At 70.4% G+C, this 57,433-nt stretch carries 50 protein-coding genes and 1 tRNA gene; 3 read left to right on the plus strand and 48 right to left on the minus strand.

Features of this window, described 5'->3' with window-relative positions:
• Positions 1–5: 5 nt before the first annotated feature.
• Positions 6–1,064, minus strand: a complete 1,059-nt coding sequence (locus tag VNR19_RS15630; protein WP_325728194.1) for an LLM class flavin-dependent oxidoreductase — start codon at positions 1,062–1,064, stop codon at positions 6–8.
• Positions 1,065–1,159: 95 nt separating this feature from the next.
• On the opposite strand from VNR19_RS15630, the gene VNR19_RS15635 reads away from it, so the two are divergent.
• Positions 1,160–1,825 carry a phosphoribosyltransferase gene (locus VNR19_RS15635; protein WP_325728195.1) on the plus strand — a complete coding sequence of 222 codons (666 nt, stop codon included), beginning with the start codon at positions 1,160–1,162 and terminating at the stop codon, positions 1,823–1,825.
• 39 nt (positions 1,826–1,864) lie between these two features.
• Here the strand turns inward: VNR19_RS15635 and VNR19_RS15640 are convergent, their stop codons facing one another.
• The 3 genes from VNR19_RS15640 to VNR19_RS15650 form a co-directional block, all read right to left on the minus strand.
• Positions 1,865–3,535 carry a DUF885 domain-containing protein gene (locus VNR19_RS15640; RefSeq protein WP_325728196.1) on the minus strand — a complete coding sequence of 557 codons (1,671 nt, stop codon included), beginning with the start codon at positions 3,533–3,535 and terminating at the stop codon, positions 1,865–1,867.
• Positions 3,536–3,597: 62 nt separating this feature from the next.
• Positions 3,598–6,240: a DNA polymerase I gene (polA, locus tag VNR19_RS15645; protein ID WP_325728197.1), complete on the minus strand. Its 2,643-nt coding sequence runs from the start codon at positions 6,238–6,240 to the stop codon at positions 3,598–3,600.
• 52 nt (positions 6,241–6,292) lie between these two features.
• Positions 6,293–6,907 (minus strand): ANTAR domain-containing response regulator, encoded by a 615-nt coding sequence (locus tag VNR19_RS15650; protein WP_325728198.1) that lies wholly within the window; start codon positions 6,905–6,907, stop codon positions 6,293–6,295.
• A 39-nt stretch (positions 6,908–6,946) separates the two neighbouring features.
• Between VNR19_RS15650 and VNR19_RS15655 the strand changes: the two genes are divergently transcribed.
• Positions 6,947–7,029: transfer RNA gene (locus VNR19_RS15655), tRNA-Leu, on the plus strand.
• Positions 7,030–7,233: 204 nt separating this feature from the next.
• Here the strand turns inward: VNR19_RS15655 and VNR19_RS15660 are convergent.
• The 43 genes from VNR19_RS15660 to rpsD form a co-directional block, all read right to left on the minus strand.
• Entirely contained in the window at positions 7,234–7,620 is a 387-nt protein-coding gene (locus VNR19_RS15660) for an SHOCT domain-containing protein (RefSeq protein ID WP_325728199.1), read from the minus strand.
• Between the two features lie 80 nt (positions 7,621–7,700).
• Positions 7,701–9,149 carry a pyruvate kinase gene (pyk, locus tag VNR19_RS15665; protein WP_325728200.1) on the minus strand — a complete coding sequence of 483 codons (1,449 nt, stop codon included), beginning with the start codon at positions 9,147–9,149 and terminating at the stop codon, positions 7,701–7,703.
• Positions 9,150–9,200: 51 nt separating this feature from the next.
• Entirely contained in the window at positions 9,201–10,667 is a 1,467-nt protein-coding gene (locus tag VNR19_RS15670) for a glutamate synthase subunit beta (RefSeq protein ID WP_325728201.1), read from the minus strand.
• Positions 10,660–15,264: a glutamate synthase large subunit gene (gltB, locus tag VNR19_RS15675; protein WP_414684193.1), complete on the minus strand. Its 4,605-nt coding sequence runs from the start codon at positions 15,262–15,264 to the stop codon at positions 10,660–10,662. Before gltB ends, VNR19_RS15670 begins: the two co-directional genes overlap by 8 nt.
• A 69-nt stretch (positions 15,265–15,333) precedes the next feature.
• A complete protein-coding gene (gene lgt / locus VNR19_RS15680) occupies positions 15,334–16,308 on the minus strand; it encodes a prolipoprotein diacylglyceryl transferase (protein ID WP_325728203.1) in 975 nt (324 codons plus the stop codon).
• A gap of 54 nt (positions 16,309–16,362) precedes the next feature.
• Positions 16,363–17,160 carry a tryptophan synthase subunit alpha gene (gene trpA / locus VNR19_RS15685; protein WP_325728204.1) on the minus strand — a complete coding sequence of 266 codons (798 nt, stop codon included), beginning with the start codon at positions 17,158–17,160 and terminating at the stop codon, positions 16,363–16,365.
• Complete coding sequence (gene trpB, locus VNR19_RS15690; protein ID WP_325728205.1) at positions 17,157–18,365, minus strand: tryptophan synthase subunit beta; 1,209 nt, start codon at positions 18,363–18,365, stop codon at positions 17,157–17,159. The genes trpA and trpB overlap by 4 nt, the downstream gene beginning before the upstream one ends.
• A complete protein-coding gene (trpC, locus tag VNR19_RS15695; RefSeq protein ID WP_325728206.1) occupies positions 18,362–19,171 on the minus strand; it encodes an indole-3-glycerol phosphate synthase TrpC in 810 nt (269 codons plus the stop codon). The genes trpB and trpC overlap by 4 nt, the downstream gene beginning before the upstream one ends.
• 1 nt (position 19,172) lies before the next feature.
• Entirely contained in the window at positions 19,173–19,403 is a 231-nt protein-coding gene (locus VNR19_RS15700) for a DUF6704 family protein (RefSeq protein WP_325728207.1), read from the minus strand.
• Positions 19,404–19,444: 41 nt separating this feature from the next.
• Complete coding sequence (locus VNR19_RS15705; RefSeq protein ID WP_325728208.1) at positions 19,445–20,041, minus strand: Trp biosynthesis-associated membrane protein; 597 nt, start codon at positions 20,039–20,041, stop codon at positions 19,445–19,447.
• Entirely contained in the window at positions 20,038–20,412 is a 375-nt protein-coding gene (gene hisI, locus VNR19_RS15710) for a phosphoribosyl-AMP cyclohydrolase (protein ID WP_325728209.1), read from the minus strand. The genes VNR19_RS15705 and hisI overlap by 4 nt, the downstream gene beginning before the upstream one ends.
• Positions 20,409–21,233, minus strand: a complete 825-nt coding sequence (gene hisF, locus VNR19_RS15715; protein WP_325728210.1) for an imidazole glycerol phosphate synthase subunit HisF — start codon at positions 21,231–21,233, stop codon at positions 20,409–20,411. The genes hisI and hisF overlap by 4 nt, the downstream gene beginning before the upstream one ends.
• 1 nt (position 21,234) lies before the next feature.
• Complete coding sequence (gene hisG, locus VNR19_RS15720; protein ID WP_325728211.1) at positions 21,235–22,077, minus strand: ATP phosphoribosyltransferase; 843 nt, start codon at positions 22,075–22,077, stop codon at positions 21,235–21,237.
• A 44-nt stretch (positions 22,078–22,121) separates the two neighbouring features.
• A complete protein-coding gene (locus tag VNR19_RS15725; protein ID WP_325033988.1) occupies positions 22,122–22,385 on the minus strand; it encodes a phosphoribosyl-ATP diphosphatase in 264 nt (87 codons plus the stop codon).
• An 80-nt stretch (positions 22,386–22,465) separates the two neighbouring features.
• Positions 22,466–23,164 (minus strand): ribulose-phosphate 3-epimerase, encoded by a 699-nt coding sequence (gene rpe / locus VNR19_RS15730; RefSeq protein ID WP_325728212.1) that lies wholly within the window; start codon positions 23,162–23,164, stop codon positions 22,466–22,468.
• A 41-nt stretch (positions 23,165–23,205) separates the two neighbouring features.
• Positions 23,206–24,573, minus strand: coding sequence for an RsmB/NOP family class I SAM-dependent RNA methyltransferase (locus tag VNR19_RS15735; protein WP_325728213.1), 1,368 nt, complete (start codon positions 24,571–24,573; stop codon positions 23,206–23,208).
• A gap of 17 nt (positions 24,574–24,590) precedes the next feature.
• Positions 24,591–25,514 (minus strand): methionyl-tRNA formyltransferase, encoded by a 924-nt coding sequence (gene fmt, locus VNR19_RS15740; protein ID WP_325728214.1) that lies wholly within the window; start codon positions 25,512–25,514, stop codon positions 24,591–24,593.
• Between the two features lie 8 nt (positions 25,515–25,522).
• Positions 25,523–27,568: a primosomal protein N' family DNA-binding protein gene (locus VNR19_RS15745; protein WP_325728215.1), complete on the minus strand. Its 2,046-nt coding sequence runs from the start codon at positions 27,566–27,568 to the stop codon at positions 25,523–25,525.
• Position 27,569: 1 nt separating this feature from the next.
• Positions 27,570–28,763, minus strand: a complete 1,194-nt coding sequence (metK, locus tag VNR19_RS15750; protein WP_325728216.1) for a methionine adenosyltransferase — start codon at positions 28,761–28,763, stop codon at positions 27,570–27,572.
• A gap of 119 nt (positions 28,764–28,882) precedes the next feature.
• A complete protein-coding gene (rpoZ, locus tag VNR19_RS15755) occupies positions 28,883–29,137 on the minus strand; it encodes a DNA-directed RNA polymerase subunit omega (protein WP_325033994.1) in 255 nt (84 codons plus the stop codon).
• A 100-nt stretch (positions 29,138–29,237) separates the two neighbouring features.
• On the minus strand, positions 29,238–30,134 hold the full coding sequence (gene gmk, locus VNR19_RS15760) for a guanylate kinase (RefSeq protein ID WP_325728217.1): 897 nt from the start codon (positions 30,132–30,134) through the stop codon (positions 29,238–29,240).
• Positions 30,127–30,972, minus strand: a complete 846-nt coding sequence (pyrF, locus tag VNR19_RS15765; RefSeq protein ID WP_325728218.1) for an orotidine-5'-phosphate decarboxylase — start codon at positions 30,970–30,972, stop codon at positions 30,127–30,129. Before pyrF ends, gmk begins: the two co-directional genes overlap by 8 nt.
• Positions 30,969–34,259, minus strand: a complete 3,291-nt coding sequence (carB, locus tag VNR19_RS15770) for a carbamoyl-phosphate synthase large subunit (RefSeq protein WP_325728219.1) — start codon at positions 34,257–34,259, stop codon at positions 30,969–30,971. The genes pyrF and carB overlap by 4 nt, the downstream gene beginning before the upstream one ends.
• Positions 34,259–35,485: a glutamine-hydrolyzing carbamoyl-phosphate synthase small subunit gene (gene carA / locus VNR19_RS15775; RefSeq protein WP_325728220.1), complete on the minus strand. Its 1,227-nt coding sequence runs from the start codon at positions 35,483–35,485 to the stop codon at positions 34,259–34,261. The genes carB and carA overlap by 1 nt, the downstream gene beginning before the upstream one ends.
• A complete protein-coding gene (locus tag VNR19_RS15780; RefSeq protein ID WP_325728221.1) occupies positions 35,482–35,982 on the minus strand; it encodes a PH-like domain-containing protein in 501 nt (166 codons plus the stop codon). Before VNR19_RS15780 ends, carA begins: the two co-directional genes overlap by 4 nt.
• On the minus strand, positions 35,979–37,328 hold the full coding sequence (locus VNR19_RS15785; RefSeq protein ID WP_414684194.1) for a dihydroorotase: 1,350 nt from the start codon (positions 37,326–37,328) through the stop codon (positions 35,979–35,981). The genes VNR19_RS15780 and VNR19_RS15785 overlap by 4 nt, the downstream gene beginning before the upstream one ends.
• A complete protein-coding gene (locus VNR19_RS15790) occupies positions 37,325–38,287 on the minus strand; it encodes an aspartate carbamoyltransferase catalytic subunit (protein WP_325728222.1) in 963 nt (320 codons plus the stop codon). The genes VNR19_RS15785 and VNR19_RS15790 overlap by 4 nt, the downstream gene beginning before the upstream one ends.
• Before the next feature lie 4 nt (positions 38,288–38,291).
• A complete protein-coding gene (pyrR, locus tag VNR19_RS15795; protein ID WP_325728223.1) occupies positions 38,292–38,825 on the minus strand; it encodes a bifunctional pyr operon transcriptional regulator/uracil phosphoribosyltransferase PyrR in 534 nt (177 codons plus the stop codon).
• A gap of 101 nt (positions 38,826–38,926) precedes the next feature.
• On the minus strand, positions 38,927–40,501 hold the full coding sequence (locus VNR19_RS15800; protein ID WP_325728224.1) for a Rieske 2Fe-2S domain-containing protein: 1,575 nt from the start codon (positions 40,499–40,501) through the stop codon (positions 38,927–38,929).
• A gap of 88 nt (positions 40,502–40,589) precedes the next feature.
• The gene (locus tag VNR19_RS15805; protein WP_325728225.1) at positions 40,590–43,616 is read right to left on the minus strand and encodes a DEAD/DEAH box helicase; all 3,027 of its coding nucleotides are present in this window, start codon (positions 43,614–43,616) and stop codon (positions 40,590–40,592) included.
• A 43-nt stretch (positions 43,617–43,659) separates the two neighbouring features.
• Positions 43,660–44,070: a transcription antitermination factor NusB gene (gene nusB / locus VNR19_RS15810; RefSeq protein WP_325728226.1), complete on the minus strand. Its 411-nt coding sequence runs from the start codon at positions 44,068–44,070 to the stop codon at positions 43,660–43,662.
• Between the two features lie 9 nt (positions 44,071–44,079).
• On the minus strand, positions 44,080–44,640 hold the full coding sequence (efp, locus tag VNR19_RS15815; protein WP_325032173.1) for an elongation factor P: 561 nt from the start codon (positions 44,638–44,640) through the stop codon (positions 44,080–44,082).
• 129 nt (positions 44,641–44,769) lie between these two features.
• Positions 44,770–45,228 (minus strand): type II 3-dehydroquinate dehydratase, encoded by a 459-nt coding sequence (locus VNR19_RS15820; RefSeq protein WP_325728227.1) that lies wholly within the window; start codon positions 45,226–45,228, stop codon positions 44,770–44,772.
• A 9-nt stretch (positions 45,229–45,237) separates the two neighbouring features.
• A complete protein-coding gene (locus VNR19_RS15825; protein WP_325728228.1) occupies positions 45,238–45,792 on the minus strand; it encodes a GNAT family N-acetyltransferase in 555 nt (184 codons plus the stop codon).
• Between the two features lie 40 nt (positions 45,793–45,832).
• The gene (aroB, locus tag VNR19_RS15830) at positions 45,833–46,909 is read right to left on the minus strand and encodes a 3-dehydroquinate synthase (RefSeq protein WP_325728229.1); all 1,077 of its coding nucleotides are present in this window, start codon (positions 46,907–46,909) and stop codon (positions 45,833–45,835) included.
• Positions 46,906–47,481, minus strand: a complete 576-nt coding sequence (locus VNR19_RS15835) for a shikimate kinase (protein ID WP_325728230.1) — start codon at positions 47,479–47,481, stop codon at positions 46,906–46,908. Before VNR19_RS15835 ends, aroB begins: the two co-directional genes overlap by 4 nt.
• Positions 47,465–48,718: a chorismate synthase gene (gene aroC / locus VNR19_RS15840; RefSeq protein WP_325728231.1), complete on the minus strand. Its 1,254-nt coding sequence runs from the start codon at positions 48,716–48,718 to the stop codon at positions 47,465–47,467. Before aroC ends, VNR19_RS15835 begins: the two co-directional genes overlap by 17 nt.
• A 30-nt stretch (positions 48,719–48,748) precedes the next feature.
• The gene (locus VNR19_RS15845) at positions 48,749–49,615 is read right to left on the minus strand and encodes a shikimate dehydrogenase (RefSeq protein WP_325728232.1); all 867 of its coding nucleotides are present in this window, start codon (positions 49,613–49,615) and stop codon (positions 48,749–48,751) included.
• Positions 49,585–51,432: an endolytic transglycosylase MltG gene (gene mltG, locus VNR19_RS15850; RefSeq protein ID WP_325728233.1), complete on the minus strand. Its 1,848-nt coding sequence runs from the start codon at positions 51,430–51,432 to the stop codon at positions 49,585–49,587. The genes VNR19_RS15845 and mltG overlap by 31 nt, the downstream gene beginning before the upstream one ends.
• A gap of 2 nt (positions 51,433–51,434) precedes the next feature.
• A complete protein-coding gene (ruvX, locus tag VNR19_RS15855; RefSeq protein WP_325728234.1) occupies positions 51,435–51,908 on the minus strand; it encodes a Holliday junction resolvase RuvX in 474 nt (157 codons plus the stop codon).
• A 10-nt stretch (positions 51,909–51,918) separates the two neighbouring features.
• The gene (alaS, locus tag VNR19_RS15860) at positions 51,919–54,579 is read right to left on the minus strand and encodes an alanine--tRNA ligase (protein WP_325728235.1); all 2,661 of its coding nucleotides are present in this window, start codon (positions 54,577–54,579) and stop codon (positions 51,919–51,921) included.
• 78 nt (positions 54,580–54,657) lie between these two features.
• Positions 54,658–54,933 carry an ATPase gene (locus VNR19_RS15865; RefSeq protein WP_325728236.1) on the minus strand — a complete coding sequence of 92 codons (276 nt, stop codon included), beginning with the start codon at positions 54,931–54,933 and terminating at the stop codon, positions 54,658–54,660.
• A 120-nt stretch (positions 54,934–55,053) separates the two neighbouring features.
• Complete coding sequence (rpsD, locus tag VNR19_RS15870; RefSeq protein WP_325728237.1) at positions 55,054–55,683, minus strand: 30S ribosomal protein S4; 630 nt, start codon at positions 55,681–55,683, stop codon at positions 55,054–55,056.
• Positions 55,684–55,921: 238 nt separating this feature from the next.
• Here rpsD and VNR19_RS15875 point away from each other — a divergent pair, with 238 nt between their 5' ends.
• Positions 55,922–56,383, plus strand: coding sequence for a hypothetical protein (locus tag VNR19_RS15875; protein WP_325728238.1), 462 nt, complete (start codon positions 55,922–55,924; stop codon positions 56,381–56,383).
• A gap of 2 nt (positions 56,384–56,385) precedes the next feature.
• On the opposite strand, the gene VNR19_RS15880 is transcribed toward VNR19_RS15875, so the two are convergent.
• The gene (locus VNR19_RS15880) at positions 56,386–57,417 is read right to left on the minus strand and encodes a hypothetical protein (protein ID WP_325728239.1); all 1,032 of its coding nucleotides are present in this window, start codon (positions 57,415–57,417) and stop codon (positions 56,386–56,388) included.
• Between the last annotated feature and the right edge of the window lie 16 nt (positions 57,418–57,433).

Genomic DNA, 57,433 nt, shown 5'->3' on the forward strand with positions numbered 1-57,433 from the left:
GCGCGCTATGCGAGCATTTCGCGCACCATGGGGACGACGCGCGTTCCGTACAGCTCGATCGAACGCATGAGCTTCTCGTGACTGAGCGTGCCGTTGGAGTACTTCAGGTCGAAGCGTGCGATCCCGAGGGTGCGGATCGTGTCTGCGATCTTGCGCGCGACGGTCTCGGGCGACCCGACGTACAGCGCACCCTCGGGCCCCACGTCGTGCTGGAAGCGCAGGCGGTTGTACGTGGGCCAGCCGCGCTCCTTCCCGATCGTGTTGTACATGCCCTCGAACGACGGATACGCCTCGTCCCACGCCTGCTGGTCCGTGTCGGCGATGTGACCCGGCGAATGGACCGCGACGGGCAGCGGGGCGTGCCCGAACGACGCCACCGAGCGGTGGAACAGGTCGACGAACGGACGGAACCGCTCCGCCGGTCCCCCGATGATCGCGAGCGTCAGCCCGAATCCGTAGCGCGCCGCCCGCACGACCGACTCGGGCGAGCCCCCGACGCCCACCCACACCTTGAGGCCGTGCTCGGTCTTCGGGTAGACGTCGGCATCGGTGAGCGCCGCGCGCGTGCGACCCTGCCACGTGACGGGCTTCTCCGTGACGAGCTGCGAGAACAGGTCGAGCTTCTCCTCGAACAGGATCTCGTAGTCGGCGAGGTCGTAGCCGAACAGCGGGAACGACTCGATGAACGAGCCACGCCCGAGCGTCACCTCCGCGCGCCCATTCGACACGGCATCGAGCGTGGCGAAGCGTTCGTACACGCGCACGGGATCGTCGGACGACAACACTGTCACGGCCGTGCCGAGACGGATGCCGCGCGTGCGGCCCGCGGCCGCGGCGAGCACGATCTCGGGGCTCGAGACGGCGAACTCCCGGCGGTGATGCTCCCCCACCCCGAACGAGGCGATCCCGACCTCGTCGGCGAGCACCGCCTCGTCGACGATGTTGCGGATCACCTGTGCGTACGTCAGACGGTTCCCCTCTGCGTCGACGGTCACATCGCCGAAGGTGTCGAGTCCGAAGGCGATCTCGTCAGGTGTGGATGCGGTGTCGGGCTGGTCGGTCATGAGCGCGGTCTCCTTTGCATTCACGCGCATGCAACGTGCGATTCGGCGCACGCATTCCCGGGTCACATGCGCGGCGCCCGGCGTACCGTGGTCACATGGCCATCTTCGCGGACCGCGCCGACGCGGGGCGAGTGCTCGCCGCAGCGTTGGAGCGCTGGAGGGGAACGGATGCCATCGTGTTCGGCATCCCACGAGGTGGAGTCGTCGTGGCGGCCGAGGTCGCGCGGATCCTGTCGCTGCCGCTCGCGGCGGTCGTCGTGCGCAAGCTCGGCGCAGCCCACCACGAGGAGTTCGCGGTGGGCGCGATCGCCGAGGATGTGCGCCTTGTACGACCGGAGGCCGTGCGCACGGGGTTCACGACGCCCGAGGAGCTCGCGGCGGTCGAGCAGAAGGAGCGCGAGGAGCTCGCGCGCCGTACGCGCTTGTTCGGGGCGTCCGCCATCGACGTTTCGGGCAGAACCGCGCTCGTCGTCGACGACGGCATCGCGACGGGTGCGACCGCGACCGTCGCGTGCCGTTCGCTTCGCGCGCGCGGGGCATCGTCCGTCGTGCTCGCCGTTCCGGTCGCACCGATCGACTTCGCGCCCGAGGCCGACAGCGTCGACGAGTACGTGTGCCCCAACCGCATCCGCGATTTCTGGGCGGTCGGGCAGTTCTATCGCGACTTCCGCCAGACCACCGACGACGAGGTCGTCCGGCTGCTCTCCGCGTCGGCGAGCGGCGCGGACAGGTCCGCGGGAACGTCGACGGCCGGCGCCTGACGCCCGATCACGGGCGTCAGGCGCCGGCCGTCGAGTGGTTCAGCGCGAGAACGCCGCCCGCAGCGTGTCGAGGCCGACACCGCCGATGTCGAGCGCGCGCTTGTGGAACGCCTTGATGTCGAACGCGTCGCCCTGCGCGGCCTTGACGTCGTCGCGCAGCTGCTCCCAGATGCGCTGGCCGACCTTGTAGGACGGCGCCTGCCCGGGCCAGCCGAGGTAGCGGTTCACCTCGAACTTCACGAACTCGTCCGACATGTTCACGTTGCGGCGCATGAATGCGAGGGCGTAGTCCGCGTCCCACGTGCCCTGCCCGTCGGGTCGGGGCTTCTCGAGGTGCACGCCGATGTCGAGCACGACTCGGGCGGCGCGCATCCGCTGACCGTCGAGCATGCCGAGGCGATCGGCGGGGTCGCTCAGGTAACCGAGCTGGTCCATGAGCCGTTCCGCGTACAGCGCCCAGCCTTCGGCGTGGCCGCTCGATCCGGCGAGCAGGCGCCGCCACGAGTTCAGCTGCGCGCGGTTGTAGACCGCCTGCGCGATCTGCAGGTGGTGTCCTGGAACGCCCTCGTGGTACACGGTCGTGAGCTCGCGCCACGTGTCGAATGAGTCGACACCCTCGGGCACCGACCACCACATGCGACCGGGACGCGAGAAGTCGTCGGTCGGGCCGGTGTAGTAGATGCCGCCTTCCTTCGTGGGGGCGATCATGCACTCGAGGCGACGGATGGGCTCCGCGATGTCGAAGTGCGTCTTGCCGAGCTCCTCGATCGCGCGGTCGCTCGTCTCCTGCATCCACCGCTGCAGGGCTTCGGTGCCGTGCAGCTTGCGCTTCTCGTCCTGCTCGAGGAACGCGACGGCTTCTTCGACGGATGCCCCGGGCTTGATCTCGTTCGCGATGGCCTCCTGCTCGGCGACCATGCGCGCGAGCTCCTCGACGCCCCACTCGTACGTCTCGTCGAGGTCGATTGTGGCCCCGAGGAAGCGGCGGGACTGGAGCGCGTACAGCTCGCGGCCGACGGCGTCTTTCTCGGATGCGACCGGCGCGAGCTCGTTGCCGAGGAAGGCTGCGAGCTCGTCGTACGCCACGCGGGCGGCGCCTGCCGCGTCGGAGAGGTCACGGGCGAGCGAGGCCGGAAGCTGCCCTTCGCTCGGGTCGGCCTCGCCGACGAACGTGGCGAAGAAGCCGTTGTCGGACGTGTAGCGCTCGATCTGCGTGACGACCTCCGTCACCTGCCGGCGCGCGGGGACGACGCCTTCGGCGATCCCTGTTCGCAGCGTTGCGATGTAGCCCTCGATGGCCGCCGGGAGTGCGCTGAGGCGCTTGGAGATCACGGACCAGTCGTCGACCGTGTCGGTCGGCATGAGGTCGAACACCGAGCGAAGGTCTTGCGGAGGCGACGCGATCACGTTGAGGTCGCGCTTCGGCCATCCGGCCTCGTACACGTCCAACTCGAGCCTCAGCTGGCTCGAGAGGTCATCCTTCGTGACCTGGTCGATCTCGTCGACCGGCGTCGCGGCCTCGAGCTCGGTGAGCGTCTTGCGCGCAGCGTCGAGGACGCGGTCGAGCCCCTCGGGCGAGTAGTCGCCGAAGCGGTCGTTGTACTCGGAACGGCCGATGTACGTCGCGATCGTCGGTTCGAGCTCCGCGAGCGTGTCGACCCAGGTTTCGGCGATCTTGTCGATCTCCGTGGGAGTCCGTGGTTCAGTCATGGGGTCCAGCCTACGGGTCCGGCTCCCCCGGACGAGGAGCCCGGACGCCGGCTTCCCGATGGCTAGTGACCTGCCTCGTTCCAGTCCGCGCCGCGCCCGATCTGCACGTCGAGCGGGACCGAGAGCTCGGCTGCATCCGCCATCCGCGACCGCACGATGCGCTCGGCCGCGTCCCACTCCCCCGGCGCGACCTCGACCACGAGCTCGTCGTGGATCTGCAGCAGCACGCGGGACCGCAGGCCCTCGGCGAGGAACTCGTCGTGGATGCGGAACAGCGCGATCTTCATGATGTCGGCGGCACTGCCCTGGATCGGCGCGTTGAGCGCTGCGCGCTCGGCGTTCTCGCGCAGCACGCGGTTCGGGCTCGTGAGGTCGGGGAACGGCCGGCGGCGCCCGAAGATCGTCTCGGTGTAGCCGTCGATGCGCGCCTGCTCGACCGACGAGCGCAGATAATCGCGCACCGCACCGAACCGAGCGAAGTACTCCATCATGAGCTGTTTCGCCTCGGACTGGTCGATGCGAAGCTGCTTCGACAGGCCGAACGCCGACAGGCCGTATACGAGCCCGTACGACATCGCCTTGACCTTCGTGCGCATGATCGGCGTGACGTCTTCCGGAGCGACGCCGAACACGCGCGCACCCACGTAGCGGTGGGTGTCTTCGCCCGAGTTGAACGCCTCGATGAGGCCGGGGTCGCCCGAGAGGTGCGCCATGATGCGCATCTCGATCTGCGAGTAGTCGGCGGTCAGCAGCGCCTCGTAGCCCTCGCCGACTTCGAACGCGGCGCGGATGCGCGCGCCCTCCTCGGTGCGGATCGGGATGTTCTGCAGGTTGGGGTCGGTGCTCGAGAGCCGGCCGGTCTGGCTGCCGGTCTGCAGGTAGGTCGTGCGGATGCGGCCATCCGGGCCGATCGCCGTGTCGAGCGACTCGATGATCTGTCGCAGCTTCGTCGCTTCGCGGTGCTGGAGCAGCAGGTCGAGGAAGGGGTGCGGGTTCGTCTCCTGCAGGTCGGCCAGCACCGCGGCATCCGTCGAGTACCCCGTCTTGGTCTTGCGGGTCTTCGGAAGCTGCAGCTCTTCGAACAGCACCTCCTGCAGCTGCTTCGGCGAGCCGAGGTTCACCTCGCGCCCGATCGCCGCGTACGCCTGCTGCGCGATCGCGTCGGCGCGTTCGCCGAGCTCGCCCGACAGCGCGGCGAGCTTGTCGTGCGAGACGGCGACGCCCGCGAGCTCCATGTCGGCGAGGGTCACGAGCGTGGGCAGCTCGATGTCGGTGAGGACGGATGCGACGCGCCCCGGCAGCTCGGTGCGCAGCGCGTCGGCCACCCGCAGCGTGAACCACGAGACCTGGCCCGGTGTCGCACCCTCGGTCTCGGGCACCAGCTGGGACGGGTCGGCCTCCGGCAGCCGTTCGCCCAGGTAGCGGTCGACCAGGTCGGAGAGCGTCTTGTCGGGGAAGCTCGGACGGATGAGCCACCCGGCGAGGATCGTATCGAACGCGAGCCCGCGAACGTCGACGCCTGCGCGGCGAAGGGCCTTCAGCTGCGGCTTCGCGTCGCTGAACACCTTGGGCGCATCAGACGCGAGCCACGGCGCGATCGCGTCGGCGACCTCGGGCGTCCACGTCGTCTCGACAGCCGCCTCGAGCGTCGCGAAGCCGACGCGACGCGGCAGTCCGCCTTCGATCGTGACGGTCACGCCGACGTCGCCGTTCGTGCCCGCGAGCCAACCGGCGAGGTCGGTCGGTGACGGCTCGGCCGCCTTCGGCATCGGCGGCACCTCGGCCGTCGACTGCGTCGTGCCGGCCGCGCCGTCGAGCCCCGCCGCCTCGAAGACCCGCGGAAGCAGCGTGCGGAACTCGAGCCGCGAGAAGATGTCGCGCACCGCCTGTGCATCGATCGGCTTGACCGCGAGGTCGGCCGGACCGACCGGCAGCTCGACGTCGCGCAGGAGGCGGTTGAGCGACCGGTTGCGCTTGACGTCTTCGAGGTGCTCACGCAGGTTGTTGCCGACGACACCCGTCACCTTGTCGGCGTTCGCGAGCAGCTCGTCGAGCGATCCGTACTGCGTGAGCCACTTCACGGCGGTCTTCTCGCCGACCTTCGGCACGCCCGGCAGGTTGTCGCTCGTCTCGCCGACAAGGGCCGCGATGTCGGGGTAGTTCTCGGGCGGCAGGCCGTACTTCTCGATGACGGCCTGCGTGTCGTAGCGCTTGAGCTGCGACACGCCCTGCACGTTCGGGTACAGCAGCGTGATGTCGTCGTCGACGAGCTGGATCGTGTCGCGGTCGCCCGAGCAGACGAGCACGCGGAATCCCTGCTGTTCGCCCTGGGTCGCGAGGGTCGCGAGGATGTCGTCGGCCTCGATGTCTTCGAGTTGGAGCACAGGGATGTTCATCGCCGCGAGGCAGTCCTGCAGAAGCGGGATCTGACCGCGGAACTCCGCAGGGGTCTCGGAGCGGTTCGCCTTGTACTCCGGGTACTCGCGCGTGCGGAACGACTGACGCGACGTGTCGAACGCCACCGCCATGTGCGTCGGCTTCTCGGCCTTGATCAGGTTGATCAGCATCGCGAGGAAGCCGTAGATGCCGTTCGTGTGCTGGCCGTCCTTCGTCGAGAAATTCTCGACGGGGAGCGCGTAGAACGCGCGATACGCGAGCGAATGCCCGTCGACGACCAGGAGAGTGGGCTTTTCGGAGTCCGTCACCCTGCAAGCCTAGCCAGGGCCGTCGACACCGAATCCGCCTGCGCGGGGTGCCTCACTTCTTGGGTGCGAGCTGCTCGATGATGGCCTTCGCGACGTCCTGCATCGTGAGACGGCGGTCCATCGACGCCTTCTGGATCCAGCGGAACGCCTCGGGCTCGGTGAGGCCCATCTTCTCGTTGAGGAGACCCTTCGCGCGGTCGACGAGCTTGCGGGTCTCGAAGCGCTCGACCATGTCGGCGACCTCGGCCTCGAGCGTGATGATCTGCTCGTGACGGGCCAGCGCGATCTCGATCGCGGGCAGCAGGTCGTTCGGTGTGAACGGCTTCACGACGTAGGCGAGTGCGCCGGCCTCGCTCGCGCGCTCGACGAGCTCCTTCTGGCTGAACGCGGTCAGCAGCACGACGGGCGCGATGTGGTTCTTGCTGAGCTTCTCAGCGGCGCTGATGCCGTCGAGCTGCGGCATCTTGACGTCCATGATCACGAGGTCGGGACGCAGCTCGGTCGCGAGCTGGACGGCCGTCTCGCCGTCGCCGGCCTCACCCACGACATCGAACCCGTTGTCGCGCAGGATCTCGACGATGTCGAGGCGGATGAGCGACTCGTCTTCGGCTACGACCACTCGACGCGGAGCGGTGGAGGACGCTGCAGGCTGCTCGTTCTCAGTCACCTTTGAATCCTAAGGTATGGTCAATCGAAGCGCGCGACGGCCGGTGTGGCGGAATGGCAGACGCGACCGACTCAAACTCGGTTGCCCGCAAGGGCGTGTGGGTTCGACTCCCACCACCGGCACGTGCGAAAGGGACTGCCCGGAGGGTGGTCCCTTTCGCACGTATACGGCGGTCGGCTCGGGAAGAGCGCGGTTGTGGGTGGGCCCACGCGGCCGGAGGCTCCGCGCGGCGCGAAGCGACGCGTGCAAGGGCGTGTGGGTTCGACTCCCACCACCGGCACCATTCGACGCGGATGCCTCGGCTCGAGGCATCCGTCCTCCTCGCGCTACGCGCCGAAGTACTGGTGGCCGAGCGCCTTGCTCTTGAGCGCCTCGAACTCGCCCTGCGTGATCGTTCCCGCATCGAGCAGCGCCTTGGCCTGCGCGATGTCTTCGGCCGGGCTCGCGGAGGCCGCGGGCCGGTAGTCGTCGGACTCGGGCACGACGCCGCGCGCGGCCGCCGCTCGCTCCGCGAGGCCCCTGCCGCGCGCGATGAGGTACACGAGCGCGGTCAGGAACGGCAGGAAGACGAGGAAGATGATCCACACCGCCTTCCACCAGCCGCTCAGCGTCGTGTCGCGGAAGAGGTCGGTGATGATGAGGATCACCACGTAGACGTAGGCGATGAAGTAGAACGCCCACAGCAGGTACCAGAAGAACTCCCCGAAGACCATCGCCCCGGCTCCTCTCGACAGAAGCGGCCGCGCTCACTCTAGCGAGCGCGGCCACCGCGCGGGAGAGGGCGGTGAATCCCCTACTCGCCGGACTTGTAGATCGGGGCCGCGCCGTGGACGGCGTCGCCGATCTTGTGCACGCGGATGTCGTTCGTCGTGCCGATGATTCCGGGCGGCGATCCCGAGATCACGACGACCTTGTCGCCGACCTTCGCGAGGTCGTTGGACAGGAAGTAGTCGTCGACCTGGATGAACATGCGGTCGGTGTGCGGCACGTGCTCGACGAGCGCAGATTGGATGCCCCACGTGAGCGACATGCGGCGGCGGATCGCCGGCTCGGGCGTGAACGCCATCATGGGAATGCGGGGGCGCAGGCGAGACATGCGGCGGGCGGTGTCGCCCGACTCGGTGAAGATGCAGACGAACTTCGCCTCGACGAACTCGGCGACCTCCATCGCGGCGAGCGTGATGGCGCCGCCCTGCGTGCGGGGCTTGGTGTTCAGCGGCAGGATCCGCTCGAGCCCGTGCTCCTCGGTCGACGCGATGATGCGGCCCATCGTCTCGACCGTCACCACGGGGTACTCCCCCACGCTCGTCTCGCCCGACAGCATCACGGCGTCGGCGCCGTCGAGGACGGCGTTGGCGACATCGGATGCCTCGGCTCGCGTCGGCACGGGCGAGTGCGTCATCGACTCGAGCATCTGCGTCGCCACGATGACCGGCTTCGCCATACGGCGGCACAGCTCGACCGCGCGCTTCTGCACGATCGGCACCGCCTCGAGCGGCAACTCGACGGCGAGGTCGCCTCGCGCGACCATGATGCCGTCGAAGGCGTCGATGATCTCTTCGAGGTTGTCGACCGCCTGCGGCTTCTCGATCTTCGCGATCACCGGGATGCGGCGGCCCTCCTCGGCCATGATGACGTGCACGCGCTGCACGTCCTTCGCGTCGCGCACGAACGACAGGGCGATGAGATCCGCCCCGATCTGAAGCGCCCAGCGCAGGTCGGCCTCGTCCTTCTCGGAGAGGGCGGGCACGTTCACCGCGACGCCGGGGAGATTGATGCCCTTGTTGTTCGAGACCGTGCCCCCGACGATGACCTCGGTCGTGACGACCGTGCCGTCGGTCTCGAGCACCTTGACGCGAACCTTGCCGTCGTCGATCAGCAGGAAGTCGCCCGGCCGCACATCGGCGGGAAGACCCTTGAACGTCGTCGACACGAGCTCTTTCGTGCCGGGGACGTCCTCGGTCGTGATCTTGAAGATGTCACCCTCGGCGAGCTCGTGCGGGCCGTCGGCGAACTTGCCGAGCCGGATCTTCGGCCCCTGCAGGTCGACGAGTACCGCGACGGGCCGCTGCGCGTCCTCGGCCGCCTTGCGCACGTTGGCGAAGTTGTTCTCGTGCACGGTGTAGTCGCCGTGACTGAGGTTCATGCGAGCCACGTCGACTCCGGCGTCGATGATGGCGCGAACCATCTCGTACGTCGAAGTCGCCGGGCCCAGGGTTGCGACGATCTTGGCGCGTCTCATCCGTGTGTTAGCTCCGGGGTTGTATTCAAGGTCTGAACAGACGCAGCAAGCCTACGCGGGCTGCAGTCCGATGGCGACATCGCGCGGGCGCACCGGCGCCGGAAGCGCGGTCTCGCCCATGAGGTACTCGTCGACGCGCGCGGCGGCCGCGCGCCCCTCCGCGATCGCCCACACGATGAGCGACTGGCCGCGGCCGGCGTCGCCCGCGACGAAGACGCCCGGGGTCGAGGTCTGGTAGACGTCGTCGCGCTCGACGTTGCCGCGGTCGGTGAACGACAGGCCGAGCTGGTCCTCGAGCGCGTCGCGCTCGGGACCGGTGAATCCCATCGCGATGAGCACGAGGTCGGCTGGGATCTCGCGCTCGGTGCCGGCCTTGGGCACCCGGCGGCCGTCGACGAAATCCGTCTCGGCGACGCGCAGCGCCCGGACCTCGCCTGCGTCGTTCGCGAGGAACTCGACCGTCGACGCGAGGTACTCGCGCTGGCCGCCCTCCTCGTGCGCGGACTGGACCTCGAAGATCGTCGGCGTCATCGGCCACGGCTGGTGCTCGGGGCGCTCCCCCGGAGGACGACGCCCGATCGCCAGGTTCGTGACGCTCAGCGCACCCTGGCGATGGGCGGTGCCGATGCAGTCGGCGCCGGTGTCACCGCCGCCGATGACGACGACGTGCTTGCCCTCGGCGGTGATCTGGTTCGGGACGGAGTCGCCGGCGACGGCGCGGTTCGACTCGACGAGGTACTCCATCGCGAAGTGCACGCCCGCGTAGTCGCGGCCCGGGATCGGCAGGTCGCGCGGCACCGTGGCGCCGGTCGCGATCACGACGGCGTCGTACCGTGCGCGGAGGTCGCTCCACGAGATGTCCTTGCCGATCTCGACACCGGCGCGGAACCGCGTGCCCTCGTCGCGCATCTGGCGCAGGCGCGCCTCGATGTGGCGCTTCTCCATCTTGAAGTCCGGGATGCCGTATCGCAGGAGCCCGCCGATGCGGTCGTCGCGCTCGAACACGGCGACCGTGTGACCGGCGCGTGTGAGCTGCTGCGCGGCCGCGAGCCCCGCAGGGCCGGAGCCGACCACGGCGACCGTCTTGCCGGTCAGCCTCCCGGGCGGCTCGGGCTCGATCCATCCGCTCGCGAACGCCTCGTCGGCGATCGACACCTCGACCTGCTTGATCGTGACGGCGGGCTGATTGATGCCCAGCACGCACGCGCTCTCGCACGGCGCGGGGCACAAGCGGCCCGTGAACTCGGGGAAGTTGTTCGTCGCGTGCAGTCGCTCGCTCGCCGCGCGGCCCTCCCCTCGCCATGTGAGGTCGTTCCACTCCGGGATCAGGTTCCCGAGCGGGCAGCCCTTGTGGCAGAACGGGATGCCGCAGTCCATGCAGCGGCCCGCCTGGCGGCGCAGCACCGCCGAGTCGCCCGGCTCGTAGACCTCTTTCCAGTCGAGGATGCGCACCGGAACCGGCCGCCGCGGGGGCAGCTCGCGTTCGGTGACCTTGAGAAAGCCCTTGGGGTCAGCCACCCGTCACCTCCAGGATGCGGCTCCAGACGACGTCGCCGTCGGGGTCGAGCCCCTCGGCGACCGCCTCCTGGCGGGTCTGCAGCACGGCGGCGTAGTCGCGCGGCATGACGAGCACGAAGTTCGCCAGTTCGGCCTCGAAGTCGTCGAGGAGCGCCCGTGCCAGGGTCGAGTCCGTCTCGGCGACGTGCTGCTCGAGCAGGTCGCGCAGGATCGCCGCGTCGCCCGAGCCCAGCTCGCCCAGCGAGAGCTCGCCGGTGGCGAGGGCCTCGCGGTTCACGAGCCGCTCGTCGAGTCGGTAGACGTACGCGGTTCCGCCGGACATGCCCGCGCCGAGGTTGCGCCCGGTCGGGCCGAGGATCACCGCGAGACCGCCCGTCATGTATTCGAGTGCGTGGTCGCCGACGCCCTCGACGACGGCGGTTGCGCCCGAGTTGCGCACCAGGAACCGCTCCCCCACGACGCCGCGGAGGAACATCGTGCCCTGCGTCGCACCGTAGCCGATGACGTTCCCGGCGATGACGTTCTTCGATGCGTCGAAGCTCGCACCGCGCGGCGGCCGGATGACGATCTGCCCGCCGGAGAGGCCCTTGCCGACGTAGTCGTTGGAGTCGCCCTCGAGCCGCAGCGTGATGCCTGCCGGCATGAATGCGCCGAACGACTGTCCGGCGGACCCCGTCAGGTTCACGACGATCGAGCCCGACGGCAGCCCGTTCTCGCCTCGCGCACGCGTCACGTGGTGACCGAGGAGCGTGCCGACCGCCCGCTCCGTGTTGCGGATCGGGAGCGAGAGCTCGATGCGCCCGCCGTTCGCGATGACGTCGCGCGCCTGCTCGATGATCTGCACGTCGAAGTGCTTGTCGAGCTCGTGCTCCTGGGGGCGCAGATTGCGACGCGGCTCGTCGGGCCCGAACAGCGGTCCCTCGAGCACCGGCGAGAGGTCGAGGCCGTTCGCCTTCCAGTGCTCGATCGCGCCGTTGACGTCGAGGAGCTCGCTGTGTCCGATCGCTTCGTCGAGCGAGCGGAAGCCGAGCTGGGCGAGATACTCGCGCACCTCCTGTGCGATGAACTCCATGAAGTTGACGACGAACTCCGGCTTGCCGGTGAACCGCGACCGCAGCAACGGGTTCTGCGTCGCGACGCCGACCGGGCATGTGTCGAGGTGGCACACGCGCATCATGACGCAGCCCGACACGATGAGCGGGGCCGTCGCGAAGCCGAACTCCTCGGCGCCCAGGAGTGCGCCGATGATGACGTCGCGGCCCGTCTTGAGCTGCCCGTCGACCTGCACGACGACGCGGTCGCGCATGCCGTTGAGCATGAGCGTCTGCTGCGTCTCGGCGAGACCGAGCTCCCACGGCGTGCCGGCGTGCTTGAGCGAGTTGAGCGGGCTGGCACCCGTTCCGCCGTCGTGGCCCGAGATGAGGATCACGTCGGCCAGTGCCTTCGCGGTGCCCGCGGCCACCGCGCCGATGCCCGACTGGCTCACGAGCTTCACGTGCACGCGGGCGCCGGGGTTGGCGCGCTTCAGGTCGAAGATGAGCTGCTTGAGGTCTTCGATCGAGTAGATGTCGTGGTGCGGCGGGGGCGAGATGAGCCCGACTCCCGCGGTGCCGCCGCGCGTGCGCGCGATCCACGGGTACACCTTGCCCGGAGGCAGCTGACCGCCTTCGCCGGGCTTCGCACCCTGGGCGAGTTTGATCTGGATGTCATCCGCCTCGGTCAGGTAGATGCTCGTGACGCCGAACCGCCCGGACGCCACCTGCTTGATCGCGCTGCGGCGCTCGGGGTCCATGAGGCGCTCGACGTCTTCGCCGCCCTCGCCGGTGTTCGACTTCCCGCCGATGCGGTTCATCGCGATCGCGAGAGTCTCGTGCGCCTCCTTCGAGATCGAGCCGTAGCTCATCGCACCCGTCGAGAACCGCTTGACGATCGACTCGACCGGTTCGACCTCGTCGATCGGAACGGGCGTGCGCCCCTCCGTGCGCAAGCGGAACAGCCCGCGCAGAGTCTTCAGCTCCTGCGCCTGGTCGTCGACGAGCTTCGTGTACTCGCGGAAGATGTCGTACCGGCGCGTGCGCGTCGAGTGCTGAAGGCGGAAGACCGTGTCGGGGTTGAACAGGTGCGGCGAGCCGTCGCGGCGCCACTGATACTCGCCGCCGGTCCACAGGCGCTCGTGCGCACGCACCGCCGCGTCCTCCGGGTAGGCGTACGCGTGCCGCGCCGCGTTCTCGGCCGCGATGACGTCCAGGCCGACGCCGCCGAGCTTGGACTCCGTGCCGGTGAAGTACGTGTCGATGAGCTCCTGCGAGAGCCCGACCGCTTCGAACACCTGCGCGCCCGCGTACGACGACACCGTCGAGATGCCCATCTTGGACATGATCTTCAGCACGCCCTTGCCGAGCGCGTAGATGAGGTTCTTGACCGCCTTCTCGGGCGTGATGCCCGTGATGAACCCCGATCGGACGAGGTACTCGACGGTCTCCATCGCGAGATACGGGTTGACGGCGGATGCCCCGTACCCGATGAGCGTCGCGACGTGATGCACTTCGCGCACGTCGCCGGCCTCGACCACGAGGCCCACCTTCATGCGCGTCTCCTTGCGGATGAGGTGGTGGTGCACGGCCGACAGCATGAGCAGCGACGGGATGGGCGCGAGGTCCTTGTTCGAGTCGCGGTCGCTCAGGACGATGAACTCGGCCCCGTCCTCGATGGCCTGGTCGACCTCGGTGCACATCTGCTCGAGGCGCTTCTTCATGCCCTTCGCACCGGCCTCGACGCGGTAAAGACCGCGGATCGTGACCGACGTGCGGCCGGGCAGCGCCGTGTCGATGTGCTGGATCTTCGCGAGCTCGTCGTTGTCGATGACCGGGAAGTCGAGGACGACCTGGCGCGTGTGGTCGGGGCCCCACGACAGCAGGTTGCGCTCGGGACCGAGGCTCGATCCGAGCGACGTGACGACCTCTTCGCGGATCGAGTCGAGCGGTGGGTTCGTCACCTGCGCGAACTGCTGCGTGAAGTAGTCGAACAGCAGGCGCGGGCGGTCGCTGAGCACCGCCACGGGCGTGTCGCTGCCCATCGCACCGAGCGGCTCGGCGCCGTTCTGCCCCATGGGCGTGAGCAGGATGCGCACTTCTTCCTCGGTGTAGCCGAAGGTGCGCTGGCGACGTGTGATCGAGGCGATCGGGTGCACGATGTGCTCGCGCTCGGGCAGGTCGGCCAGACGCACGCGGCCCTTGTCGAGCCATTCCTGCCACGGATGCATCGTCGCCAGTTCGCGCTTGATCTCGTCGTCCTCGATGATGCGCCGCTGGGCGGTGTCGACGAGGAACATGCGGCCGGGGCGCAGGCGTCCGCGGCGCTTGATGCGCGACGGCTCGAAGTCGAGCACGCCGGTCTCGCTGCCGATCACGACCAGTCCGTCGGTCGTCTCGGTCCAGCGGCCCGGACGCAGACCGTTCCGGTCGAGCGTCGCCCCGACGAGCGTGCCGTCGGTGAAGATGAGCGCCGCCGGCCCGTCCCACGGCTCCATCTGCATCGAGTGGTACTCGTAGAACGCCCGAAGCTCGGGGCTGATGTCGGCCTGCTTCTCGTAGGCCTCCGGCACCATCATCATGATCGCGTGCGGAAGGCTGCGCCCGGTGAGGGTCAGCAGCTCCAGCACTTCGTCGAACGACGCCGAGTCGCTGGCGCCCTCGGTGCAGATCGGGAACAGCGGGCGCAGGTCGCCGACGAGCTGGGATTCGAGCTGCGACTGGCGCGCGCGCATCCAGTTGCGGTTGCCGTTGATCGTGTTGATCTCACCGTTGTGGGCGAGCATCCGCAGCGGCTGCGCGAGAGGCCACGACGGGAACGTGTTGGTCGAGTAGCGGGAATGCACGACCGCGAGCTCGGTCGCGAAGCGCTCGTCCTGCAGGTCGGGGTAGAACGGCTCGAGCTGCAGGGTCGTGACCATGCCCTTGTAGCCGAGCGTGCGGGCGGAGAGCGTCACGAAGTAGGCGCCGAGCTCCCGGCGCGCGCGCTTGCGCAGGCGGAAGGTGCGGCGGTCGAGAGCGATCCCCGCCAGCGCGGGCTCGTCGCCCGTGGCCGGGCGCGACACGAAGAGCTGCTCGAATGCGGGGCGCGCCTCGTAGGCGAGCTTTCCGAGGTGCTCGTCTTCGGTCGGCACAGCGCGCCAGCCGAGCACGGTGAGGCCCTCGGATGCGGCGATCCGCTCGATGCCCGCCTTCTGCGTGGCGCGCTGCTCGTCGTCGCGCGGCAGGAACACCATGCCCGCGGCGTACTCCCCCACCGGCGGCAGGTCGAAGTCGACGACCGCGCGCAGGAACTCATCCGGCATCTGCGTGAGGATGCCCGCGCCGTCGCCCGTGCCCGCGTCGGAGCCGATGGCGCCGCGGTGCTCGAGGTTGCGCAGCGCGGTCAGAGCGAGGTCGACGATGTCGTGCCCAGGCTCGCCGCGCAGCGTCGCCACCATCGCGAGGCCGCAGGCGTCCTTCTCGAAGGCAGGGTTGTACATGCCCTGCTTCGAAGGCAGGGCACCTCCTACCGCGCGGGCGCGCTCAGTCGCGCCGTCCGCGCCGAGACGAGGGCTCGAAGCCATACACGTACCGTCCTCACAGTTGATCGTCAAAGGTGGGACGCCGTCGGCCCAACTGCTGCCGGAGCAGCTCTACTTGCTGGCGGGTGCGCTTGTGGCTGTGCCCTCTGGAACGACGTCTGCCGGGGGTTCGCTGGTGTCGACGTATTCCGGAGTGTCCTGCGATTGTACAGCGCCCTCCGGCGTCCACTCGCGACCGGGCACGTACGGCGAGGGCTCGTAGCCCGGGTGCCGCCGCTTCTGCACGTAGAGGATAACCAGACCGAGGACCACACCGAGGATCGCCGCCCACACGTTCGTGCGGAGTCCGAGGATGATCTCGCTCGGGTCGATGCGGATCGACTCCCACACGATGCGGCCCGCGCTGTACCAGACGAGGTACAGGCCGAACAGGCGCCCCCACTGCAGGCGGAAGCGGCGACCGGCCCACAGCAGCACGATGACGCCGAGCCCGTTCCAGATAACCTCGTAGAGGAACGTCGGGTGGAAGAGGGTGCCCTCGGCGAGGCCGGGCGGGAACGCCGGGTTGTCGCTGTCGATCTCGAGGCCCCATGGCAGGTCGGTGGGCAGGCCGAACAGTTCCTGGTTGAACCAATTGCCGAAGCGACCGATCGCCTGTGCGAGCAGAAGCCCCGGCGCGAGCGCGTCCGCGAACGCGGTGAAGCGGATGCCGGTCCACCGGCATCCGAGCCAGGCGCCGATCGCGCCGCCGATGAGCGATCCGTAGATCGCGATGCCGCCCTCCCAGATGTACAGCGCCGACAGCGGGTTCCTGCCCTCGCCGAAGTAGAAGTCCCAGTGCGTGACGACGTGGTAGATGCGCGCGCAGATGATCGCGAGCGGCACCGCGAGCAGCGCGATGTCGATGACCACCCACGGCTCGGCGCCGCGCCTGGTCAGGCGCCGGTTCGTCATGAGCACCGCGACGATGATGCCGACGATGATGCACAGCGCGTAGAAGTGGATGCGCAGTGGTCCGATGTCGAAATAGCTCACCGGAGGACTCGGGATGCTGGCGATCGCGCTCTGCGCGGCGGCATGGATCATGGAGAGATCGTCCTTGCTGAGGGGGCTCGCCGGCGGTCGGCCGGCGTGGAGAGTCTACTTGGCGGCGCCGAGAGCCGTTCCTGCGGCGAGGGCTCGCGCGGTCTCGGCGAGCCCGTCGAGCCCGCCGTCGCGGAGCGCTCGCACGAGGGCGGTGCCGACGATGGCCCCATCGGCGTACTCGAGCACAGCCGCCACGTGCTCGGCGTTCGAGATGCCGATGCCGACGCACGCGCGCTCGGCGCCGTGCTCACGCAGCCGGGCGATGAGTGTGCGCGCGGCGGCGTCGAGCTGCTCGCGTTCGCCCGTGATGCCCATCGTCGAGACCGTGTACACGAAGCCCGTGGAGTTCTCGACGATGAGGTCGAGCCGCTCGTCGGTCGAGGTGGGCGCGGCCAGGAACACGCGGTCGAGGCCCGTGCGCTTCGAGGCGGCGATCCACTCCTCCGCCGCCTCGGGAGTGATGTCGGGGGTGATGAGGCCGGCCCCGCCCGCCTCGGCGAGATCGTCGGCGTAGCGGTCGACGCCGTACTGCACGATCGGGTTCCAGTACGACATGACGAGCACGGGGACGTCGACGCGGCGGGTGATCTCGCGCACGGCGGTGAACGTGTCGCGCAGGCGGAAGCCCGCGGCGAGGGCGGCCTGGGTCGCCTCCTGGATGACGGGACCGTCCATGACCGGATCGGAATACGGCGGTCCGAGCTCGAGGATGTCGGCGCCGTTCTCAGCGAGCGTCACGGCTGCCTCGATGCTCGTCTCGAGGTCGGGGAACCCGATGGGCAAGTAGCCGACGAAGGCCCCTCGGCCCGCGGCCCGGGCGCGATCGATGGCGGCGGCGACGCGAGACGTCATTGCGCGGTCTCCTCGTCGTACAGGCCGAACCAGCGTGCGGCGGTGTCCATGTCTTTGTCGCCGCGGCCCGAGAGGCACACCGCGAGCACGGCCTCCGGTCCGAGCTCGCGTCCGATCCGCAGGGCGCCGGCCAGCGCGTGCGCGGATTCGATCGCGGGGATGATGCCCTCCGTCTCGGAGAGCAGGCGCAGAGCGTCCATCGCCTCGGCATCCGTCGCGGGGATGTACTCGGCGCGCCCGATCTCGGCGAGCCACGCGTGCTCGGGACCGACGCCCGGGTAGTCGAGGCCCGCTGAGATCGAGTGCGACTCGATCGTCTGGCCGTCCTCGTCCTGCAGCACGAACGTGCGGGCGCCGTGCAGCACGCCCGGCCGGCCGCGCTCGATCGAGGCCGCGTGCCGATCCGTGTCGACGCCGTCGCCCGCCGCCTCGACGCCGTACAGGCGGACGCCCTCGTCGTCGAGGAACGCATCGAACATGCCGATCGCGTTCGAGCCCCCGCCGACGCATGCGAGAACGGCATCGGGAAGCCGCCCGATGTCTTCGAGGAGCTGCGCGCGCGCTTCTTCGCCGATGATCTTCTGGAAGTCGCGCACCATGGCCGGGAACGGATGCGGCCCCGCCGCCGTCCCGAAGATGTAGTTCGTCGTCTCGACGCTCGCGACCCAGTCGCGATACGCCTCGTTGATCGCGTCCTTGAGCGTGCGCGATCCGGTTCGGACGGGAACGACCTCTGCGCCGAGCAGGCGCATGCGGGCGACATTGAGCGCCTGGCGCTGCGTGTCGACCTCGCCCATGTAGATCGTGCAGTCGAAGCCGAACAGCGCGGCGGCCGTGGCCGTGGCGACGCCGTGCTGGCCCGCGCCGGTCTCGGCGATCACGCGCGTCTTGCCGAGCCGCTTCGTGAGCAGTGCCTGGCCGATCACGTTGTTGATCTTGTGGGATCCCGTGTGGTTGAGGTCTTCGCGCTTGAGGAAGACGCGTGCGCCTCCCGCGTGCTCGGCGAAGCGAGGCACCTCCGTGATCGGCGACGGACGGCCCGCGTACGAGTGCAGCAGCCGAAGGAGCTCCGTCTGGAAGGCGGGGTCGGCGATCGCCTCCTCGTATACGACGGTCAGCTCGTCGATCGCCGCGATGAGGGACTCGGGCATGTAGCGTCCGCCGAAGTCGCCGAAGAACGGCCCGGACTGTGCGCGCAGGCTCACGACGCGCTCCTCCTGTCAATCGATGCGACGGATGCCCCGGCCTCCAGGAAGGAGCGCAGCGTGGCCACGGGATCGCCGGTCACGAGCGCCTCGCCGATGAGCACGACGTCCGCGCCCGCGGCACGGTAGTGCGCGACGTCGGCGGGCCCGAGCACGGCGGACTCGGCGATCTTGACGGCATCCGGCGAGATGCGGTCGGCCAGTCGGCCGAACAGGTCGCGGTCGAGCTGGAAGGTCGTGAGGTCTCGCGCGTTCACGCCGATCACGCGCGCGCCGAGTTCGTTCGCACGGTCGACCTCCTCAGCCGAGTGGGTCTCGACGAGCGGGGTCATTCCGAGGTCGAGGATGAGGCTGTGCAGCCGCGCGAGCACCGACTGCTCGAGGGCTGCGACGATGAGGAGAACGAGGTCGGCGCCGGCGGCGCGGGCCTCGAGCACCTGGTACTCGGTCGCGATGAAGTCCTTTCGCAGGACGGGCAGCGACACGGCGGACTTCACCGCCTCGAGGTCGGCGAGGCTCCCCTTGAACCGGCGCCCCTCCGTGAGGACGGAGATCGCCGACGCGCCGCCCTGCTCGTACAGCGTCGCCTGCAGCGCGGGGTCGGGGATCGCGGCGAGGTCGCCGCGCGACGGGCTCGCGCGTTTGACCTCGGCGATGATCTTCACGCGGTCGGCCGGAGCCAACGCGGCGAGGGCGTCGCGCGCGGCGGTCTGAGCGAGCGCGGCCGCCTCGACGACGGCGAGCGGCCGCTGCGAGGCGCGAGCCTCGGCATCCTCCACCGCGCCGGCCGTCAGGTCGGCGAGCACGTCAGTGCGCTTTCGGAGAGTACTTCGGCCCGTTCACGCCGTAGCCCATCTTCGCCAGCACCCAGCCGACGATGAGGCCGACGACGAGCAGCACCGCGCTCGCCCACACGAGCCATGCCATGGCGAAGAAGAATGCGACCGTTCCGATCGTGATCGCGACGAGCATGATGACAACGGCCGTCCAGGCTGCAGGCGAGTGTCCGTGGCCAGGGTCGCCGATGGTGTCGCTCATTGGTCTCCTCCGTGTTGCTCGGGCGTGGCCAGTCTAGCCGCTCACGCCGTGGGGTCTTCGCCGCGCGAGAGCTCGTCCCACGAATCGATCGCGTCGGGTTTCGCGGATGCCTCCCCCGGCATGTTCGCAGTCGAGGCGGCATCCGTGCGGAATCGCCGCGCGCTCTCGCGCCAGCGCCTCGCGGTCACGAGGACGAACGCGCCGGCGAGGGTCAGGACGACGGCGGCGACGAGCGTGATCACGGGCCACGGCGTCGTCGCGATGCCGGATACGAGCGACGCGACCGCACCGCCCGTGATGCCGGTCGCCTCGGTCACCGCCCCCGCGACCGCGTCGACGGGCTGCGCGAATGCGACGCGGCCGACGACGTACACGAGCGCGCCGCCGATGAGGAGGGTCAGCGCACCCAAGGTGTACCGCAGCACCGTGCCGACGATCGTGAGCGCCGCCCCGATCGCGAGGGCAGCGAGGCTGAGCGGCGTCAGCAGCGGCACGGCGTCGGCACCCGAGACGGCGAGCGTGTCGGAGGCCCCGTCCGCGAGGGTCACGTCGAGCCACGTCTGCGTCGCCGCGATCACTCCGATCGCCCCCGCGACGAGCACCGCGAGAACGCCGATCAGCCGTGCGCGACGCGTCATCGCGCGTCTTCGCCGGCCGGAACGGCCGTCACCGGCTCGAGGTCGTCTGAATCGAAGCACGTGCGCGTGCCGGTGTGGCACGCCGGGCCCACCTGTTCGACCTGCAGCAGCACAGCGTCTCCGTCGCAGTCGAGGTGCGCCCCGCGCACGAGCTGGATGTTGCCCGACGTGTCGCCCTTGCGCCAGTACTCCCGGCGAGACCTCGACCAGAACGTCACGCGGCCCTCGGTGAGCGTGCGGCGGAGGGCCTCGGCATCCATCCAACCGAGCATGAGGACCTCGCGCGTGTCCCACTGCTGCACGATGGCGGCCACGAGCCCGTCGGAATTGAAGGCGACTCGAGCGATCCGCTCGTCCACGGTCTGGCTCATGACGACCCGCTCCCCTCGCTCACGGCATCCGCGATCGCCGCGCCGTCGCGGACCACGATGCCCTCGGCCGCCATCGCGGCCTTGACCTGCCCGACCGTGAGCCGACCCGAGTGGAACACACTCGCGGCGAGCACCGCGTCGGCGCCTGCGCGGACCGCGGGCGCGAAGTGCTCGACGCTCCCCGCGCCGCCCGAGGCGATGACCGGCACGCTCGAGACCTCTCGCATGAGGGACACGAGCTCGAGGTCGAATCCCTCGCGTGTGCCGTCGGCGTCGATCGAGTTCACCAGCAGCTCGCCGGCACCGCGGTCGATCGCCTCGCGGGCCCACGCGAGCGCGTCGAGGTCGGTCTCTGTGCGCCCGCCGTGGGTCGTCACCACGAATCCCGATGGGTATCGTTCGCTGGGGCCGGTCGGAGCGCGCTTCACGTCGAGCGACAGCACGAGCACCTGCGCTCCGAAGCGATCGGCGATCTCGTCGATGAGGTCGTGACGGGCGATCGCCGCCGAGTTGACGCCCACCTTGTCGGCGCCGACCGACAGCAGCCGCCCGACGTCATCGGCGGAGCGCACTCCCCCGCCCACGGTGAGCGGAATGAACACCTGCTCGGCGGTGCGCTGCACGACGTCGTACATCGTGGCGCGCTCGTCGACGGTCGCGGTCACGTCGAGGAACGTGAGTTCGTCGGCGCCCTGCTCGAAGTAGAGCGCCGCAAGCTCGACGGGGTCGCCCATGTCACGCAGGTTCAGGAAGTTGACGCCCTTCACGACGCGGCCCGCGGCCACGTCGAGGCACGGGATGACACGGCATGCGAGAGTCATCTCACAGCCTCGCCGCATCGATCGCCGTGACGAGGATCGCGCGTGCTCCGATCGCGTAGAGCTCGTCCATCACGCGGTTGACGCCCTTGCGCGGGCTCATGACGCGCACGGCGACCCACTCGGGGTCGCGCAGCGGCGAGATCGTCGGCGATTCGATGCCCGGAGCGATCGCGACCGCCTTGTCGACGAGCGACACCGGCAGGTCGTAGTCGATCAGCACGTAACGCCGTGCGACCATCACGCCGCGAAGACGTCGCAGGAGCGTCTGCGTCCCCTCGGCCTCAACCGGCGCGCCGATGAGCACCGCCTCGGATTCGAGGATCACGGGGCCGAAGATCTCCAGCCCCGCCTGGCGCAGGGTCGTACCGGTCGAGACGACATCGGCGACGGCATCCGCCACCCCCAGCCGCACCGCGGACTCGACTGCGCCGTCGAGCGGCACGAGGTCGACGGCGATGCCGCGCTCGTCGAGGAACCCGTCGACCAGGCCCGGATACGCGGTTGCGACGCGGTGCCCCTCGAGGTCCTCGACCGACGAGAACCGTCCGGGAGGGCCTGCGAAGCGGAATGTCGAGTCACCGAAGCCGAGCGCCTCGATCTCTCGAGCGCCCGGCATGCGCGCGTCGAGCAGAAGGTCTCGGCCGGTGATGCCGACGTCGAGCGCGCCCGAGCCGACGTACGTCGCGATGTCTTTCGGGCGAAGGTAGAAGAATTCGACCTCGTTCTGCGGGTCGATGACGTGAAGGTCCTTCGGATCGCGGCGGCCGACGTATCCGGCCTCCTGCAGCATCTCGGCGGCGGTGTCGGCGAGCGATCCCTTGTTCGGCACGGCGATTCGCAACATGGGTGCGGGGCTTTCGTGAGTCGTGGCGGTGGGCGGGGCGTGGCTCACAGATGTCGATAGACGTCGTCGAGCGTGAGGCCCTTCGCGAGCATCAGCACCTGCAGGTGGTACAGCAGCTGCGAGATCTCTTCGGCTGCTGCATCCGTCGACTCGTATTCGGCGGCCATCCAGACTTCCGCCGCCTCTTCGACGATCTTCTTGCCGATGGCGTGGACGCCCGCGTCGAGCTGCGCGACCGTGCCCGAGCCCTCGGGCCGCTCAACCGCCTTGCGGCTCAGCTCGGTGAACAGCTCGTCGAACGTCTTCACCCGTCAAGGTTAGCGAACCGCGCCGGTGTCTCGGCCCGTGCGGTGCTCCGCTGCCCCGGTGAACGGGGCACGGCGACGGTTCAGCGCGCGGCGCCGTGCCGGTGGCGGAGGGCCGCTTCGCGCAGCGCGCGGATCGCGGCATCCGGATCGTCCGACCCGAACACGGCGGATCCCGCGACGAACGTGTCCGCGCCCGCTTCGGCGGCCTGCCCGATCGTGGACTCCGAGATGCCGCCGTCGACCTGCAGCCACACGCTCGAGCCGCGCCGCTGCGCCTCCTCGGCGAGGCGACGAAGCTTCGGCATCGTCTCGGGCATGAACGACTGTCCGCCGAACCCCGGCTCGACCGTCATCACGAGGATCTGGTCGACCTCGTCGAGCAGGTCGAACACCCCGTCGACCGGCGTCGCGGGCTTGACGGCGACCCCGGCGCGCGAGCCGATGTCACGCAGGCGGCGCGCGAGCGCGACGGGCTCGGTCGCGGCCTCGAGATGGAACGTGACGGATGCCGCGCCCAGCTCCGCGTACCCCGGAGCCCACCGGTCGGGGTCGGTGATCATGAGGTGCACGTCGAGCGGAACGGGGCTGGTCGCCTGGATGCGCTCGACCATCTGCGGCCCGAACGTGAGGTTCGGGACGAAGTGGTTGTCCATGACGTCGACGTGGACGAAGTCCGCCCCCGCGATGCGGGCGAGCTCGGCCTGCATGTTCACGAAGTCGGCCGCGAGGATGCTCGGGTTGATGCGGACGTCGCCGGCGTCGTGCGAGGGGCTGTGCATCCGTCCATTATCCCGAGCGCGGCGGCCGGACCCGCGCACGGTCAGACCTTGCGCAGGAGCGAGATCGACATCGCGTCGGTGTTGTGGCGGTGCGGCCACAGCTGTGCGCGACCCGAGCCGTCGGCCTGCGGCACGAGGCCCGGGTCGGACGACGACAGCGCCGTGACGACGCGCCGTGCGTCGAGGTCTTCGATCGAGCCGCCCAGCTCGCGCTTGACCTCGGCGACCACCCCGGCCGTCTCAGCGAGATGCGGTGAGCACGTGACGTAGGCGACCACGCCGCCGGGCTTGAGCGCCGTCACCGCCGCGAGCAACAGCTCGCGCTGCAGATCGGTGAGCGTCGGGATGTCGGCGGGCGACTTGCGCCAGCGCGCTTCGGGACGTCGGCGCAGTGCACCCAGACCCGTGCACGGCGCGTCGACGAGGATGCGGTCGTACTGCTCGGGGGCCGCCGCGGCGCGCACGCGCCCGTCCTCCTCCGACACCGGCACCTCGAGCGGGACGCCCGCGAGCGCCTGACGCACGAGGCCCGCACGCGACGGGGACACCTCGTTCGCCTCGACGCGCGCACCGCCGGCGAGGGCCTCCGCCGCGAGCACGGCCGTCTTGCCGCCCGGACCCGCGCACAGATCGAGCCACCGTTCCCCCTCCTGCACGGGGAGCACGCGCGTGAGCGCGAGGGCCGCGAGCTGCGAGCCCTCGTCCTGAACGCGGAGCCGGCCGCCCGCCGAACGCACGACACGGTCGGGGTCGCCGCCGCCGAGCCGGAACCCGATCGGCGAGAACGGCGTCGCCCGGGCGCCCTCCGGTCGATCAGCGAGGCCGGGCAGCGCGGTCATCGTCACTCGCGGCGACGCGTTGTCGGCCGTCAACAGCGCCTCGAGCTCGTCCGCGCGCCCTTCGGCCGCGAGGGCGCGCCGGAACGCGCGCACCACCCACACCGGGTGCGAGTGCACGAGACCGATGCGCTCATCGTCGGAGCGCGCGCCTTCGGCGATGCGCTCGAGCCAGTCCCCCGGCGTGTCACGCGACACGCGCCGCAGCACCGCGTTGACGAATCCTGTCATGCCGCGGCCCGCGTTGCGCACGAGCTCGACGGACTCGTTGACGGCGGCGTGCGATGCGACGCGCGTCGACAGCAGCTGATGCACACCGAGCCGCAGGGCGTCGAGTGCGACCGGGTCGATGTCGTGCACCGGCCGGTCGGCCGCGATCTCGATCACGGCGTCGTACGTGCCCTGGCGGCGCAGCGTGCCGTACGTGAGCTCGGTCGCCAGCGCGGCATCCGACTCCTCGAGACCCGCTCGCGCGATCGCGTGCGGAAGGAGGAGGTTCGCGTAGGCCTCCGATTCGTGCACCGCCCGGATCGTGTCGAACGCGACACGCCTCGACGCCTGTGCTCTGCTCATCGGCCGCTCCCCGCGCCTCACGTACCCACCCGACTGACCGCGCCGCGCGTTCCGCGCCACCAGTCGGTCGCGCCCATCGCGTTGCGGCCCGCCGGCTGCACGCGCTCGAGCACGATCGGGAGCGTGCCCGTCCCGACGAGCACCTCCTTGCCGTCGAGGACGATCTCGCCGGGGCCGAGCGCCGGCGCTCCGTCGCGTGCGGCGCGCACCCCGAGGAGCTTCAGTCGCGCTCCCTCCACGGTCGTGTGGGCCCCCGGCTCGGGCGTGACACCCCGGATGCGGCCGAGCACCGCCTCTCGCGGCTCATCCCAGCGGATCCGCCCGTCGTCGTCGACGAGCTTCGGCGCGTACGTCGGCTCGCCCTCCTGGGGCACCGCGCGCGCCGTGCCCGCCGCGATCTCGTCGACGACCCGCGCGAGGAGCTCCGCACCGTCGACGGCCAGAGTCTCCAGCAGCTCGCCGGCCGTGGCATCCGCCGGAACGTCGTGCTCGATCACACCGAACACATCGCCCGCGTCGAGCTCGGGCACGAGCTGGAACACCGCCGCACCCGTGTGGGCGTCGCCCGCGATGAGCGCGTGCTGCACGGGTGCCGCGCCGCGCCAGCGCGGCAGCAGAGAGAAATGGAGGTTGATCCAGCCGTGGCGCGGCGCCGACAGGAGCGGCTCGCGCACGAGCCCGCCGTACGCGACGATGACGCCGAGGTCGGGCTCGAGCGCCGTGATGCGCTCGGTCGCCGCCGCGTCCAGGCGGTCGGCCTTGATCGTCGCAAGCCCGAGCTCGTCCGCCGCGACCGCGACGGGTGACGGCGTCAGCACGCGCTTGCGGCCCACCGGAGCATCAGCACGCGTGACGACCCCCACGACCTCGTGCGACGAGGCCGCGAGGCGCCGCAGTGACGGGACCGCCGCATCCGGCGTCCCGGCGAACACGAGTCGCATGGTGTTCCTCACAGGTCGAGATCGGGCACATCGACCCGAACTCTGAGTGTATTGCGGGCGGCATCGGGAACGCGGGGTCGACCCTTCGGCGAACGCGCCGAGCGCAGGGCATCCGCGATGACCGCGGCACGAAGCGTGTGCGCGACGACGGGACCGTGCGCGTAGTCGAAACGGTACAGAGCCCGCACGAGACCGGATGCCGCGCCCCCCGCGCCTCCGCTGCGACGCGCTCCCCCCGGGCGTCCGTCGTCCGCCTCGACGGGGACCGGACCGAGCACAGCCGTCGGATCGGCGTCGCCGACCGTGTCGCGCAGCTGGGCGAGCACCTCTTCGACGACCTGAAGCCGACCGCGGATCGACGCGACGCGCACGGTGGGAGGCATCCGAAGGGGTGCGCGCTCGGCGAGCTCGCTGCGCGCGTACGCGGGTTGGGTCCAGGTCGCGAACGCGCGCGCCACCGGGCCCTGCACGCCGACGAGGTGCACCGGCGCGCCGGGCGCCGCCAGCGCGGCCGCGTTCGACCACCACCGCAGGCAGTGCTCGCCGATGCGGAGGTCGTCGGCGAGCAGCATCCGCTCGCCGTCCAGCAGCACGACGGCGCGGTAGCCCCCCGCGGCGACCGGCTCGGCGCCCCTCGTCGCGACGACGAGAGCCGGGCGCGCGTCGACGGAGGCGACCGGATGCTCGCCGTCCGCCACGATGACGCGCACGCCCGGGAAGGCGCGACCGAGCTCGTCGGCGGTGCGCTCGCTGCCCGACGACGCCATGCGGAACCGGTCGGACGAGCACTTCGGGCACGACCACGGCGACGCCGAGCGACCGCACCACGAGCATTCCGGCACCGCTCGCGGGCGTGAGGCGTGGAGCGGTCCGCCGCAGTGCGCGCATCGCGCGGGAGCGCGACAGGCGGCGCACACGAGCACGGGCGCGTACCCCGGGCGCGCCACCTGCACGAGCACGGGGCCGTGCTGCACCGCCTCGCGCGCCGCCGCGAAGGCCGCCGACGGCATCCGCACTCCCCTGCCCTCGCCCTCGCGCGGCGGGCTCAGCACGACGCGAGGCGTCACGCGTCGTGACGCGGGCACGTCGCGCACCCAACCCAGCTGCACGAGGCGTTCGACATCGGTCGTGCGCGTGTGACCTGCGAACAGCAGCGCGCAGCCCTCGAGCTCCTGCCGGATGAGCGCCGCATCGCGCGCGTGCACGCCCGGACTGAGCGGTTCGGCGAGCAGCGGATCGCCGTCGTCCCACAGCGCGACCAGGCCGACATCGTGCGCGGGCGCGTACACGGTCGAGCGGTTTCCGATCACGATGCACGGCTCGGGCGCGAGCAGGCGCAGGTACTGCGCATAGCGGGCCTGCGCCGACTGCCGGGCGTCGTCCCGCACGATCGCGTCGTCGGGCACGCGCCCCGCGAGAGCCGCTTCGAGCTGCGTGAGGTCGCGGTGATCGGGCACCGCGATGACGGCGCTGCGGCCCGCCGCGAGCATGTGCGCTGCGGCCGCGGCGAGCAGGTCCGCCCAGGCAGCCACTTCGACTCCGGTCGCCAACCGGCGCGCGACGGGCGGCGCGTCGAGCGCGACACGGCCGCCGTCGTCGAGGGCGCCCGCGAGACCGGGGAACGTCGCGAGTGTCGCATCTGCTTCCGACACGACGGATGCCTCGACCCGCGGACGCTGCACGGGCGGCGCGGCGAGCCACGCCTTCTCGGCGCGCACCATGCGCCGCGGGATCGCCAAGCGCAGGATGTCGCTCGCGGATCCCGCCGCGCGGTCGGCCGCGCGGCGGGCGAGCGAGTACAGCCCGGGCGTGAGGACGGGGACCGGCGACACGACGGCGTCGAGCTCCGAGAGGGGGCGGTCCGTGGCATCCGGGTCGCCGATCTCGACCAGATAGCCATCGACCACCCGACCTGCCGATCGAAGCGGCACGCGTACGCGCACACCGGGTTGCGCGTCGTCGGCGAGGGCGTCGGGTATCGCGTAGTCGAAGAGGCGATCGAGCTGCGGAAGCGGTGAGTCGATGAGGACCCGCGCGACGCGCCGCGCGCGCATGTCAGAGCCCTGCGGCCGACCGGAGGTCGTCGACGCGGTCGGTGCGCTCCCACGTGAAGTCGGGGAGCTCGCGCCCGAAGTGACCGTACGCGGCCGTCTGCGCGTAGATGGGGCGCAGCAGGTCGAGTTGCTCGATGATCGCGCGCGGGCGCAGGTCGAACACGTCGAGGATCGCGTGCGTGATGACCTCGTCGGGAACGACGCCCGTGCCGAACGTCTCGACGTAGAGGCCGACCGGCTTCGCCTTGCCGATCGCATACGCGACCTGCACCTCGAGGCGCTCGGCGAGACCCGCCGCGACTGCGTTCTTGGCGACCCAGCGCATCGCGTACGCACCGGAGCGGTCGACCTTCGACGGGTCCTTGCCGCTGAACGCGCCGCCGCCGTGCCGTGCGGCGCCGCCGTACGTGTCGATGATGATCTTGCGGCCGGTCAGGCCCGCGTCGCCCTTCGGCCCGCCGATCACGAACGGGCCGGCGGGATTGATGTAGTACTTCACGCCCGACAGATCGAGGCCCGTCGACTCGAGTACGGGATCGATGACCTCGGCCCGCACCGCGGCGCGCAGCGCCTTCTGCGAGATGTCGGGGTGGTGCTGCGTCGACAGCACGATCGACTCGACCGTTCGAGGCGTCGAGCCCTCGTAGCCGAGCGTGACCTGTGTCTTGCCGTCGGGACGGAGGAACGGGAGCGCGCCGGAGCGGCGCACCTCGGCGAGGCGCTCGGCCATGCGGTGCGCGGTCCATGCCGCCATCGGCATGAGTTGCGGCGTCTCCGTCGTCGCGAAGCCGAACATGATGCCCTGATCGCCCGCGCCCTGGAGGTCGTGCGGGTCTTCCGACCCGTCCTCACGGCGCTCGAACGCCTTGTCGACGCCGGCCGCGATGTCGGACGACTGCGCGCCGATCGACACGCTCACGCCGCACGAGTCGCCGTCGAACCCCGTGTCGCTCGACGTGTAGCCGATCTCGTTGACGACACGGCGCACGATCGCCGGGATCTCGACGTACGCCGACGTCGACACCTCGCCCGCGACGTGCACGAGCCCGGTCGTCACGAGCGTCTCGACCGCCACGCGACCCTTCGGGTCTTCGGCGAGGATCGCGTCGAGGATGCTGTCGGAGATCTGATCGCAGATCTTGTCGGGATGCCCCTCGGTGACGGACTCGGACGTGAACAGACGCAGGTCGGTCATGGTGCTCCAGCTCGAGAGACGGTTCGGGTGTGCCGCTGACGCGGTGGCACCAGTATGCCGACGGCGTGCGACAGCGCGGATCGCGCCGAAACCGGGCGTCTCGGACGCCCGGCACGGGATCACTCAGCCGGGCGCAGGCGCAGCTTGTCTTCGTTGATCTCGTGGAGCGCGATCGTGAGCGGCTTGTCTTCGACGGTCGAGTCGACGAGCGGCCCGACGTTGTCGAACAGGTTGCCCTCGTGGAGGTCCGAGTAGTAGTCGTTGATCTGGCGCGCGCGCTTGGCTGCGTAGATCACGAGCTGGTACTTGGAGTCGACCTTCTCGAGAAGGCTGTCGATGGGGGGCTCGATGATGCCCTGGTTGGTTCCGGCCATGGGGTCCTCCTGAGAAGTGGAAGGGGAAAGTCTGCGTGCCCGGACGCGCCGAGGCATCCAATCATTCTACCTGAGAGCGCCTCGGAGCCCGCCGGACGGATCAGGTCACGAGCGACACGACCTCGTCGGCGGCCCGCGCGACGTCGTCGTTCACGACGCGGTAGTCGAACTCCCCCTGCGCCGCCAGCTCGACCTTCGCCGTGCGCAGGCGCCGCGCGCGCTCCTCCTCGCCCTCGGTGCCGCGCCCCACGAGGCGCTGCACGAGCTCGTCCCAGCTCGGCGGGAGGAGGAACACGAGAGTCGCCGACGGCTCGGCGGCACGCACCTGCCGCGCACCCTGCAGGTCGATCTCGAGCAGCACCGTGCGGCCCTCCTCGAGCGCGCGTTCGATGGGCTTGCGCGGCGTGCCGTAGCGGTACTTGTTGTGGACCGTCGCGTGCTCGAGCAACTCGCCCGCCGCGATGAGGCGGTCGAACTCGGCGTCGTCGACGAAGAAGTAGTGCTCTCCCTCGACCTCGCCGGGTCGCGGAGGGCGCGTCGTCGCCGACACCGAGAGGTGGATCTCCGGATGCCGCTTGCGGATCTCCGCCGCAACCGTGCCCTTGCCCACGGCGGTCGGCCCCGCCAGCACGACGAGCCGGCTGCGTCCCGCGCGCGGCTCGGGCTCGGGCCAGCGCCGGTCGAGGAGATCCTGCAGCGCGCGGCGCTGTCGTGCTCCGAGCCCGCCCAGGCGCTTGACCGGAGAGATGCCGAGGTCGTGCAGGATGCGGTCGCGCTTGCCCTCTCCGATCGCGGGGATGCTCGTGAGGAACTCCGTCACGCGCATCGCACCGGCGGGCGAGTTCGGCTCGGCGAGCGCCCGCCGCAGCAGCTCCTGCGGCGTGATGACGCGAGTCGTGACATCGCGTTTGAGCGACGCACGCTCGCGTCGCGCTGCGACGGCGCGCCGCGACGCGGCCACTCGATCGACTTCGGGCGGCCCGTGCCGCTCAGCCAAGGTTCACCTCCGCGTAGAGTCCCGCCCGCTCCTCGATGCGGGCGGCCAGCCGGTCCGGACCGGCGGAAAGGATGCTCCGGCTCTCGCTCGCGGCGACGTTCGCGGCAAGAGGCCCGAACAGCCGGTGCAGATCGCTCGGCTCCGCGCCCTGCACCCCGAAGCCGGGGGCGAGGATCGGGAGCCGCTCGAGCGCGGCATCCGTCAGCCCCACCGCGTCGCGATCGGCTGTCGCACCGACGACCACGCCGATCGAGCCGAGCGAATCGGCGGATGCGTCGCCCGCCGCCGCGACCTCGCGTGCGACGCGCGCGGCGACCGTCTCGCCGGGCTCACCGGCCACGAGCGCGCTCTGGAGCACATGCGCCGCCGGGTTGCTCGTCGCCGCGAGGACGAACGCGCCCTTGCCCGCGGCCACGGCGAACGCGAGCGTGTCGCGCAGGGAGTCGGCTCCCAGGTAGGGGCTCAGGGTCACGGCATCCGCCTCGAGCGACGAGCCCGGCGCCAGCCACGCCGCCGCATATCCGTCCATCGTGGAGCCGATGTCGCCGCGTTTGGCGTCGGCGATCACGACGAGTCCCGCGTCGCGCGCGGCGCGCAGCACATCTTCGAGCGCCGCGAATCCGGCCGAGCCGAAGCGCTCGAAGAACGCGACCTGCGGCTTCACGACGCCCACGCGGCCCGCGGAGGCCTCGACGACCCTCAGACCGAATTCGCGGATGCCGGCACCCGACGCCTCGAGGCCCCACTCCTCCACGAGGGAGACGTGCGGGTCGATGCCGACGCACAGCGGTCCGTACGTGTGGAGGGCGGTCCGCAGACGTTCGCCGAACGAGGTCATGCCGTCACCCCCGCACGGTCGGCCGCGTACTCCTGCAGACTCTTGACCCCGAAGCCGTCCTGCATCGCATCCATCGCCGTCACCGCGGCGCCGAGCACGGCCATCGTCGTGAACAGGGCCTTGTCGGCGGCCACCGCCGCCGCGCGGATCTCGTAGCCGTCCGCTCGGGCCGCACCTCCGCTCGGTGTGTTGACGACGATGTCGATCGCGCCTTCGTTGATGAGGTCGACGATGTTCTTCTCCCCCGTCGCCTGGGTCTGGCTGTACTTGTTCACGACGGTGACGTCGATGCCGTTGCGGCCGAGGATCTCGGCCGTGCCCTCCGTCGCCACGAGCGAGAAGCCGAGCTGCTGCAGGCGGTGCGCCGGAAGGATGACGGCGCGCTTGTCGCTGTCGGCGACCGAGATGAACACGGTGCCCGACAACGGCATGCCGCCGTACGCGGCCTCCTGGCTCTTCGCGAACGCCGTGGGGAAGTCGCGGTCGATGCCCATGACCTCGCCCGTCGAGCGCATCTCGGGCCCGAGCACGGAGTCGACGATGTGGCCGTCGGCGGTGCGGAAGCGCTTGAACGGCAGCACCGCCTCCTTGACCGCGACCGGCGCGCCGAAGGGCACGCGCGAGCCGTCGACGGGCGGCAGGAGGCCCTCGGCGACGAGCTCGGAGATCGTCGCGCCCGCCATGATGCGCGCGGCCGCCTTCGCGAGTGGGATGCCGAGCGCCTTCGACACGAACGGCACCGTGCGGCTCGCGCGGGGGTTCGCCTCGATGACGTAGAGCACGCCCGCGCTGATCGCGAACTGCACGTTGATGAGCCCGCGCACGCCGACGCCCTCGGCGATGGCGCGCGTGGCGTCACGCACGCGGTCGATGTCGGATCGGCCGAGCGACATGGGCGGCAGCGCGCAGCTCGAGTCGCCGGAGTGGATGCCGGCCTCCTCGAGGTGCTCCATGACGCCGCCGACGTACAGCTCGTCGCCGTCGTACAGCGCGTCGACGTCGATCTCGATCGCGTCGTCGAGGAACCGGTCGACGAGCAGCGGGAGCCCCGGGCCGATGATCGCCTGGTCGGCGATGCGGTCGAAGTAGTCGCGCAGGCTCGGCGTGTCGTACACGATCTCCATGCCGCGGCCGCCGAGCACGAAGCTCGGCCGCACGAGCACGGGGTACCCGATGTCCTCCGCCACGGCAACCGCGCCTTCGACGTCGATCGCCGTGCCGTGGCGCGGCGCGACGAGGCCTGCCGACGAGAGGATGCCGCTGAACAGGCCGCGCTCCTCGGCGAGGTCGATCGCGTCAGGGCTCGTGCCGAGGATGCGGTAGCCCGCGTCCTGGATCCCCTTCGCGAGGCCGAGCGGCGTCTGGCCGCCGAGCTGGCAGATCACGCCGAGGATCTGACCGGACTGCGACTCGGCGTGCAGCACCTCGAGCACGTCCTCGAGGGTGAGCGGCTCGAAGTACAGGCGGTCGCTCGTGTCGTAGTCGGTCGAGACCGTCTCGGGGTTGCAGTTGACCATCACGGTCTCGTAGCCGGCCGACGACAGCGCGAACGACGCGTGGACGCACGAGTAGTCGAACTCGACGCCCTGGCCGATGCGGTTCGGACCTGAGCCGATGATGACGACCTTCGTGCGCTCGGAGGGCGCGACCTCGGTCTCGGCGTCGTAACTCGAGTAGTGGTAGGGCGTGAGCGCCGGGAACTCCCCCGCGCACGTGTCGACCGTCTTGTACACGGGACGGACGCCGAGGGCGTGACGGATGCCGCGCACCTCCGCCTCGGTGTCGTTGCGCAGCTGCGCGATCTGCGCGTCGCTGAACCCGTGCTCCTTCGCGATGCGGAGGGTGTGCGCGTCGAGCTCGCCCGCGGTGCGCACGAACTCGGCGACCTCGTTGATGAGCACGATCTGGTCGAGGAACCACGGGTCGATCTTGGTCGCCTCGAACGCCTGCTCGACCGTCGCACCCTTTCGCAGCGCCTGCTGGAGCAGCACGATGCGGCCGTCCGTCGGGGTCTTCGCAAGTTCGAGCAGCTCGTCGGCCGAACGAGGCTCGTCGCCCCAGTGGAAGCTCGATCCGCGCTTCTCGAGCGAGCGCAGCGCCTTCTGGAGAGCGGTCGCGTAGTTGCGTCCGATCGCCATCGCCTCGCCGACCGACTTCATGGTCGTCGTGAGGGTCGTGTCCGCTGCGGGGAACTTCTCGAAGTTGAAGCGCGGCACCTTCACGACGACGTAGTCGAGCGTCGGCTCGAAGCTCGCCGGCGTCACCTTCGTGATGTCGTTCGGGATCTCGTCGAGGCGGTAGCCGATCGCGAGCTTCGCGGCGATCTTCGCGATCGGGAAGCCGGTCGCCTTCGATGCCAGGGCCGACGATCGCGACACGCGCGGGTTCATCTCGATCACGATCACGCGGCCCGTCTGCGGGTCGACGGCGAACTGGATGTTGCATCCGCCCGTGTCGACACCCACCGCGCGGATGATGTCGATGCCGATGTCGCGCAGCTTCTGATATTCGCGGTCGGTGAGGGTCAGCGCCGGTGCGACCGTGATCGAGTCGCCCGTGTGCACGCCGACCGGGTCGACGTTCTCGATCGAGCACACGACGACCGTGTTGTCGGCCGTGTCGCGCATGAGCTCGAGCTCGTACTCCTTCCACCCGAGGATCGACTCCTCCAGCAGCACCTCGTTCGTCGGCGAATCGTGCAGGCCCGCACCCCCGATGCGCCGCAGGTCGTCCTCGTCGAACGCGAAGCCCGACCCGAGTCCGCCCATCGTGAACGAGGGGCGCACGACGAGCGGGTAGCCGAGCTTCTCGGCGCCGGCGAGGAGTTCCTCCATCGAGTGGCAGATGACGGATTCCGCGACGTCGGCGCCGGCGGCGACGACCAGCTCCTTGAAGATCTGCCGGTCCTCGCCCTTGCGGATCGCGTCGACCTTCGCGCCGATGAGCTCGACGCCGTACTTGTCGAGGATCCCCTGCTCGTGGAGGGCGATCGCCGCGTTGAGCGCCGTCTGGCCGCCCAGCGTCGGCAGGATCGCATCCGGCTTCTCCTTCGCGATGATCGTCTCGATCACGGCGGGCGTGATCGGCTCGATGTAGGTCGCGTCGGCGAAGTCCGGGTCGGTCATGATCGTCGCCGGGTTCGGATTCACGAGGATCACGCGCAGCCCCTCGCCGCGCAGCACGCGGCACGCCTGCGTGCCCGAGTAGTCGAACTCGGCGGCCTGGCCGATGACGATCGGGCCCGACCCGATCACGAGGACGCTCTGGATGTCGTCGCGCTTTGGCATCAGTCGTTCTCTCCGGTCGTCGACGCTTCGTCTCGCTGCGCCCGCTCAGCACCCGAGGGGGCGGGCTGGGCGCGCTTCTCCCGTCCTGCGAGCGAGGCGAGCACCATGTCGCGGAAGCGGTCGAACAGGTAGTTGGCGTCGTGGGGCCCTGCCGCCGCCTCGGGGTGGTACTGCACCGAGAACGCCGGGATGTCGAGCGCGCGCAGACCCTCGACGACGCGGTCGTTGAGGCCGACATGGCTCACCTCGATGCGGCCGTAGCCGGCGGGGCTGTCGAACTCCCCCTCGACCGGTGCGTCGACCGCGAAGCCGTGGTTGTGCGCCGTGATCTCGACGCGGCCCGTCGCCTTGTCGAGCACCGGCTGGTTGATGCCGCGGTGGCCGAACGGCAGCTTGTACGTGCCGAGGCCCAGCGCGCGGCCCAGAAGCTGGTTGCCGAAGCAGATGCCGAAGAACGGCAGCCCCTCGTCGAGCACGCCGCGCAGCAGCTCGACATGGGCGTCGGATGCGGCGGGGTCGCCCGGCCCGTTCGAGTAGAAGACCGCGACCGGGTCGATCGCGCGCAGCTCGTCGATCGTGACGTTCTGCGGCAGGACGTGCACCTCGAACCCGCGAGCGGCCAGGTTGTCGACCGTCGCCTGCTTGACGCCGAGGTCGAGAACCGCCAGATTGCCGATGCGCTCGCCCTGGGCGGGCGTGACCTGCGCGACGGGGACGGAGACCTCCGCCGACAGGTTGAGACCAGCCATCTGCGGCGCCTCGCGCACGAGGCGGAGCTGCTCATCGGGCTCGATCGAGGCCGAGTCGCCCGAGAAGATCCCGCCGCGCATGCTGCCGGCGGAGCGGATGTGCCGCGTCACCGCGCGCGTGTCGATGCCGCTGATGCCGACGATCCCGTCGCGCTCGAGCGCCTCGTCGAGGGATTCCTCGGCCCGCCAGTTCGACACGACGCGGGAGGGGTCGCGCACGATGTAGCCCGACACCCAGATGCGGCGCGACTCGGGGTCCTCCTGGTTCATGCCGGTGTTGCCGATGTGCGGCGCGGTCTGCAGCACGATCTGGCCCGCGTACGACGGATCGGTCAGGGTCTCCTGGTAGCCGGTCATGCCCGTCGCGAAGACGACCTCGCCGAGCGTCGTGCCGCGCGCTCCGTACGCGCGCCCGACGTGGCGGGTGCCGTCCTCGAGGACGAGGACCGCGGGATCGGTCGTGAACAGGGAGGTCATGCGTCGGTTCCTGTCGTGGTGAGCGGGGCGATCGCGTCGGCGAGCGCGCGGGCCGAGGCGTCCTGCGGCCGGAAGTACGAGTCGACGAGCGTCGCGTCGTCGATGTGCCACGTGACGCGCACGAGGCCGCCCTTCTCGACGACGCGGTCGATCGCGACGGTGGACTGGCCGACCGACGCGATGCGCTCGGCCGGGAGATGGATTCGCGGCTGACCCGCGAGGTCGATCACGAGGCCCGAGTCGGCCACGATGAGCTCGGCCTTCGAGCGGAACGCGAGTCCCTTGATCGCGAGTCGCTCGAGCGGCTCGTCGTGGCGCGTCGTGGCGACGTACAGGGCGGGGAACCGGTGCTCCGCCACCGCGCCGACCGGCGGCTCGCCGAACGGGGGGCGCAGCCCGCGGTCGCGACGCGTGCGCAGCCACCACCCGAGCGCGAGGGCGGCGAGGATCACGACGGCGGCCGCGATCATGATCGCGACGGCTCCTTCGCGGCTCATGCGCGCACCCCCGGCTCGTCGAGCAGAGCCCCGTCGACCACGGTGGGCACTCCGCGGTGCAGGGTCCAGCGCACCTCGCCGGGCAGCTCGCGCCCGAGGTACGGCGAGTTCGTGCTGCGGCCCCGCAGGTCGTGCGTCGAGAACGTGCGCACGGGAGACGGGTCGTAGAACGTCACGGATGCCGCGTGCCCCGCCGTGAGCGGGGTGCCGAACCCCTCCAGGCGCCCGATCCGCGCGGGCTCGCGGCTCATGATGCGCGCGACGTCGGGCCACGTGATGAGCCCTGTGTCGACCATCGCGAGCTGCACGACGCGCAGTGCGCTCTCGAGGCCCACCATGCCGTTCGCCGCCGCCTGCCACTCGCACGCCTTCGCCTCGGGCGGATGCGGCGCGTGGTCGGTCGCGACGATGTCGATCGTTCCGTCCGCGAGCCCCTCGCGCACCGCGAGGACGTCCTCTTCGCGCCGCAGCGGCGGGTTGACCTTGAATCGCGCGTCGTAGCCGCGCGCGAGCTCGTCGGTCAGCAGCAGGTGGTGCGGCGTCACCTCGGCGGTCACGTTCACACCGCGGCGCTTCGCCCACCGGATGATCTCGACCGACCCGGCGGTCGAGAGGTGGCACACGTGCAGGCGCGACCCGACGTGCTCCGCGAGCAGCACATCGCGCGCGATGATCGATTCCTCGGCGACGGCGGGCCAGCCGGCGAGTCCGAGCTCCGCCGACACGACGCCCTCGTTCATCTGGGCGCCTTCGGTGAGCCGCGGGTCCTGTGCGTGCTGCGCGATCACGCCGTCGAACGCCTTCACGTACTCGAGCGCGCGGCGCATGATGAGCGGGTCCCACACGCAGAATCCGTCGTCGCTGAAGACGCGCACGCGGGCGCGCGAGTCGGCCATCGCGCCGAGCTCGGCCAGCCGCTCGCCCTTCTGCCCGACCGTGACCGCGCCGATCGGCTGCACCGTGACGAAGCCGGCGGCCTCGCCGAGGGCGAGCTCCTGCTCGACGACGCCCGCCGTGTCGGCCACGGGCGAGGTGTTGGGCATCGCGAAGACGGCCGCGTAGCCGCCGGCGGCCGCCGCACGCGACCCGGTCAGGACCGTCTCGGATGCCTCGTAGCCCGGTTCGCGCAGATGCGTGTGCAGATCCACGAGGCCCGGCAGCATGACGAGCCCCTCGACGTCGACGACCGTCGCGCCGGCGCGGCTGAGCCCCACGCCGGTCTCGACGATCATGCCGTCCTCGACGAGCAGGTCGAGCGCGCCGGTGCCTTCGAGCGATGCGCCGCGGAACAGCAGCGTCTCGGTTGCCGAGCTGCCGCTCTCGGCGGCGTGTCCCAGGGCCGTCACGCGGCACTCCCATCGTCGTCGCGCTCCCCCGCCAGGAGCAGATACAGCACCGCCATCCGCACCGACACGCCGTTCGCCACCTGGTCGAGCACGGTCGACCGGGACGAGTCGGCGGCGTCGGCGGAGATCTCGAGCCCGCGGTTCATGGGACCGGGGTGCATGACAATGCTATCCGCCGCCAGGCCCGCCAATCGCGTCGCATCGAGCCCCCACCGACGGGAATACTCCCGTTCGGTCGGGAAATACGCGGCGTTCATGCGCTCGATCTGGATCCGCAGCATCATGAGCGCGTCGGGTGCTTCGGCGACCGCCTCGTCGAGGTCGTACAGCACGCGCACCGGCCACGCCGACACGTCCTGCGGCACGAGCGTCGGCGGCGCCACGAGGGTCACGTTCGCGCCGAGCGTGTGCAGCAGCCACACGTTCGAGCGCGCGACGCGCGAGTGCAGGATGTCGCCCACGATCGTCACGGCGAGTCCGCGGAGATCGCGCCCGCGGCTGTCCGCGCCGAACCGACGCTTGCGGATCGTGAACGCATCGAGCAGCGCCTGCGTCGGATGCTCGTGCGTGCCGTCGCCCGCGTTCACGACGCCCGCGGTGATCCAGCCGCTCGTCGCGAGGGTGCGAGGCGCGCCGGATGCCCCGTGACGCATGACGACCGCATCCGCCCCCATCGCCTGAAGCGTCTGAGCCGTGTCCTGCAGGCTCTCGCCCTTCGAGACGCTCGAGCCCTTCGCCGAGAAGTTGATGACGTCCGCCGACAGCCGCTTCGCCGCCGCCTCGAACGAGATGCGCGTGCGTGTGGAGTCCTCGAAGAAGAGGTTCACGACGGTCTTGCCGCGCAGCGTGGGAAGCTTCTTCACCTCGCGCTGCTGCGTGTCGGCCATGTCCTCCGCGACGTCGAGGATGCGCAGCGCGGCGTCCCGCGAGAGGGTCTTCGTGTCGAGCAGGTGCCTCACGCGCTCACCGCCCCTCGATCGAGACGTACTCTTCCCCGTCGACCTCCGCAAGGCGCACGAACACGCGCTCGTCGCGCGCGCTCGGCAGGTTCTTGCCGACGAAGTCGGGGCGGATCGGAAGCTCGCGGTGGCCACGATCGATGAGAGTCGCGAGACGCACGACGGCGGGGCGCCCGATGTCCTGAAGGGCGTCGAGGGCGGCACGGATGCTGCGCCCCGAGAACAGCACGTCGTCGACGAGCACCACGATTCTGCCGTCGATGCCGCCGGGCGGGATCTGCGTCGGCTGCGGGGAGCGGGTCGGGTTGCGGTGCAGGTCATCGCGGTACATCGTGACGTCGAGCGAGCCGACCGGTACGGACTCGCCGCCGAACTCGCTCACGAGCGATCCGATGCGCTCGGCGAGCGTGACTCCGCGGGTGGGGATGCCGAGGATCACCAGATTCTGGGGCCCCTTGTTGGACTCGAGGATCTCGTGCGAGATCCGAGTCAGAGCCCGGGCGATGTCGGCCTCGTGCAGCACGGTGCGCGTGCTCATCCGCCGCTCCCTTCTCCGCCTCACGGGACGGGGTTAAAGGTTGCTGTCGTGACTCCCACCCTACCCGACGCGATCGCGTGCGCCGGGCGGACCGCCGGGAGTCAGGCGGCCGGCTGAGTGGCGTCGCGGTGCAGGTCGTCCTCCACCTGCGTCGCACGGATCGGGTGCCCCTGCGTCGTGAGGCAGCGCCCCGACGCCAGGTCCCACTTCCAGTCGTGGAGGCTGCACGTGAGCACGCCGTCCTCGATCTTGCCCGTCTTCGTCAGGTCGGCACGCAGGTGCGGGCAGCGGCGCTGCACGATCCAGTCGCCCAGTTGGGCGTCCTCGGACGTGTCGGACTGCTCGGCGTACCAGTTCTCGACGTACTCGATGCGGTCGCGCGAGAGGCACTTGAGGAACGTGTAGATGAACTCGTTGAACTTGCCCTTGCGCCCTGCCTGGAACTGCATCGACAGGAAGATCGAGTTCGACCAGTCGATCTCGTGATCGCGGATGTTCGTCGACACGAGGTCGGCGGGAATCGTGTACCAGAACTCGACGTCTTCGCCGTCGTACTCGCGCAGCTTCGCCTTCGGGAAGTCGGCGACCATGTCGAGCTCGCCGATCGTGAAGCGCACGGGCCCTCCGACGCCGTTGCGGATCGTGCGCGCGCGGCGCAGGAGCGGCTCCCACCACTCCTTGAGCGCCGCGAGCATCTCGTCGGGCGGCAGCACCGCGGCGCGCGACGCCTCCTCGGCACGGATCTCGTCCTGGCGCGAGTCGCGCTGCTCGGCGAGGTACGACCACTTGTCACCGAAGATGCGCTCGATCTCGGCATCCGAGTACAGGGTCTGCGTCACCTCGATCTCGCCGTTGTTCAGGTCGACCTGCGTGCCGGGCAGGAAGAGATACCCCTTCTGCTGGGGCCGCAGCTCGGCCATGTGCTCCAGGAACTGGCGCTGGTCGGTGAAGATCGCGTCGTCTTCGAGGCCGTAGCCGTTATAGCGGAACAGCTCCTCGCGCAGGAACATCGGCGGGCCGGCCATCGGGAAGACGTGCTCGGCATCGATCTTCTCGATGTAGTACATCGCGCGCTTGTTCTGCGCCTCGCGCTTGAGGCGCGCGAAGTTCTGCTTGGCGTCCTGCGGCAGGTCGTAGACCATGGGCCACCAGATCGCGCCCGACACCTGCGTGAAGTACGCCTCGGGCTTCGAGAACGCCATGAGCTTCTCGAGGTCGAGCGGGTGCGAGTCGTTCTGGTTGAGGATGCTCGCCGTGCCGTCGTCGACGCTCAGCGACGAATCGCCGATCGGACCGTCGCTCGGCGCGCGCAGGGGCGTCACCATGATCTTGAGCGGGCCGAACTCGAGCGGCACACCCGCCTGGGTGTAGATGATGTTGTCGTAGCCGAGCTTGCGCAGGTCGGTCTCGAGGTCGTCCGTCGGATACTCCGGCAGGAGCACCTTGATGTCCTTCGGCACGTACCGCTCCATGAGCGCCGGGTCGAAGTGGTCGCGGTGCCGGTGGGAGATGTAGAGGAAGTCCGCCTTGCCGAAGCGCTCCCAGTCGAGCGCCCGGTTGTCGGGGAACGGGAACCACGAGCCGAAGAACGTCGGCCCGATGACGGGGTCGCAGAGGATGCTCCCGCCTGCCGTCTCGATGAACATGCCGGCATGGCCGAGGCCCGTGATGCGCATGGAAATCCTTCCGATCGACGCACACCGATTGTAGGCGAGGTCGGATCGGGGCCTCGGACGGACGGCCGTGGAAATGCCGATCCGCGGGTCAGTCCTGCTCGAACAGTCCCCGGATGTCGTCGGCCGAGAGCGCACGTCCGAACAGCGCGTCGTCGTCCATGACGGCGCGGAACAGCCGCGCTTTCCGCTGCTGCAGCGCCATGACCTTCTCCTCGATCGTTCCCGCCGCGATCAGCCGATAGACGTTGACGGGGCGCTCCTGCCCGATGCGGTGCGCTCGGTCGACCGCCTGGGCTTCTGCGGCGGGGTTCCACCACGGGTCGAGCAAGAACACGTAGTCCGCCTCGGTGAGCGTCAGACCGAAACCACCGGCCCTCAGGCTGATGAGGAACACGGGCGCCTCTCCCGTGCGGAAGCTCGCGACCGCGCAGTCGCGGTCGCGAGTCGATCCGTCGAGGTACGCGTGGCGGATGCCGCGCTCCTCGAGTCGCTCGGCGACGAGCCCCAGGAACGACGTGAACTGGCTGAACACGAGCGCGCGGTGGCCCTCGGCCAGCACCTCGTCGAGCTGTTCGAACAGTGCGGTGAGCTTGCTCGGCTCGATGTGCGCGTACTCCGGGTCGATGAGCTCGGGCGCCAGGCTCAGCATCCGCAGCAGCGTCAGTGACCGGAACACGATGAACCGGTTGCGGTCGAGGTCTTCGAGCAGGCCCAGCACCTTCTGCCGCTCGCGCTGCAGCATGGTGTCGTACAGCGCCCGGTGCGCGGGCCCCAGTTCGACCGCGACCTCCTGCTCCTGCTTCGGCGGCAGGTCGGCGGCGACGAGCTCCTTCGTGCGGCGCAGCACGAGCGGGCGGATGCGGCGCCGCAGGCGCGCGACGCGTCCGGCGCGGTACTCGCCGCCCTCCTGGTTCTCCGGCACCCTGCCCTGCTCGATCGGCCCGACGTACTCCTCGCGGAAGCGCCGCGCCGATGGGAAGAGCCCTGGCGCCGCGAGCGCGAGCAGCGCCCACAGCTCACTCAGGCTGTTCTCGAGCGGCGTGCCGGTGACGGCGTACACGACGTCGGCGCGCAGCGCCGCGACCGCCTGGTGCGTCTTGGTGGCCTGGTTCTTCACGAACTGCGCCTCGTCGAGAACGAGCCCGGCCCACTCGACGTCCGCGAACCCGGACTCGTCGAGGCGCAGGCGCGTGTAGGACGTGACGACGACATCGGCGGATGCTGCGGCCCGCGCGACAGTCGGGGCATCCGCTCCGCGCTTCTGCTCGCCTCGCGCGCCGTCGAGCACGCTCATGCGCAGGTCGGGAGTGAAGCGTGCGGCCTCGGTGCGCCACGTCGACACGACCGATGTGGGAGCCACCACGAGGAACGGGCGGCGCTCTCCCGCGTCGCGCGTGTGCGCGATGAGCGCGAGGAGCTGGAGCGTCTTGCCGAGACCCATGTCGTCGGCGAGGATGCCGCCCAGACGGTGATGCCACAGGAACGCGAGCCAGTCGTACCCCGCGCGCTGATACGGGCGCAGGTCCGCGCGCAGTCCGCGCGGCAGCGGCGTCTCGGGCACGCCCTCGGCGTCGCGAAGGCCGTCGGCGATCACGCGCCACGACACCGCGGGCTCCGACTGATCGGCGAGGTCCTCGAAATCCGCCCACAGCGTGGTCTGGTAGCGGTTGAGGCGAGGGCCCGTCTCCCACTCGTCGAGCTCACCCGCCTCCTCGATGAGCTCGCGCAGCCTCGCCAGCGACGGATGCGACAGCGAGAAGTACGCGCCGTCGCTCAGGAGCATCTTTCGCCGGCCGCGCGACAGCGCGGTGAAGAGCTTGCCGAACGGGATGCGCCGCCCGTCGATGGTCACCACGACGCCGAGGTCGAACCAGTCCGGATCGGGCGATTCGACCGTCGTGACCTCGATGCGCGGGTCGCCCGTCAGCTCGCGATAGCGGGGCCGCTCCCCCGTCACCTCGACCACGACGCCGCCGAGCGCCTCGAGGCGCGGAAGCACGCGCGCCGCGAACTCGGCCGCGTCGAGCCCGGTCAGCACCGCGGTGGGCGCCCATTCGACCGGAGACTCCTCCTTCCAGACCTCCTCGACGCGTTGCCGGATCGCGTCTTCGGCTTCGGATTCGCGGTCGGTGGGGTCGGGTGCGTCGAACGGGATGTCGTCGCGCCCGAGGTACCGCCACGAGTGCGAGTACTCCAGCCGATGCGACGGCGAGAACCGCACGCCGAGGACGAGCGTCGGCCGATCGGGCGACGGGATCTCGATGCCCGGCGCACGCACCGTCACGTGCCGCGACAGCGGCGCGAGGTGCTCGGCGATGAACTCCTCGGCGTCGTGAGCGGGAACCTCGACCGGCGCCGACGCCATGAGCAGTGCCCGCACGGCGTCGGGCACCGACGCGCGCGCGAGGTCGATGCGGATGCGCTCGCCCGTCACCTCGAACCTGTAGACGCCGCTGCCGCCGATGGGGCGGACGCTCGCGGCATCCGCCTCCGCTCCCCCGATCACGACCTCCGGCGCGACGCTGAGCGCGCCCGACCGCTGTGACACGCGAACCGACACGGACGCCCCGTCCACGAGCTCGACCGACTGGTGACGCTTCGTGGCGACGATCGGGATGCCGAGCCGCTCCGCCTTCTCGAGGTGAGGCCACAGCAGCGACGATGTGATGTCGTCGAGGGTGAGCCATTCGGCGACGTCTGAGAACGTGCCGTACGTGCGCAGGTCGCGGCCGATGCTGTGCAACTCGGTGAGCCAGCGCGCCTGCGCGGGGTCGTAGCGATTGCCCGGACGTCGCACCTCATCCCACGACGCATCGCCCTTGATCCACGCGTCGTCGCGCGCACCGCGCTCGAGCGGTCGCAGGCCCACCAGCACGTCTGCCCCGTGCCGGTGCAGGCCACGCGCGGTCGCCGTCTCGGCCTTGACGGGCGACCACGCCGAGCCGTCACGGCGCACGCGCTGGCGCAGCTCGACACCGAGGGCGAGCGCGGTGGTCGCGCCCGGGACAGGCGAAGCGGATGCCGCGAAGAGGCGCCGCCAGTCGGAGGACGCCGACGCCACCACTTCCCGCGGGGCCATGCCGCGGTGTGCGGCGTCGTCGAAGGGCGGGGTCACGGGATGCATCCTGGTCCCCCGCTCCGACAGAACCGCCCCGGCGTCAGCCGGCGCGCGCGATGCGCGCGAGGACCCCGTGCACGAACGCGCCCGACTCGTCGGTCGAGAATTCCTTCGCGAGCTCGACGGCCTCGTCGATCGCGACCGCCGTCGGCACCTCGTCGTTGTAGACGATCTCCCACACGCCGATCCGCAGCAGGGCGCGGTCGACCGCGGGCATGCGCGCGAGGGACCAGTCCTTCGCGTAGGTGGTGATGAGCTCGTCGATCTCGGCCTGGTTGTCGATCACGCCGTCGACGATCTCGCGTGCGTACAGCCACGACGCCTCACGAGCGGGCTCGTTCGCGGCGCGCTCGGCCTCGGCGGCCAGCACGGTCGGCAGCGCCTCACCACGGATGTCGCTCTGGAAGAGGATGTCGAGTGCGCGCTTGCGCGCTTTCGTTCGTGCGCTCATCGCGCGGCGTCAGTTGACGCGGCCGAGGTACTCGCCCGTACGGGTGTCGACCTTGACCTTCGTGCCCGTCTCGAGGAACAGCGGGACCTGGATCTCGTAGCCGGTCTCGACCGTCGCGGGCTTGGTGCCCGCCGACGAGCGGTCGCCCTGCAGACCCGGCTCGGTGTAGGTGATCTCGAGCACGACCGAGGCCGGGAGGTCGATGTAGAGCGGGTTCCCGTTGTTGAGGGCGATCGTCACCTGCTGGTTCTCGAGCAGGAAGTTCTTCGCGTCGCCGACGGTCGCCGCGGGCACCGACAACTGGTCGTAGTCGGTCGTGTCCATGAACACGAAGCTGTCGCCGTCGTTGTAGAGGTACGTGAAGTCGCGGCGGTCGACGTTCTCGATGTCGACCTTCGCGCCCGCGTTGTAGGTCTTGTCGACGACCTTGCCCGTGACGACGTTCTTGAGCTTCGTGCGCACGAACGCCCCGCCCTTGCCGGGCTTGACGTGCTGGAACTCGACGACGCTCCAGAGCTGTCCGTCGATGTTGAGGACGACGCCGTTCTTGATGTCTGCGGTCGATGCCATGTGTGTGGGAAGTCCGTTCGTGTGGTGATGAGGCGGCCCCGGTGCGGGCCGGACGAGACTGGGGCCGGGCGCGTCCGTCAACGGCCGACGTTCGATTCTACGGGATGCCTCGGGGCCGACACCGGAGGATCAGCCGTCGGCCTGCCCTGTGATGACGTCGATGAGGCGCGCGACCGCGGTCGCGTACCCCCGGACGCCCTCGCCCACCACGTGCACGAGGGCGACATCGGCGACGTAAGAGTGCTGCCTGAAGGGCTCGCGCTTCGAGATGTCGGAGATGTGCACCTCCGCGACCGGCAGACCCACACCGGAGAGCGCATCGCGCAGCACGACCGACGTGTGCGTGAGCCCGCCGGGGTTGATCACGATGCCCGCGCAGTCCTCGCGCGCGGCGTGGATCGCGTCGAGGAGCACGCCCTCGTGGTTGCTCTGCACGGCGCGGATCTCGAACCCGCGCGCCCGCGCGGCATCCGCTGCGATGCGTTCGACGTCCGCGAGGGTCTCGGTGCCGTAGACGTCGGGCTCTCGCACGCCCAGGAGATTGAGGTTCGGTCCGTTCACGAGAAGCAGGCGCCGCGGAGTCGTCACGCCATCACCCTAGCGAGGGTCGGCGGCGCTCTCTGAGCGATCGGGCTGCCACGTCATCCGCAGCTCTCTCCCCGCGACGCTCTGCGTCACTTCGCCCGTCTCGCGGAACCCGAACCGTCGGTATGCGTTCTGAGCGCGATGGTTGTCGACGTGCACGTCGAGCGACACCGCCTGCGCCCCGTGCGCGAGGGCCCACTTCACCGCCGCATCGAGCAGCGCGTCGATCGTTCCGTCGCCGCGGTGCGTGGGTCGCACCCACACGCCCACGACGTCGGCGGCCGGGTGCGACGCCGTGCGGTGGAGGTGATCCATGCCGCCCGGCCGTCGCAGGAGGACCGTGAGCGACCCGACCCATTCGCCGTCGTCTTCGGCCACGAGTTGCGCGCCGTCGTCGCTCTCGGCCGCCCGTGCGGTGCGGTCGCGCCAGAAGTCGTCGCTGCGGGCTTCGGCGCCGGCGCGCGTGTCGAGGAACGCGATCGGGGCGAGCGGGTCGCTCAGCGACTCGAGACGCAGGTCGCGCACGGCCTCCCATTCGTCGGCGCGAACACGACGGATGCTCAGCATCCCGCCACCCTAGCGACGATGCTCGCGCTCCGCCGAGCTTTCAGCCCGCGACCTCCTGGTACGCCGCGAAGAGCAGCGACTCGTCGGGGGCCTGCAGCGTCGTGGGCTTCGCGATGTCGTCCAGCACGATGAACCGCAGCATCCCTCCGCGCGCCTTCTTGTCGCGCTGCATGGTCGCGAGCAGCTGCGGCCACGCCCCCGCACGATACGAGGTCGGCAGCCCGAGAAGTTCGAGGATGTCGCGGTGGCGCTGGGCGGCGGCATCCGACAACCGGCCCGCGAGCCGGGACAGCTCGGCCGCGAAGACCATGCCGATCGAGATCGCCGCGCCGTGGCGCCAGCGGTAGCGCTCGGCGTGCTCGATCGCGTGGCCGAGGGTGTGGCCGTAGTTGAGCACTTCGCGCAGCCCCGCTTCGCGCAGGTCCTCCCCCACGACCCGCGCCTTCATGTCGATCGCAAGCTCGACGCAGCGGCGGAACGCGTCACCGCGCGGGTCGACGACGGCCGCGGCATCCGCCTCGATCAGATCGAGGATCTCCGGATACCAGATGAACCCGGCCTTCACGACCTCGGCGAAGCCGGCCACGAGCTCGTTGCGGCCGAGCGAGTCGAGCAGATCCAGATCGCAGATCACGGCGCGGGGCGGCCAGAACGCGCCGACGAGGTTCTTGCCCTCGGCCGTGTTGATGCCCGTCTTGCCGCCGACCGCCGCATCGACCATGCCCAGCACCGTCGTCGGCACCTGCACGACGGCCACGCCCCGCAGCCACGTCGCCGCGACGAACCCGGCGAGGTCGGTGACCGCGCCGCCGCCGAACCCGACGATCGCGTCGGTGCGCGTGAAGTCCGCCTGTCCGAGGATCTGCCAGCAGAACGCGGCGACCTCGATGCGCTTGCCCTGCTCGGCGTCGGGGATCTCGGCGAGCAGCACCTCGCGGTCCGCGAGGAGACCCTCGCGCAGCCGCTCGGCCTGTGCGGCGAGGGTCGGCGGATGCACGATGAGCACCTTGCGGGCCGACGCGGGCACGGCGTCGCCGAGTGTGCGCAGGATGCCGCGCCCCACGCGCACGTCGTACGGGGCCTCACCCTGCACGGTGATGGTGGTGGGCTCGCTCATGTCTCCTCCTGGGCGGTGGCCGGTCGTGCGCCGCTGCGGACCCACTCGACGATCGCGTCGACGACGTCCTGCAGCGGCCCCGTCGACGTGTCGAACTCGATGTCGGCGACCTCGTCGTACAGCGGGCGCCGCTCGCGGAAGATCGCGGTCCACCGCTCGAGCGGATCCTCGGTCTGCAGCAGGGGGCGGTTCGAGCCGCGGATGCGCCCCTCCACCACCCTGGGTGTCACGGTGAGCAGCACGACCCGGTGCCGCGCGAGGTCGGCGCGTGTGCGCGGATCGAGCACCGCTCCCCCGCCGAGCGACACGACGCCGCCGGTTGCGAGCGCCGCACGCACCGCGTCGCGCTCGAGCTCGCGGAAGCGCTTCTCGCCCTGGGTCGCGAACACCGTCTCGAGCGGCCCGTGCTCACGCGCGACGGCCGCGTCGGTGTCGGTGAAGGGCAGCGCGAGCGCCTTGGCGACACGCCGTCCGACGCTGGTCTTTCCGGCGCCCATCGGCCCGATGAGGACGACGGCGGATGCCGCCTCCCGTGCCACGGGCACGGGCGCGTGCTCAGTGGGCGAGGTCATGCTCGGCGAGCGGCTCCGCGTCGTCGGCGCCGAGCGACGGGTCGCTCTCGCCGGACGAGCGCAGGGTCTCGGGGATCGCCGCGAGGTAGGACTCGAGGTTGCGGCGCGTCTCGGCGACCGAGTCGCCGCCGAACTTCTCGAGCACGGCCTCGGCGAGCACGATCGCGACCATCGCCTCGGCGACGACGCCCGCCGCGGGAACGGCGCACACGTCGGAGCGCTGGTGATGTGCGGATGCCGCGTCGCCCGTCGTCACGTCCACCGTGCGCAGTGCGCGGGGAACCGTCGCGATCGGCTTCATGCCCGCGCGCACGCGCAACACCGTGCCCGTCGACATTCCGCCCTCGGTTCCGCCCGCGCGGTCGCTCGCCCGCGTGATTCCGCCGTCGGCCGCGAAGAGTTCGTCGTGGGCGGCTGAGCCGCGTCGGCGCGTCGTCTCGAAGCCGTCGCCGACTTCCACGCCCTTGATCGCCTGGATGCTCATGAGGGCCTGCGCGAGCCGCCCGTCGAGTCGGCGGTCCCAGTGCACGTGAGAACCGAGGCCCGGCGGAAGACCGTACGCGAGCACCTCGACGATGCCCCCGAGCGTGTCTCCGTCCTTGCGCGCCGCGTCGACCTCGGCGACCATGCGCGCCGACGTGTCGGGATCGAAGCACCGCAGCGGATCGGCGTCGAGCGTGTCGACGTCGTCGGGGGTCGGCAGGGCCGCTCCTTCGGGGACCCGTACAGGGCCGATCGACAGCGTGTGGCTCACGAGGCGGATGCCGAGCTCGGACAGGAACGACCGGGCGACCGCGCCCAGCGCGACACGAGCCGCCGTCTCGCGCGCGCTCGCGCGCTCGAGGATCGGGCGGGCCTCGTCGAACCCGTACTTCTGCATGCCGACGAGGTCGGCGTGACCCGGTCGCGGACGTGTGAGCGCGGCTCCGCGACCGCGCGACTTCTCGGTGAGCTCGACGGGCTCGGCGCTCATCACCTCGACCCACTTCGGCCACTCGGTGTTGCCGATGCGCAGCGCGATGGGGCTTCCGAGAGAGTAGCCATGACGCACGCCGGCCGAGATGGTCAGCTCATCCTCTTCGAACTTCATGCGCGAGCCGCGGCCGTATCCGAGCTTGCGGCGGGCCAGATCCGCCTGGATCGCGCTGCGAGACACCGGGACGCCGGCCGGAAGACCCTCCATGACGGCGATGAGTTCGGGGCCGTGCGATTCGCCGGCCGTGAGCACACGGAGCATTGCTCCAGTCTCCCACGCCACGAGGGACGGTTACGCCGACACGGATGCCGCGAGCGCCGCGCGCATCGCCGCGTCGACGTCGTCCTCGTGCGGCAGGACCGAGCCAGGATCGCCCATCACGAACACGCGCACCTGCAGCACGGCTTGGTGCAGCAGCATCCCGCTGCCGTCCCAAGCCCGCGCCCCCGCACGCTCCCACGCGGTTGCGAGCACCGTCGGCCAGTGACCGTAGACGACGTCGAGGAGGGGACCGCCGGATGCCGCGAGGCGGTCGGCTGTGGCATCCGCGATGTCCGCTCCGCCCGGAAGCGTCGCGATCGTGAGGTCGACGGCGCCCGTGGGCACGTCGATGCGGGTCGGAGTCACCCGAACCCCGACGCGCTCGCCGAGCGCCATGAGATGCTCGGCCGCCTCGGGGCGACGGGCCGCGACCTCGACCTCGCGCACGCCCATCGTGTCGAGCGCCATGAGAGCGGACGTCGCCGTCGCGCCGGCGCCGACGATGCGCGCACGCGCGGGGTCCCTGACGCCCTGCTCGGTCAGGAACCGCACGATGCCGCCCACGTCGGTGTTGTAGCCGTGCGGACCGCCCTCGGCGAGCAGCAGTGTGTTGACGGCGCCCGTGAACTCCGCCGCGCGATCCCGTGTCCGGGCGGCTTCGAAGGCGACGCCCTTGAGCGGCATCGTGAGCGACAGACCGCGCCACGGCTCGCCGAGCTGTGCGAGGCGCGACGCGAACGACGCCTCGTGTACGCGCTCGCGCCCGTACTCCCAGTCGAGGCCGAGCGCACGGTAGGCGGCGCCGTGGAGCTGCGGAGAGCGGCTGTGGGCGATGGGATCGCCCCACACCGCGAGCCGGCGGCCCGTCAGCACCCCGAGTCCGGGTGGTCGCGACACCAGGCTCGCCATTGTTCGACGGCCCGATTGTGATCATCGATGTTCGAGGTGAACACGGTCTCGCCCGTGTCGAGGTTGACCGTCACGAAGTAGAGCCAATCGCCGTCGGCGGGATGCATCGCCGCGGAGATCGCCACATCGCCGGGGTTCGAGATCGGTCCGATCGGCAGTCCCGGGTGCACGTACGTGTTCCACGGGTTGGGGTCGGTCAGCGCCTCTTCGGACGAGCTGGCTGTGCCGTCATGCATCTCGCCGTAGCCGTACTGCGCGGTCGAGTCCATCTGCAGGAGGCCGAAGGTCTCCTGGTTGTTCGGGTCGAGGCGGTTCTGGATGACCCGTGAAACCTTCTGCATGTCGTCTTCGTAGCGGGCTTCGCGCTGGATGATCGAGGCGATCGTGAGGATGCGCTGGCGCTCTTCGACGGGCACACCGGCCTGGTCGAGGGACTGGATCGTGCGGTCGACCATGCGGGCGATGACGTCGGTGGCGGTGACACCGGGGTCGAACGTGTACATCGCCGGGAACAGCCATCCCTCGAGCGAGTCCGCTCCGACACCGTACGCCGACGGATCGGCGACCGCGGCTTGGAAGTCCTCGAGCGGGATCTGGAGGCTGTCGGCGAGGATCTCGATCGTCTGGTCGACCGTCTTGCCTTCAGGGACGAGCGCCGAGTTCTCGAGTTTGCTCGCGGGATCGAGGATCATCGCGAGCGCGGCCTCGGAGGTCATCTGCTTCTGAAGGCGGAACACGCCGGGCTGGAACGGCGGGTTCTGCTGCGTCTCGATGAGGTACGAGTAGAACGCCTCGGGCGTCTTCGTGACGCCGGCCTCGTAGAGCTTGGGTGAGATCGACTGGCCCGTGTCACCCGACACGATCGTCACGAGCGCCTCGCCGTTCGCCATCCCCGGCTCGTAGTCCTTCGGCTCCTCCCAGCCGAGCACCGCGCGGATCTGCCTCTCGTAGGTGTTCCACACCCACCAGCCGCCGAGCGCGATCCCCCCCAGCAGGGCGACGATGACGCCCAGCGCGATCCAGCCGCCGATGCGGCGCTTGCGCTTGTCGGTCGGAGGCGGCGGGGCGCCGATGTCCGCCGTCGACACTTCGCCTGTGAAGAGGGCTTCGAGGCCTCCGTCCGCATCGCCCGCATCGGCAGGCCGTGCGGAGGCCGGCCTCGCCTGCGACTCCGGGATGATCGGGATGCTCCCCGTGCGGCTGTACGGCAGCGCCGGCTGCGCCGCCGCTTCGCCTGAGAACGGCCAGCCGCGAACCGGGTCGTCGTCGACCTCGTCCGCGGTCGGCGCGGTCGGGTCGGTCTGACCAACCGGGTTGGTCGGCGTGGAGGCGGGAGGGACGGATGCCGAGACCGGCCTCTCGAACGCCGTCGTGGGCGGCTGCTGGGGTGCCGGAGCCTGCTGACCCGGGGTCTGCTGTGCGGGGGTCTGCTGTGCGGGGGTCACGGGCACCGCTCCGCTCGCGGCCGCGCGAGCGGCAGCCTCACGCGCAGCGGCTTCGCGCATCGCACGTCGTGACATCGGCACGCTGCCCGTCTGCGTCGGGACCGCTCCCGTCTCGGCCCCGCCGCCGTTCACGCCCGCTGAGCCGGCCTGCGCGGGCACCGATCCGGCCTGCGCGGGCACCGAACCCGTGTGCGCCGCCGGCACTCCCCCGGTCTGCGGAGGGAGGGCGCCGTTTCGCCCACCGTCGCCGCTGTGCCCGGTGCTCTCTGAGGCCGATCGCGCCAGGTGGGCTCGCGGGTCGGGCAGCTTGCCGAACAGGCCCGCGAACGGGTCGTCGTACGGCGAAGGCGACTGCGGCATGTTCAGGCGGGCTCCTCGGCGGCGGGTACGGGTATGCCGGGCGGTCGCCCGGTGTTCTTCTCGACATCGAGAGCCTGTTGGAGCAGGACCACCGCCGCGACCTGGTCAACAATGCTACGAGACGAACGCTGGGTTCTGCCCGAACCACGCAGCGCCGCGTGTGCCGAAACCGTGCTGAGGCGCTCGTCGACGAGGCGGACGGGCACGTCGGATGCGGCAGCCAGCGCCGCGGCGAAATCGCGCGCATCCGCGGTCGACGGCGTGTCGCCGCCGCTCAGGCTCAACGGCAGGCCGACGAGGACTTCGAGCGGCTCGTACTCCGCGATGAGCTCGCGGATCCGCGCGACGGACGCGTCCGAGCGCGGCACGGTCTCGACGGGAGTCGCGAGCAGCCCGTCGGGGTCGCATCGTGCGACGCCGATCCGCGCCCGGCCGACATCGACCCCGAGGCGGACTCCCCTGCGGAACTCGCTCATGCCGGTCGGTTCACGCCGCGTTCAGCGCGCCCTTCACGGCCGCCAGCGCGGACGGCATCGCGGCGGCATCCGTTCCGCCGCCTTGGGCGACGTCGTCACGTCCGCCGCCACCGCCGCCCAGAGCGGTCGCCGCCGCCTTCGCGAGCACCCCGGCCTTGGCACCCGCGGCGCGCGCCGCCTCGTTCGTCGCGACGACGACGACGGGGCGCCCGTTGAGCTGCGCACCGAGGGCGACCACCGCGGCGTCGGAACCGAGTCGATCGCGCACTTGGAGGGCGAGGGAGCGCACGTCGTCGGCGGACGAAGCCGTGCCGAGCGACTCGGCGACCACGCGGTGCGGGCCGACCGTCGTCGCCTTCTCGACGAGCGTCGGCAGACGATCGGCGAGGGCCTTCGCCTCGTACGCGGCGATCTTCTTCTCGGCGGCCTTGAGGTTCGCCGTGAGCTCGGCGATGCGCGCGGGCAGCTGCTCGCGCGGAGTCTTGAGCGTCGCGGTGAGCTGCGACACGAGGGCGCGCTCGGCCGCGAGCTGGCGGAATGCATCGAGGCCCACGAGAGCTTCGACACGGCGGTTCGACGCGCCGACGGACGACTCGCCGACCAGGCTGATGAGCCCCACCTCGGCACTCGTCGAGACGTGCGTGCCGGCGCAGAGCTCACGCGACCAGGGACCGCCGATGTCGACCATGCGCACGGTGTCGCCGTACTTCTCGCCGAACAGCGCGATCGCACCGAGCGAGCGAGCCTCGTCGAGCGGCAGCACGCGCGTCGTGACCTCGAGGTTCTCTCGCACCGCGTTGTTCGCGATCTCCTCGATCTCGGTCTTCGTCTCGTCGGAGAGCGCCTGACCCCAGCTGAAGTCGAACCTCAGGTAGCCCGCGCGGTTGAGCGAGCCCGCCTGCGTCGCCGAGCGCCCGAGGGTGTCGCGCAGCGCCGCGTGCACGAGGTGGGTCGCCGAGTGCGCCTGACGCGCCGCGCGCCGGTTCTCGGCGTCGACGACCGACGTGGCGGGCTGTCCGACGCCGACCTCGCCCGAGGTCACCTCGACCGTGTGGCTGATCAGACCCGGCACGGGCTTCTGCACGTCGAGGACGTCGAGCTCGTACCCGGGCCCGACGATGATGCCCTTGTCGGCCACCTGTCCGCCCGACTCCGCGTAGAGCGCGGTCTCGGCGAGGATGACCTCGGCGATCTGGCCGGTGGTCGCACGATCCGCCGGCATGCCGTCGACGAGGATGCCGAGCACCGTCGACTCCGTCTGCAGGTCGGTGTAGCCCGTGAACACGGTCTCGCCGCGCGCACGGAGGTCGCGGTACACGCTCGTGTCGGCGAGCTGGCGCTTGCGCGCCCGCGCATCCGCCTTCGCACGCTGACGCTGCTCCTGCATGAGCGAGTCGAACGCGGCGCGGTCCACCGTGAGGCCCGCCTCCTGCGCGATCTCGAGCGTCAGGTCGATCGGGAAACCGTACGTGTCGTGCAGGAGGAACGCCTCGGATCCGGGGATCGTCGTGCCGCCGGAAGCCTTCGTCTGGGCGAGCGACTCGTCGAGGAGCGCCGAGCCCGCCGCGAGCGTGCGCAGGAACGTCTCCTCCTCGGCGAGGGCGTACTGCGAGATGCGGCCCCAGTCCTCCGCGACGACCGGGTACGCCTCGGCCATCGCGTCGCGCGACGCCGCGAACAGCTCGGCGAACGTCGGCCCCTCGACGCCCAGGAGGCGCATCGAGCGGATCACACGACGCATGAGGCGCCGCAGGATGTACCCGCGACCGTCGTTCGACGGCGTCACGCCGTCGGCCAGCAGCATGAGCGACGAGCGCACGTGGTCGGCGACGATGCGGAAGCGCACGTCGTCGTCGTGGTCGGCGCCGTACGTGCGGCCCGACAGCTCGACCGCTTTGTCGAGGACCGGCCGCACCTGGTCGGTCTCGTACATGTTGTCGACGCCCTGCTTGATGAACGCGATGCGCTCGAGGCCCATGCCGGTGTCGATGTTCTTCGCGGGCAGCTCGCCGACAACGTCGAAGTCGTACTTCGACCGCACGTTCGTGATCTCGTATTGCATGAACACGAGGTTCCAGATCTCGACGTAGCGGTCGTCGTCGGTTGCGGGACCTCCGTCGACGCCGTATTCGGGCCCGCGGTCGAAGAAGATCTCCGAGCAGGGGCCTGCAGGACCCGGCAGGCCCGTGCTCCAGTAGTTCGTGTCCTTGCCCAAGCGCTGGATGCGGTCTTCGGGCAGACCTGCGATCTCTCGCCACAGGCCGTAGGCCTCGTCGTCCTCCTCGTAGACGGTCACCCACAGGTCGGCGGGGTCGAACCCGAGACCGCCCTCGTCCTCGGGCGTCGTGAGGAGCTCCCACGCGTAGCCGATCGCCTCGCGCTTGAAGTAGTCGCCGAAAGACCAGTTGCCGAGCATCTGGAAGAACGTGCCGTGGCGCGGCGTCTTGCCGACCTCTTCGATGTCGTTAGTGCGGATGCACTTCTGGTTGTCGGCTGCGCGCGGATACGGCGGCGGCACGTCACCCGACAGGTACGGGATGAACGGCACCATGCCCGCGACCGTGAACAGCAGCGCCGGGTCGTCGGTGACGAGCGACGCCGACGGCACGATCGTGTGGTCCTTCTTCTCGAAATAGGCCAGGAAGCGACGGGCGATCTCGGCGGTCTTCATTCGTGGGTGTTCCTCGGGACGAGCGGATCCTGTCCCGGCACGGCGGGAGGATGCAAGCGGATCGGGCGAGCCGATGGGTCAGGCGGCGGGCTTGGGTGCGGCATCCGTGTCGCCGGAGGCTGCAGAGTCGGATGCCGCGGCGACCGCCTCGGCCGCCGCGTCCGCCGCCGCCTCGGAACCGTCCGAGAAGCGCGCCTCCTGCTCGTGGTACGCCGCGCTGATGCGATCGGTGAACTCGGCGATGCGCGCGTCGATGTCGGCGAGCACCTCACGGCCGCGGGGGTCCTTGTTGACGAAGTGCGCGAGGACGAAGCCGCCGGCCAAGCCGAGCACGAACCACACCAGGTTCTTCATGTCACCACTCCTTCGCCGCGGGCGCGGCATCGGTCCATCTTAAGCGAGAACGGCGAAGGGCGCCGGGGTGGATCCGGCGCCCTTCGCGCAAGTGCTCTGATCAGCGAGCTGCGCAGCAGATCAGCGAGCTGCGTAGTACTCGACGACCAGCTGGACGTCACAGACGACCGGGACCTCGGCGCGCTTCGGGCGACGCACGAGCCGGGCCTGGAGCTTGTCGAGCTCGACCTCGAGGTACGGCGGAACCGGGGGCAGGACGTCGGCGTGACCGCCGGCGGCTGCGACCTGGAACGGCTCGAGGCTCTCGCTCTTGGGCTTGACGTGGATGAGCTGGCCCGGCTTCACGCGGAACGACGGGCGGTCGACGAGCTGGCCGTCGACGAGGATGTGACGGTGCACGACGAGCTGGCGGGCCTGCGCCATGGTGCGGGCGAAGCCCGAACGGAGCACGAGGGCGTCGAGACGCATCTCGAGCTGCTCGACGAGGTTCTCACCGGTCAGGCCGTCCTTGCGGCGGGCCTCTTCGAACTGGATGCGAAGCTGCTTCTCGCGGATGTTGTACTGCTCGCGAAGACGCTGCTTCTCACGCAGACGGACGGCGTAGTCGCTGTCGGCCTTGCGCTTCGTGCGGCCGTGCTCGCCCGGAGCGTACGGACGCTTCTCGAGGTAGCGGGCTGCCTTCGGGGTCAGCGCGACGCCGAGCGCGCGCGACAGGCGGACCTTGCGGCGGTCCTGGGACTTCGTTGCCACGAAGTGTTCCTTCCGTTTACGCGGCCGTGTCTTTCACGGCTCGCGGACGTATCCCCCACTTCTCGCCCTGTCCGGACTGCACGCCGGGGCACGCCGGAAGGTCTTGGTCGGAGAAGGGAGATGCCCGAAAACCCGGTTTCGAGCCGATCAAGTCTATCAGAGGCGCATTCGGCGGCCGATATCGGATGCGCGTCGCGCGGCAGTCACCCGTGTCGGCCCTCGGTGCGATAGTGAGCACATGGTTCGCGGGCATGCTCTCGGCGTCGTCCTGGCCGGCGCTCTCGCCCTCACGGGCTGTGCGGCTGCGGAGGGTGAGCTCGGTCCGCTCGGCCGAGCGGGGTGCGATCCGGCGTCGCCGGCGGTGGGCATGGTCACGGAGGCCACGGCGTCGGACGGCGTGACCGCGTTCGGGCTGCTCGAGACGGCCGACCCGCGAGAGCTCACCGCGGGCGACACGGTCCACAAGCTCATCGTCCGCATGACGGGCTCAGGAGACCTCTCGGCCGAGGTGGTCCGGCCGGACGGCTCGACCCGAGACCCCGACTGGGGGCCTGAATCGCATGCCTCCAGCAACTTCGACCGCCCGGGCGACGAATGGGGCATCGGGTTCGCGCTCGACGAACCCGGATGCTGGGAGATCCGCCTCGCCCGCGAGGGCGGCGACTCCGCGTCGTTCTGGTTCGCGGTGGACGACGGGTGATCTCAGGCCGCGGGCACGAGCGACGACATCACGCGCACCACCCCGGGACCGTACTCGTCGTCGAAGCGGTCCTGGAGCGCCCCGTCGTCGTAGACCACCGTCACGTCGACGACACCCGACATCCCGTTCTCGCCGGCCGATAGCACACCGGGAGTCGACGACACGATCTCGCTCTGGATCGACTGCAGCTCCGCGGCCGTGCGGGTCGCCTGGGTGACGCACAGCATTCCGCCCCACACCTCGCGCAGCGCGGCCTCCGCGGCGGACGGATCGCCGGTGACCCGGACGTTCACGATCGTGAGCAGCGGGTCGTTCATCAGCGTCTCCGACCCCTCGGCGGCCCCGGGCCGCGCGGCGGGGTTCGGCGACTGGTCCATCCACGCGGTCGCATAGCCGTCGAGCAGCTGCGCACGCTCGAACGTGGCGTTCATCGCCTCGAAGGTCGCCTTCGACTCGTCGACCACGCGCCATCCGCCGTCGGGTTCCGGGCACGGCGTGGAGAAGTCGGTCACATCCACCTCGGGCCACTCGTAGTCCGCGCCGGGCTCGACCTCGATCGCGGTGAAGGCATCGGCGGCGGGGTCGTACGTGCCCGTGAGGATGAACAGCCCCCAGCGGACGCCCGCCGCTTCCTCGAACTGCCCGACGTACCGATTCCAATCCCACCCGATCATGGAGGGACCGCCGCACTGCGGCGGATACGAGGCGGCCATGGCTCCGAGGCACAGCTCGGCGCCGTCACCGTCGTCGAGCACGGTGACCGGATGCTTCGTCGTGACCAGCGCAGCCGAGTCCGCGTCCGGGGCTCCACCCGGCGGGACCGCGTCGTCCCGTGGGGTCGCGCACCCGGCCAGCACCACAGCGGCGAGGACCGCCAGCGCTCCGATCACGGCGGGTCGCGGCATCCGGTTCTCTCGCATCATCGCCCTCCACTCGTCGCACGCCCACACGGCGGGGTCGCGATCGCCTCGCTCAAGGAGTGTCGCGACCGCACGGATCGTCTCACCGTGGATACCCATGCCGTCGTGCGCCATGCTCGTCACGGCACGG

Source organism: Microbacterium sp., assembly GCF_035556355.1.
Lineage (GTDB): Bacteria > Actinomycetota > Actinomycetes > Actinomycetales > Microbacteriaceae > Microbacterium.

What these genes read in the sequence shown, in the direction of transcription:
- VNR19_RS15780 (WP_325728221.1), bottom strand. Translation starts at nt 35,982, where the DNA reads ATGAGCCGCGAAGGAGCCGTCGCGATCATGATCGCGGCCGCCGTCGTG.
- nusB (WP_325728226.1), bottom strand. Translation starts at nt 44,070, where the DNA reads ATGAGCGCACGAACGAAAGCGCGCAAGCGCGCACTCGACATCCTCTTC.
- VNR19_RS15875 (WP_325728238.1), top strand. Translation starts at nt 55,922, where the DNA reads ATGGTTCGCGGGCATGCTCTCGGCGTCGTCCTGGCCGGCGCTCTCGCC.
- carB (WP_325728219.1), bottom strand. Translation starts at nt 34,259, where the DNA reads ATGCCAAAGCGCGACGACATCCAGAGCGTCCTCGTGATCGGGTCGGGC.
- lgt (WP_325728203.1), bottom strand. Translation starts at nt 16,308, where the DNA reads ATGATCCATGCCGCCGCGCAGAGCGCGATCGCCAGCATCCCGAGTCCT.
- VNR19_RS15735 (WP_325728213.1), bottom strand. Translation starts at nt 24,573, where the DNA reads ATGAGCAGAGCACAGGCGTCGAGGCGTGTCGCGTTCGACACGATCCGG.
- pyrF (WP_325728218.1), bottom strand. Translation starts at nt 30,972, where the DNA reads ATGACCTCGTTCGGCGAACGTCTGCGGACCGCCCTCCACACGTACGGA.
- VNR19_RS15660 (WP_325728199.1), bottom strand. Translation starts at nt 7,620, where the DNA reads ATGGTCTTCGGGGAGTTCTTCTGGTACCTGCTGTGGGCGTTCTACTTC.
- VNR19_RS15640 (WP_325728196.1), bottom strand. Translation starts at nt 3,535, where the DNA reads ATGACTGAACCACGGACTCCCACGGAGATCGACAAGATCGCCGAAACC.
- VNR19_RS15630 (WP_325728194.1), bottom strand. Translation starts at nt 1,064, where the DNA reads ATGACCGACCAGCCCGACACCGCATCCACACCTGACGAGATCGCCTTC.
- metK (WP_325728216.1), bottom strand. Translation starts at nt 28,763, where the DNA reads ATGACCGACCTGCGTCTGTTCACGTCCGAGTCCGTCACCGAGGGGCAT.
- VNR19_RS15865 (WP_325728236.1), bottom strand. Translation starts at nt 54,933, where the DNA reads ATGAAGAACCTGGTGTGGTTCGTGCTCGGCTTGGCCGGCGGCTTCGTC.
- pyk (WP_325728200.1), bottom strand. Translation starts at nt 9,149, where the DNA reads ATGAGACGCGCCAAGATCGTCGCAACCCTGGGCCCGGCGACTTCGACG.
- hisF (WP_325728210.1), bottom strand. Translation starts at nt 21,233, where the DNA reads ATGACTCTCGCATGCCGTGTCATCCCGTGCCTCGACGTGGCCGCGGGC.
- VNR19_RS15880 (WP_325728239.1), bottom strand. Translation starts at nt 57,417, where the DNA reads ATGGCGCACGACGGCATGGGTATCCACGGTGAGACGATCCGTGCGGTC.
- aroC (WP_325728231.1), bottom strand. Translation starts at nt 48,718, where the DNA reads ATGCTCCGTGTGCTCACGGCCGGCGAATCGCACGGCCCCGAACTCATC.
- carA (WP_325728220.1), bottom strand. Translation starts at nt 35,485, where the DNA reads ATGACCTCCCTGTTCACGACCGATCCCGCGGTCCTCGTCCTCGAGGAC.
- VNR19_RS15825 (WP_325728228.1), bottom strand. Translation starts at nt 45,792, where the DNA reads ATGCTGAGCATCCGTCGTGTTCGCGCCGACGAATGGGAGGCCGTGCGC.
- mltG (WP_325728233.1), bottom strand. Translation starts at nt 51,432, where the DNA reads ATGCCGCAGTCGCCTTCGCCGTACGACGACCCGTTCGCGGGCCTGTTC.
- rpoZ (WP_325033994.1), bottom strand. Translation starts at nt 29,137, where the DNA reads ATGGCCGGAACCAACCAGGGCATCATCGAGCCCCCCATCGACAGCCTT.
- VNR19_RS15635 (WP_325728195.1), top strand. Translation starts at nt 1,160, where the DNA reads ATGGCCATCTTCGCGGACCGCGCCGACGCGGGGCGAGTGCTCGCCGCA.
- alaS (WP_325728235.1), bottom strand. Translation starts at nt 54,579, where the DNA reads ATGAAGACCGCCGAGATCGCCCGTCGCTTCCTGGCCTATTTCGAGAAG.
- fmt (WP_325728214.1), bottom strand. Translation starts at nt 25,514, where the DNA reads ATGCGACTCGTGTTCGCCGGGACGCCGGATGCGGCGGTCCCGTCACTG.
- VNR19_RS15705 (WP_325728208.1), bottom strand. Translation starts at nt 20,041, where the DNA reads ATGACGCGTCGCGCACGGCTGATCGGCGTTCTCGCGGTGCTCGTCGCG.
- gltB (WP_414684193.1), bottom strand. Translation starts at nt 15,264, where the DNA reads ATGGCTTCGAGCCCTCGTCTCGGCGCGGACGGCGCGACTGAGCGCGCC.
- VNR19_RS15700 (WP_325728207.1), bottom strand. Translation starts at nt 19,403, where the DNA reads ATGAGCGACACCATCGGCGACCCTGGCCACGGACACTCGCCTGCAGCC.
- rpe (WP_325728212.1), bottom strand. Translation starts at nt 23,164, where the DNA reads ATGCACAGCCCCTCGCACGACGCCGGCGACGTCCGCATCAACCCGAGC.
- efp (WP_325032173.1), bottom strand. Translation starts at nt 44,640, where the DNA reads ATGGCATCGACCGCAGACATCAAGAACGGCGTCGTCCTCAACATCGAC.
- trpA (WP_325728204.1), bottom strand. Translation starts at nt 17,160, where the DNA reads ATGACGTCTCGCGTCGCCGCCGCCATCGATCGCGCCCGGGCCGCGGGC.
- hisI (WP_325728209.1), bottom strand. Translation starts at nt 20,412, where the DNA reads ATGAGCCAGACCGTGGACGAGCGGATCGCTCGAGTCGCCTTCAATTCC.
- VNR19_RS15835 (WP_325728230.1), bottom strand. Translation starts at nt 47,481, where the DNA reads ATGACCTCGCCCACTGAGCACGCGCCCGTGCCCGTGGCACGGGAGGCG.
- aroB (WP_325728229.1), bottom strand. Translation starts at nt 46,909, where the DNA reads ATGAGCGAGCCCACCACCATCACCGTGCAGGGTGAGGCCCCGTACGAC.
- VNR19_RS15800 (WP_325728224.1), bottom strand. Translation starts at nt 40,501, where the DNA reads ATGCGCATCACGGGCCTCGGCCATGCCGGCATGTTCATCGAGACGGCA.
- pyrR (WP_325728223.1), bottom strand. Translation starts at nt 38,825, where the DNA reads ATGAGCACGCGCACCGTGCTGCACGAGGCCGACATCGCCCGGGCTCTG.
- VNR19_RS15745 (WP_325728215.1), bottom strand. Translation starts at nt 27,568, where the DNA reads ATGCGCGCGCGGCGCGTCGCGCGGGTCCTCATCGACTCACCGCTTCCG.
- ruvX (WP_325728234.1), bottom strand. Translation starts at nt 51,908, where the DNA reads ATGAGCGAGTTCCGCAGGGGAGTCCGCCTCGGGGTCGATGTCGGCCGG.
- hisG (WP_325728211.1), bottom strand. Translation starts at nt 22,077, where the DNA reads ATGTTGCGAATCGCCGTGCCGAACAAGGGATCGCTCGCCGACACCGCC.